The sequence below is a fragment of the uncultured Desulfovibrio sp. genome, assembly GCF_902477725.1.
Taxonomy (GTDB): domain Bacteria; phylum Desulfobacterota; class Desulfovibrionia; order Desulfovibrionales; family Desulfovibrionaceae; genus Desulfovibrio.
In genome coordinates, this window is sequence record NZ_CABSIF010000007.1 from 168777 (window position 1) to 226447 (window position 57671).

The window sequence follows — 57671 nt, forward strand, 5'->3', positions numbered from 1 at the left end:
GGGCAGGCCCTGAGCGAAATTGTTGTCACCGCTGATGTTACAGCCGATCAGGCCAATGCCATTGCCACGGCCAGTGAGCAACAGTCTGCCGCCAGCGAAGAAATCAATCAGACAATTATTGAAGTTAATGAAATGTCGCGCCAGACAGCCGAGGGAATGGCCGAAGCTGCCAAGGCTGTGAGTGATCTGGCAGTGCAGGCGGGCAAGCTTGCAAGCCTTATTTCTGAAATGCGCGACAGTTAGGCCTGTAAGGATTATTGAAATCAATTTGCCAGAATGCTGAGTTTGTTGCGGGGGCGCTCCGTTAAATGGTGTGCCCCCATTCTGAAAGCAGAAAATTACCCCGCTAGTGAACCCCGCATTTTTTGCCTTTTTCAGACCGGTTTTTCCATCCTCCGCAAAGAGGCCACGTTGCTTGTCCGCTTGCGAAAAAGCAGGCAGCGCAACTCCCTCGTCTGTTAGGCTTTGCTGAAATCTTGTCTTCTACATTGAGTGGTGCCAATGGAGTCAGTTCACCTTTACAGTTTACTGTCTGGTTTTTCGCGGGCGCTTGGGCTTGTTTGCCAAGAACTGACAGAACACAATCTGCGTGTGGCCTATCTGGCGCAGGTGTTGGCAGAGCATTGCGGCCTGGATCATCAGGAAAGAAAATACCTGCTTATTGCAAGCATGCTGCATGAGATCGGGACTATCCCGCTGAAGGATGGCCTGACCAATTTTGTTTTTGAAAAAGAAGATTATTGCGTGGCTGGCTGGGTTTTTTGCAGAACAGCCAAGCTTCCTGAAGATGTTTGCAACATGGTTCTGCTCAGAAAGACTCCGTGGAAAGAGCTGACACCGCAGGAAGATAACGCCATCAGCGCAAACTATATTTATTTTGCCGATGCTGTTGATGCTGAAATGCTCGCCCACCCGGATGCGAGCTTCTCCCATCTGGCGATTGCGATGGAAAAGAAAGCGGGTAATTTTTCTTACATCTGGCGTAATGCCTTTGCTCACATAGCAAAAAACAAAGCCATTGCTGCTGCGTATCAATCATCCGGGGAGATGGATGCGTATTTGAGCAACGAATTTTGTAAAGACATCCTTTCAACCCAAAATCTCTTGATTTTGTGCGATCTGTTTTCTCAGATTATTGACTCAAAAAGTCCGTTCACTGCAACGCATTCGCATGGCGTTGCCCATACTGCGCAGGAAATACTCAAGCTGACTGGCCTCGCATTTGGCGAAGATTACCTGACGATCTACATTGCGGGGCTCTTGCACGACATAGGCAAGTTGGCTGTTCCTGTGGATATTCTTGAGAAACCGGGGGTACTTTCTGCTCAAGAGCGGCATGAAATAAAGCAGCATGCCGAGATTGGGATACAGCTTCTTGATTCAATCCCCGGTTTTCACTGTGTTTGCGATTGGGCCGGAATGCACCACGAGAGGCTGGATGGAAAAGGGTATCCGTATGGTCTGGGAGCAGCAAAGCTCACCTTGCCAATGCGCGTTATGGCTGTGGCTGATGTGTTTACCGCTTTGACGGAGAGCCGCCCGTACCGGGGCGGCATGGATCTGACCAGTGTGGTTGCCTGCATGTCGGCTATGGCGGTTAACAAGCAGCTTGATGCGGATATTGTAGCCCTGGTTGTAAAGAATGCGTTGCAGATCAATCAGGTGCGGTCCAGAGCGCAGCGCGATGCGGCTGCAAAATTTCTTGCCATGCGCAAATTGTGCGCCTGGACTAGCGCCTAGGGCAGGTTTGTGCAGCAATCGGAACGTAAAATGCTTACCGGCGAAAGAGATTCGTCGGTAAGCATTTATTAAAGGGAAAAGTCCTGACTATATGCGCCGTGGCTGTCAGCCACGAGTGCTGGAATTATCCGTTTCCTACATCTGCCTACGGCAGCTCGCGCGACTCAACATCACCTGAGCCCCCGGAGCTGTTTGCTCCGCTGGAAACCGGGGTGCTGCTTGGGCTGCCGGAAGGTTCCATGCTGCCGTCCATGGGGCTCACGCCAGTGGCATGCTCCGGCTGCATGTTGTCAAGCTGGCCCGCCTTTTGGGGGAACATAAGGTAGCTTGTTACGCCTGTTACTCCAGCAACGCCGCGCGCGGCCTGGATGGCGAGCTGCTTTTCCGCATCATCCCTTACCACGCCAAGCAGCACCACACGCCCGGAGTTCACTTCCGTATCTATGCGGGTGGAAGAGAGCCCCTTGGTGGAAATAAGGTCTTTGCGCAGCTTGGTGGCCAGCACAAAGTTGCTGGTGTCGCTGGTGGCGGGGGTGAACCAGTGGGTCGTGACCGAGCGGGGCTTGTAGCGGTTGGCTATGGTCACAGCCTTGCCCTGCATGGTGTCGGGTATTTCACCCACAAGGAAGACATGCCCGTAAAAACTGTATACCGCAACAGACCAGCCACCAGAGAAGCTTTCGTCAAGCAGCGCCGTCTTGATTTTGGCAGAGAGTTCCTTGTCATCAGACATGGTGCCCATCAGGCGCTGGTCGTCATAGATGGAATAGCCGGTGTATGCGCAACCGTTGAGCAGGGTGACGCAAAGCAGCAGCAATAGAAGCGCCAGTCGTTTCATGGAATCCTCCTGAAACCCGCGTTGCGGGCGAAGCGTCTTAACGTAGTCGATCAGCTTTTTTTGCAGGCAGCAAGCATGGCACGCCCGCAAAAGGAGCGGAATTTTTTTATTCTTTTTCGCGGCGGATACGCGCGCCAACGGCATTAAGCTTGTGCTCGATGCTCTCATAGCCACGGTCGAGGTGGTAGATGCGCCGCACTTCGGTAACGCCCTTGGCCGCAAGACCTGCCAGAACTAAGGACGCGCTGGCACGGAGGTCGGAGGCCATCACCGGCGCGCCGGTGAGCTTCTGCACACCGCGTACCATGGCCGTGTGACCGGAAACCTTGATCTGCGCGCCCATGCGCATGAGTTCAAGCACGTGCATGAAGCGGTTTTCAAAAATGCTTTCTTCCACAACGCTGGCCCCTTCGGCAAGGCACATGAGCGCCATCAGCTGGGCCTGCATGTCTGTAGGAAAGCCAGGGTAGGGCTGGGTTTTTACATCCGTGCCGCGCAAGGGGCCAGCGCAACGCGCCAGAACGCCCTCGGGGGTGTTGGTGATCTCCATGCCCATACTGCGCAGCTTGAGAATGACGGCTTCAAGGTCTTTAAACGGACAGTTGCGCAGCATCAGTTCGCCGCCAGTAATGCCCGCTGCCACGAGGAAGGTTCCCGCCTCGATGCGGTCGGGCATAACGGGGTATTCCCCATCGTGCAGGGAGGTAACGCCCTGAATGCGGATGACAGACGTGCCATGGCCTTCGATTTTTGCGCCGCAGGCCCGCAAAAAGTTTGCGAGGTCAACAATTTCTGGCTCGCGGGCGGCGTTTTCAAGCACGGTTTCGCCATCTGCAAGAGCTGCGGCCATGAGCAGGTTTTCCGTGCCGCCCACTGTGGGCATGTCAAAGGAAATGTGCGCGCCCTTGAGCTGGCGGCAGCGGCCAATGATATAACCTTCCTCAAGCTGAAAGCTGGCGCCCATCTGCTCCAGCCCCTTGAGGTGCTGGTCTACGGGGCGAGCGCCAATGGCGCAACCGCCGGGCAGGGCTACGCGCGCCTGACCAATGCGGGCCAGCAACGGGCCAAGGCACAGAACTGAGGCGCGCATGGTGCGCACCAGATCGTACGGAGCTTCCGGCAGTAAATTGCCGGGCTGCACCTGTACCCGATGATCGTTGTATTCGCAGGTGCAGCCCAACATGTTCAGGAGCTTGATGGTGGTATGTATATCGCGCAGGTTGGGCACATTGGTGATGGTGACCGGCTCTGACAGCAGAATGCAGGCAAAAAGAATGGGCAAGGCCGCATTTTTGGAGCCGCTGACCTCAATGCCGCCAGTAAGCGGAACGCCGCCTTCAATAACCAGTTTGTCCATGGAGTGTCCCCGAAAAAATGTTTGACGCCGATGCAAGCCCCCTGCTCTCAAAGCAGGCACGCTGCACAGGGCTTGCGAAGCGGGCAAGTGGCCTGGCGAGCGGATTTTTGCCACTCAGCAAAGTCGCGGACGCAAGTGTAGATACTTTTCTAGATAAAATCCAGATGGAGCTGTGTTGAAAAAATGCTTGCCAAACTAAAATAACCTGCTTATAAGAATTTTCCCGTGGCGGAAGTAGCTCAGTAGGTAGAGCACCTGGTTGTGGCCCAGGTGGCCGTGGGTTCAAGTCCCATCTTTCGCCCCACAATTTTCCCGCGCCGCAACGGCGCGGGTTTTTTTTCGGAGCGTGGCGCAGCCTGGTAGCGCACCTGCTTTGGGAGCAGGGGGTCGAAGGTTCGAATCCTTTCGCTCCGACCATTTATCCAAGATAAAGGGATAGTCAGACGCAAGTCTGACTATCCCTTTTCTGCGTTGAATGGGGTCGCCCAAAGTGGAGATTGGCAGAATTTTTTTTAAATTCCGAACTATCGATATCGATTTAAATTTGTCGCGAACCATCGCCAAGGTTGAAAAAAATTATCAGCGATTCAATGACGTGCGAATGTTGGATAATTTGTGCAATTTTTTTTGGATGTTAATTGATATTTTTGTGGTAAATAATGTAAAATTATATTTTTCATGTTAAATGTGTCTATGATGTTCACAAATCGCAATGCTTAATTGTTTATTTATATGAATTTCTATATGATGTTTTATTAGAAATTTTTTTATGACCAGCATAAATATTTGTTAGAATCCTCCGATCTATTATTGATGAAATCTGCATTGTTCCACGTTGCTGAATATATGTTTTGATGAGCATGACGGAGGGGATGTTATGGGCAAAATTTCTACAATGCAAAAACTTTTTGGTTTGTGTTTGCTGCTCTCACTATTTCCAGTTGCAATTGGTGGATACGCTGTAACAAGTTTGCAAAAACTTACGTTTGACTTAAATACACTTTATACTGTTCATATGAAAGGGTTAGATCAAACACGTGCATTAAATATAAAAGTTTTGCGTATTGCACAAGATGAGAAGAATCTAATCATCAGCGACGGCGAACAAGAGATAGAAAAGTATTTGCAGATTCTGAATAACGAATACAAAGAGTACGATAGTATTCTACAGGATTTGCCTAAATATTTCGTTACAACACGTGGCTATGAACTGCTTGCAAGCATTAATGCTGCTGCAAAAGAGTGGCGCGCCGCCCATGATCGGGTGGTTGAACTGGGCAGGAATGTTGACCCGGCCGCCAATAAAGAAGCGCAAAAGCTTTCGTCTACCCTTGGCAATGACAAGCAGCGCGTTCTTGCCCAGACAATCCAGACAGTTGTTGACTCCAAAATCAATACTGCCAAACGTCTTAATGATTCCAGTGCGGCCATGTACAAGCAGGCTTTTTGGATTACAGTGGCAGGCATTGCCATGTCGGTGCTTGTAGGGCTGTGCGCAGGGTATTTTCTCGCACGGAATATGCTGCGTCAGCTTGGCGACGAGCCAGCATCGCTTTCTGATCTTGCACTTGAGATTGCCGGTGGAAACTTGAACGCGCAGTTTAATCCCCGCCGATCAGAAATTGGCGTGTTTGGGGCCATGAAGCAGATGGTCGCCACACTGAAGTCAAAGATTGCTGAAGCCGATCAAAAAAGCCTTGAGGCCAAGGAAGAATCTGATCGAGCACAAAAAGCGACGGTGGAAGCTGAAGAAGCCCGAAAGCAAGCTGAGCGGGCCAAGGCCGAGGGCATGCTTCAGGCTGCGCAGCAGCTTGAAGGGGTTGTTCAGGTCGTATCCTCTGCTTCAGCAGAACTTTCCACGCAAATTGAACAATCCAGTCGTGGGGCTGATGAACAGTCTAACCGTGTGCGTGAAACCGCAACCGCCATGGAAGAAATGAACGCCACAGTTCTGGAAGTTGCACGCAATGCTCAACAGGCCGCTGACATCTCTCATCAGGCACGGCAGCAGGCCCAGGAAGGCTCTAAAATTGTCACTGATGCCGTTAAAAGTATCGAATCTGTTCACTCCCAATCTATTGCCATTAAGGCAGACATGGACGCTTTGGGTAAGCAGGCAGAAGGCATCGGGCAAATTATGGGTGTGATTGCCGATATTGCTGATCAAACAAACCTGCTGGCTCTGAACGCCGCCATCGAAGCCGCTCGTGCCGGTGATGCCGGGCGTGGTTTTGCTGTGGTTGCCGATGAAGTGCGCAAGCTTGCTGAAAAGACCATGACCGCTACCCAAGAGGTAGGGCAGGCCATCACAGGTATTCAGGAAGGTACGCGCAAGAATATCCACAACGTGGAGCTGACTGGTGTGTCCATTGAAGAAGCCGCAAGGCTTTCAGTCACGTCTGGTGAATCGCTCAAGCAGATTCTGGAATTTGTCAACATGGTCAACGACCAGGTTCAGTCCATTGCAACGGCTAGTGAGCAGCAATCCGCAGCAAGCGAAGAAATCAATCATTCTGTGGAACAGGTAGCAACCATTTCGTCTGAAACTGCTCAGGCCATGGAGCAGGCCTCCAGGGCTGTGGCTGACCTTGCGCAGCAGTCCCAAGCATTACAGCGACTTATTGGTCAGATGAAGAAGGGATAACCCTCTCAGCCCGTGTATTCAAAAGGCCGCTCAGGAATGGGCGGTCTTTTTTGTTTGATGAGCTGTTTCTATTTGGACTTTACGTCACCCGAAGAGGCTCAGTTGCTTGAGGGCCTGCTTCTCTTCAAACGTATTCAGGTATTGAAAAATCTGCGCAGGATCATGCATGATGCCATGCTGCAAGCAGTAATGGCGGAAAAAGTCCATCAGGTATTTGTTGTTTGGACTGCTCAATATGTATTGCGTGCCGTAGGTGCGAATGTATCTTTCCTTCATTCCAGGAAAGTGCCGATCAAGCTGGCTATAGAAGTATTGTCTGTTTCCCTGGCGAAGCGTCATTCCCATGCCAAAGTTGATGATGCCGCGCACCTTGGCCTCTGCGCAGTACTCCAGAATCCCCGCAATATTTTCTTTTGTATCATTGATGAAGGGGAGTATGGGGCAAAGCCATACCACAGTAGGTATTCCTGCATCGCGCAAGCGGAGCAGAACGTTAAACCGTTCCTTTGTGGCACTTACGTTGGGTTCCAGTTTTTTGCACAACTCTTCATTGTATGTGGTCAGGGTTATCTGAACAACACATTTGGCCTTATCATGTATTTTTTGAAACAGGTCGATGTCGCGCAATATTCGATCTGACTTTGTGATCACGGTAAAGCCGAAACCATACTCATATATCAGCGACAAGGCCTTTCTGACATTTCCGATTTCCATTTCTGCCGGAATGTATGGATCCGTCATGGAGCCTGTGCCAATCATGCACTTTTTGCGTTTGCGCTGAAGGGCGTTATCAAGCAGCTCTATGGCGTTTTCCTTCACTTCTATATCTTCAAATTCATGCTCCATGCCATAGCAGGCGCTGCGCGAATCGCAATAGATACATCCATGCGAACATCCGCGATAGATATTCATGCCGTTTTTAGCGGATAAAATTCCCTTTGCTTTCACAAAATGCATCTGTTTGTTTCCGTCTGGCTGCTGTGCAACGAGCTGTTTCATCTTGACGAGTCGCGCAGTTCTTAACCATATGCGCCAGCTATCCCATCTGTCGGATTCTTCTTCGCTGGTGTGGCAGCCGATCGGCGCAGAGTTCGTCCTTAGGGCTAATCTACTGTCCCGCAGGGCCGTTGCTGAAGGATTTGACAAGCGTTTTTTTTTCATGGCTGTCGCGGGCCTTTGTGGGCGGGCTTTGTTTGTCCATTGGCGTCAAACGAAAAAGTTGCCCGCGCGAGGTGTTCTCGACATGCCCCTGAAAAACCGTGCCCGCGCGTTGCGCATTGCCTTTCAAGTCAAGGGCGAGGCCGGTTTCCTGATTGGTGAGAGTGTAAAATTCTCTCTTTGCAATGACCTTCCAGCGCTGATTTTTGCCGCCGTGCCAAGGGAATATGATGATGGGAACGCCATTGTATTTTTTGCTTTCAGATGAATCCAACACCATTGCCCGTTTGGGCGCAATAATTTTGTAGAAGTCGTTGCCGAGGTGCTCAAAGCGCCATATGCCCGCCTGCTCGTTCTGCCCAAGTGCAACCCGCTCTCTCACTGTCATGCCGCTGGAAACTACTGCCAGATTGCTGTCTGCCATCTGAACAAGGTAGTCGCCATCCGCAATTATAGCGGCAAGGGCGGTTTACGGAAAAATAAGGCACACGGTCAGCAGTATAATCAGCCTGGAGTATGCGGCAATGCCTGAAGCTTTTTTTATGACTTTCAGCGTGTTCTTCATGGGGCCTCATTGCTGGGCAAAGTGCCGTTTGTGTGGCTGCCGTGACAGGGAAGAAGGGCAAGTGGGCAGATCATATAACCAGCATCGGGCCCTGCAAGTATCTGTATGGTATTTAGCCCAGTTTTAATAAACGGGTCTAGCCATTTGTTGCATCTAGCCACCTAGTTGTGCTGTCTATGCCGATAGCTGCCCAAATACCTTTGGCAATGCCTTGGGTAAACTGTCTTAACGATTTTGTTCTGATTAAAAAATAATTTATTCTTTATAGCAGGCTGTTGCTGAAAAAAGCTTGTCAATTTTTTCGTGAGGTAGTTTATTCCTGACATAATTTTTTATAGTAAATAAGAAAGTATTGTATGATTTAATATTGTAAGAAGTATCTGAATTGTGAAGATGTACAAGTGTTGTATTTGCAAATGGGCAGCAGCATTTGATTGGAGAATTTTTTTGGATAGCCGATGATTTCATATACGTTATGTTGCTGAAAATTTCGGAGAATAATTAATAAAACTTTTTTATGAATTTATTATTTTCAATTTAAATTTAAAAATATATTTTTAGATAAGATATATTTTTAAAAATTCCCCTAAACGTATATTGGTGCTTGCCGAATATATAATAATATCGATTTTTGTGGGGGCGGATGAATGATTCACGCTTTATGACGCACGCATAACAAGGAAGGAACGAACATGTCTAAAATTTCAACTATGCAAAAATTGTTTGGATTAAGTTTGTTGCTTTCACTGTTTACGGTTGGTGTAGGAGGCTTTAGCGTAAATGAGTTAGGTAATATATCTGATGATGTGGATGAGCTGTATTCAGTTCACATGCGGGGGCTTGATCTTGCCAGAGCCATAAACATCACTGTGCTGCGCATTGTACGTAGCGAAAAAAATCTCATCATAAGCACAACGGATGAAGAAAATAACAAACAGCTCAAATCGCTTGCTGATGAATACATCGTTCTTGATAACTACCTAAAAGAAATACAAACATACTTTGTTTCTGCAGAGGGGCAAATGTTCCTTGCAAAGATGTTTGACGTGATCAAAGAATGGCGGGACGTTCACAATAAGACCGTTGAGCTGGGTAAAACCACAGACCCAATCATGAATGCCAAGGCGCAGTCGGTTTCTTTAACTGCAGGCATGGAAAAGACGCGTAAACTATCAACGACGATTCAGGATGTAGTTGAGACAAAGATTGATTATGCGCGCAAGGTCAGCCAGCAAAGCAAGGCTGATTTTGTGCTTGCCAGAAATATTACCGTGGGCGGGGTTGTGCTGTCCTTGCTGTTTGGCACCGGACTGGGATATCTGCTGGCCCGCAATATGCTCCGCCAGCTTGGCGATGAACCCGACTCCCTTTCCAATCTTGCCCTGCGTATTGCTGGCGGCGACCTCAACGCGCAGTTTAATCCCAACCGAAGTGAAATTGGCGTTTTTGGCGCCATGAAGCAAATGGTTGCAACCCTCAAGGGTAAAATAGCCGAGGCCGATCAAAAGAGCCAGGAAGCCAGGGAAGAATCTGAACGCGCCCAGCAGGCCACCCTTGAGGCGGAGGATGCACGGAAGCAGGCAGAGCGCGCCAAGGCCGAGGGCATGTTGCAGGCCGCCCGGCAGCTTGAGGGCGTAGTTGAAATAGTCACCTCTGCATCAGAGGAACTGTCCGCACAGATTGAGCAGTCCAGCCGTGGGGCGGATGAACAGTCGAGCCGTGTTCGCGAAACAGCCACGGCTATGGAAGAAATGAACGCCACCGTGCTTGAGGTGGCAAAAAATGCGCAGCAGGCGGCGGACGTCTCCAGTCAGGCGCAGAAGCAGGCTCTTGAAGGCGCAAAAATAGTCAGTGATGCCGTCAAGAGTATAGAATCTGTACATAACCAGTCGCTGTCCATCATGGAAGACATGAACGCTCTGGGGCAGCAGGCAGAAGGTATCGGCCAGATCATGAGCGTTATCGCCGATATTGCCGACCAGACAAACCTTTTGGCGCTCAATGCCGCCATTGAAGCCGCTCGCGCCGGTGATGCCGGGCGCGGATTTGCCGTGGTTGCCGATGAAGTGCGCAAGCTTGCTGAAAAAACCATGACCGCGACGCAGGAAGTGGGGCAGGCCATCAGAGGCATTCAGGAAGGCACAAAAAAGAATATTGATAATGTGGATAAGTCTGCAGAATCCATTGAAGAAGCCACAAAACTTTCAATCCGTTCCGGTGAATCGCTGAAGCAGATTCTGGAAAACGTGCACACGGTCAACGATCAGGTTCAGTCCATAGCCACAGCCAGCGAACAGCAGTCGGCTGCCAGCGAGGAGATCAATCATTCGGTGGAGCAGGTTGCCACAATTTCGTCAGAGACCGCGCAGGCCATGGAGCAGGCAGCAAAGGCAGTGGCGGATCTGGCGGAGCAGTCTCAGGTGCTTCAGGGGCTTATCCGCGACATGAAAAGTCAGGGTTAGCCAGATACTCTGGCAGAAGGCCGCTCAGTTTACGCGGTCTTCTGCCAAAGCAAGGGATATGTGGTGCTACATCATTTCATTGAGGCCTTGCAGGTGGATTTTTGATCCAGCCACAAGCAGCACATCGCCCGCCTGAACTACCGTGTCAGCCCTGGTTTTTTGCAAAATAGGGCTATCCTGGCTTTTAATGGCGAGGATAATGACATCATGCGATCTGGTCAGGGCAGCTTCCGCCAGGCTTTTGCCCACAAGGGGCGATGTGTCCGAAACCAGAAATTCATCGAGCAGCACTTCATCGTTGGTGTTGCTGCGGTGCATGAAGGATTCAACCAGGGGCCGCTGAATGGCCTGGGCGATGGATTGGCCGCCGATCATGTGCGGCAGTATGACGCGGTTGGCCCCTGCGGTTTTGAGCTTGCTGATATGGCGGTTATCGCTGGCGCGTGAAACAATGTAGAGATCGGGGTTCATGGATCGGGCAGAGAGCACCACGTACACGTTGGCGGGGTCGTTAGACATGGAGGCCACAAGAGCCTTTGCCCTGTCGAGTCCAACACGCATCATCACGCTGTCTGATGTTGCATCGCCAAGCACAAGAAAATAGCCAGCGCTCTCGATTTCTTCTGCTTTCTTGTCATCGGTTTCAACCACCACCACGTCAACGCCGTCTGCGGCCAGTTCCGCAGCCACTACCCGGCCCACCAAACCGTAACCGCACAAAATGCAATGGTCCGAAAGTGCCGCAATTGCCTTGTCCACTCTGCGCCTCCGCATCATTTGAAAAACGCGCCCTTCTGAAGCCAATTGCACAAAATAACCAATGAGAAGTGCAAAATAGACTACGCCAGAAATAATAACAGCACTGGTAAGCAGCTTTCCCTGCTCGCTCAGAGGGTGTACTTCACCGAATCCGATCGTTGAAAGGGTAATAAGCACCATGTAAAAACCGTCAGACAGCGGCCAGCCTTCAATGTATTTATACCCTAGGCTGCCAAGTATAAATATGACAAAGAGGACTGTGCCATTAATCATTAACGGCCAGAATATGCCCATGCGCTGTCTAATGCGCAATAGTCTTATATAGAGCTTCTTTTTCAATCATTGCTCCATGTTGTGGCAGCTAAAAACATCTTGTTGTGAGCTTGTTGCCGTAAGTGCAATTACGCCATCGTCGGCAAGCAAGTTTGATTTGCTGGTGTGCTAAGTGATTTACGAGCGAATCCTCCAGAATTCAACAGAATATGAAGCAGATTTGAAATATTTTTATCTTTTTGTGCAAAGCGTAAAAAAGGTCTGCAAAACATGGCTGCGGAATGTTGTTTTAAATGATTGCCTGCTGATGCGAAATGTCCTGCAGTGAGCTCTTTTGTAGTGATTAATAACGCAAAAAAACGAATGATAATTTTTGGCTAATAGATTTAATATACTGATATTTTTTGCTGTTTGCTGAACGGTTGTTAAGATTTTTTTGAAGGTGTTTTTTTTTGACAAATCGGTTCTCTGTAGAATTAGATAGCTGAATAGTTTGAATTAATATCTAAAGGTTTTGATGTTTGCCAGTTTGTGAATAAAAAGGATAATTAAATACGATTTTTGCATGTTACATTTTTGTTTTGAATTGTTTTATATTTATTTACGATAATTATTTTGTTAAAAAAAATTAAATTGAATTATATCAGTTGAGAGCACCGCGCTCTTAAATGGCTGATTTTTGATGTGATTTTTAGTTTTTATATTATATCTATGTACATTGATGTAGTTTTGTTTAATTTATTCATTTCTCTGCTTGTCATGAATTGTAAAAATCTGGGAGTTTATTTGTGTTATGGCAATCATTTGGGGCTATTTTTTATTTTTACAGTAGTAATGTGCGATAAATGGTGGTTGAAGCGCGAGCGCATCCCTAAATATGGATGGGCATATTCTCTAGACACTATTTATCTTGCCCTCCTTACGCTTCGAGCGCCTCGGTTTGATTGTGGTGTCATTTTTCGTTTATTGGGTTGACACAAATTGCTTTATCGAAATAGTGTTGGTGCTGAATCTTTATAGTTCAAAAGTTTTTTAACTTAATATATCGCGGAGTGAAGATGGACGATTTTTTGAAGGGTGCTTTGGAGATTTCCAAGGCTCAGGCTGGCGTCAGGGTTATGAGCGCGGAAGAAATAACGGCCTTTGTCCAAAAGGTTGCTGGCAGCATCAGGGCTGTTGCCATGGGCGAAGCCACTGGCGAACCCGATTTTGATGGGGCTGTTCTTGAAGCCAGAAAATCGATCAAGGAAAAGAGCGTTACCTGCCTTGAGTGTGGTAAGAGCTTCAAGATTTTGACTAAACGTCACTTGGCTACACACGGCCTCTCTACAGAAGAATATCTTGAAAAGTGGGGCTTTAAAAAGGGTACCCCTCTTGCCTGCAAGGCCTTGCAGCGCGAGCGCCGCAAAAAAATGAACGACATGAAGCTGTGGGAACGGAGAATGACCGCCAAGAAGTAATTCTGCGGTCTGTCTGTCAGCAGTCTTGTTTTTGCATTCTCCGCCTTATCGGGCAGGGAAAGAAGCGGCCCACTTGTGGGCCGCTTCTGTTTGGGACACCGGTTAGGCTTTTGCGGGCAGTTTTTGCATTTTTTTTGGGTTTGGCGCATAATTACCAAGGCTTGCAGCACACCAAACTGCCGGGTAATTCCGGAAAAGGGCAAGGGCTTTCATGAGCACAGCAAAAGCGCTACGCCGCGCCATTTTTTTGGATCGAGACGGCACCCTGAATCACGATACTGGTTATATTCACCGCAAGGAAGACTGGCAGTGGCTGCCTGGTGTGGTTGAAACCCTCAGGCGCTTTCATGCAGTAGGGTACCTGCTTGTGGTGGTGAGCAACCAGTCGGGGCTGGCGCGCGGCATGTTCAGCGCGGACGATCTGCGCGCTCTGGAAGCATGGGTTAATGAAGATCTGGCGGCGCACAACGCCGTTATCGATGCGTGGTACTATTGCCCACATCTGCCGGAGGTTACTGGTCCTTGCAACTGCCGCAAGCCAGAGCCGGGCCTCATCCTGCAAGCCGCTGCCGATTTGAATATTGATCTTGCGCGCTCCTGGATGATTGGCGACCGTGTGCGCGATATGGAGGCCGGGCTGGCCGCCGGGTGCAGTTGCGTGCTGTTGCGCCCCCCGGTGGGCGCGTATGAAGATAACGTACCCGTGCCGGAAGGCGTAAAGGTGGTGCCGCATCTGCCTGCCGCCGGGGTGCATATTCTTGCGCCTGAGATGCGGGCGCACAGGCTCTCCCGCCTGCCTGGCGGCTGTGGCGCGCACTGTGGGGGAAAGCACAGCTCCGATAGCTCCGGCCTCCCCGGCAGTGGTGGTTCTGGCTGTGCGGGCGGGGCTGGCAAAGGATAATTTTTATTTACAGGCAGGCCCGAAATTTTAGCCCTACGCGCCTGTAGATGCAGCAAGGCCCCTGTCTGACGGAAGCTGCGGTTGGTGCAGTTCTTTCAGATAGAGGCCTTTGCGGAAAATTTTAATGCGTGGGGGGAGCGGCGTCAGTGTGGCAGGCAGCCGTGTGCCCGCCTTTGCCGCGCGGCTGGCCGCATCAGGTGTATTGCGGCTCGTTTTCCTTGATAATCTGAAAGGCTTTCATGGCCTTGATGGTGCCGGGGAGGCCTTGATACTTGGTCACTCCGGCAACCGTGCAGTTGAGCATGTCTTCGTGATCGGTATCCAGAACGATAATATCGCCCACCTGCATGCGCAGCAACTGGTTGCCCGTGATAGTGGTGCGGCCAAAATGTACCTTCATCTCCACCGGGGTTTCCAGCAGACGTTCTTTAAGGCGCGCCACCCATGCGTGGTCAACTTCGAGGCGTTCGGTCTGAAAGCTTGCATGCAGCTTGGAACGAATGGGTTCAATGGTGGCGTAGGGCAGGCAGATGATCATGGAGCCGAGCGCCGTGTCCAGCTCGACTTCAAAGGTGATGACCACCACAACGTCGCTGGGGGGCACAATGGCGGCGAACTGCGGATTGATTTCGCTGCGCACCAGCTCAAGCTTTACGTCATGCACAGGCCGCCACGATTCTTCCATGTTCTCCAGCGCGATTTTGACAATCTTGTCCACCACGGCCTGCTCAATGCGCGTAAATTCGCGTCCCTCAACCTTGGGCTGGGAGCCAGCGCCGCCAAACACGTTTTCCACCAGGGCAAATACCAGACGCGAATCAACAACCATGATGGCATTGCCGCGCAGGGGATCCATTTTGAAAATATTGATGGAGGTGGGTACCGGCAGCGAGCGCATAAACTCGCCGAACTTGGTCATATCAATGGATATGGGGTTCAGCTCCACGCGCTTGCGCACAGAGTTTGAAAGGGCGTTGGTGCAAAGCCGCGAAAACCGGTCGTTAACGATTTCAAGCACGGGCATGCGCCCGCGGATGATGCGATCCTGATTGGCAAGGTCAAAGGACACAATGCCGGAATCGTCTTCCTGCGTTTCCGTTTCGTTTTCGATTTCCCCGCCGGAAAGCCCGCGCAGCAGGGCATCAACTTCGTCTTGCGCCAGAACTTTATTCATACCAGCCTCGGAACAGTCGTGAAAATGTGTGTTGCGGCGTGTTTTTCCGCACACGACCACGCAGTTGGAATATGCAAGATAAAGGCCAGTTTGACAAGCAGTACAGCACCTTTTGCCAGATCAGCCGCCGCACGGTAGGGAGTGCGCCATGCTTGCCTTTACAGGGCCTGTCAGGCAATCTCAAAGGATGTTTGTACGTCTTTTTTCGGCCAGTGACCATGCCTTTGCAGGCAGGGACGGCGTTGCTCCAGACGCGCCAGTTGTAACTATTGCCGCAAGGCCGGGGCAAAGCCTTTCGCAGGCCATCTGGCTTTCGGGGCTGGTGCGCCCTTTGCCCCTGTGTGGCGGGCTTGGGCGTTGCGGGCGCTGCCGCGTGCGTTTTGTGCGCCATGCGCCGCCATGCCTGCCTGCGGAGGAGGACGTTTTTTCCGCCCCGCAACTGGAGGCTGGCTGGCGCCTGGCCTGCCGCCGTCTGGTGCCCGACCCAGAAATGGCTGCGGCGGGGAGCGTTGTAGCGCTTGATCTTGAGTTGCCGCCGGAGAATCTTGTTCTGCCTGCGGGGGCGCAAGCGACAGGGCATTTGCCCGGCCACGGCATAACGCCGCCGGATTTGGCGCTGGCTGTTGATCTTGGCACCACATCCCTCTGCTGGCGGGCGCTTGATATGCAGGGCCGGGCAGTGGCTGAGGGCCGTACGCTCAATCCTCAGGCCGGGGCCGGGGCGGATGTCATGTCGCGCCTTGCCGTGGCACGCGCGCCAGAAGGGCGGGCCGTGCTGGCCGGGCTTGCCCGGCGGCTACTGCTGGGCATCATGGATTCGCTGGCGCAGACGGGCGCGGGGCGGGTGACGCGGTTGTGTCTGGCTGCCAATACGGCCATGACGGATATTTTTCTTGATCGCGATGTGGAGGGGCTGTGCGCAGCGCCGTACAGGCTGACGCACAGCGGCGATGAAACACTTGCGCTGCCGGATTTTCCACCTCTCTATGTACCGCCGCTGCCCGCGCCCTTTGTGGGCGGCGATGTGAGCGCGGGGCTGGCCGCCCTGCTGGAGGCGGATGTTCCCCGGCCCTTTGTGCTGGCCGACCTTGGCACCAACGGCGAACTTGCACTGGTAACCGAGACTGGACAGTTGTGGCTGACCAGCGTACCCCTTGGCCCGGCTCTGGAAGGTATTGGGCCTGAATGCGGCCAGCTGGCTGGCCCCGGTGTGGTAACGGGCTTTACGCTCACGCCCATGGGGCTAGCCGCGCAGTTTTATGAAGGCGCGTCCCCGGATGCAGAAAATACAGCGGACGCGGCGCATCACCATATGGCGCAGAGTAGTGCTTGCCCGTGCACTGCATGTCAGAGCGCAAACGCGGGGCAAAACCCTGCGGGGCTTGCGGCAGGGGCTGCGGCTGGCGCTGGAGTTGAATCTGCGGGAGCTGTTGCGCGCGGCATAAGCGCCACAGGATACTTGTCCCTGCTGGCCTTGTTGCTGCGCGCGGGTGTTCTGCGCACCGATGGGCAGTTTGTGGCGAATCCGGTCATGCCGCTGGCGCGCAAGCTGGCTGCCGGGCTGGAGCAGCCCAATCCGGCAGGGGAACCCCCATCATCCGGCCTGCCCCGGTCAGGCGCGCGCCTGCGCCTGCCGCATGGCCTGTGGCTTGCCGCCGCTGATGTGGAGGCCCTGTTGCAGGTCAAGGCTGCCTTTGCTCTGGCGCTGGATGCGCTGCTGCGCGCGGCGGATATTCCCGCCAGCAATGTTGCGGCAGTGTGTCTGGCTGGTACGCTGGGCGAATATGTCAGGCCGGACGACCTTGAAACTCTGGGCTTTGTCCCCGCTGTTCTGGCTCCGCGCATCCGCGCTGTGGGCAATAGTGCGCTGGACGGAGCCGCGCTGCTTGCGCTGCACAGCAAAAAAATTCCGCCTCTGGCCCGCATGTGCCGCGAGGCCGTGGTGCTTCCCCTTGTAGACGAACCGAATTTTCACACCGATTATCTGCGCCGTATGCGCTTTGGAGTATAAATGTCCGCGAAAGACGATTCTTTTAACGATTCCGATCGGCGTAGCCGCCGTTCCGGCAAGGGCACCAGCCAGCCCCGCCGCCAGTCCCCGCGCAGACCTGACGACAGGCCCGTGCGGCGCGATGGCGCGGACGGCAGATTTGCTGGACGCGATGACCGTAACTCTGGCCGTCAGGACGACCGCCGGGACGGGCGTTCCTCTGACCGCCGTGACGACAGGCCCGGCAGCCGACCTGGGGGTCGCCCCAATAGTCGACCCTCCAGGGGGCAGGATGAACGCCGTGATGCCCGGCGTGATGGGAGGCGAGAAGACCCCCGCGACAATCGCCGTGACGACAGGCGTCCCAATGATCGCCCCGCTGATCGGCGTGACGACCGCCGTCAGGATGGACGTTCGCCAAGCGCACCCAGGGACCGCTACGGCAGGCCTGCATTCCGGCCTGAGAAGCGCGAGGGCGACAGGGACGTTGCTTCTTCCGGGCAGCGCAACTTCGAGCGCCAGAATCAGCGCCCCGCAGCGAGTTCTTTTGAATCGGGGGCATGGCCTGCCGCCAGAGCGCTGTTCCCGCCGCTTTCGGCTGAAACACAGCGCATTCTGGATATGCTGCCCGAAGCCCTGACCAAGGTATGGCCGCTCAATGCGGGGCACAAGCGCTCATTGCCCGATGACGTGGCCCAACTCTCGCGCCTTCTGACCACAGAGCGTGCCGGGCTGGCGCGTCCGTACTGGAGTTCTCCGGCTTCCATCAGCGCCTATCTGTATTATTTTCTGCCCTGGAATCTCGTGCGCCTCACGCGCCTGCTGGCAAGCCTGCCCCTGGCCGACCCCCGCGCGGTGGCTCCGCAGGGTGGCGAGGCTCTGCTGATGGACGTGGGTTCTGGCCCTCTGACCCTGCCGCTGGCTCTCTGGCTGGCAAGGCCTGAATGGCGCAGCGCCCCAGTGCGGGTGCTGGCGCTGGATACCTCGTCGCAGCCGCTTGAACTGGGCAAAACCCTTATGGAAGTTCTGGGCGAACTGACGGGCCAGCCCGTATGGCCCGTGCGCGTTGCCCGTGCACCTCTTGATCAGGTCGTGCGGCAGGCTGCCCCTCTGCTTTCTGGCGGGCGGGCACGTCCGTGGCTGGTCAGCGCGGCCAACGTGCTCAACGAACTGCGTTTTGGCAAAAAGCGTTCACGCGGCGCAAGCGCCATAGAAGATGAGGACGAATTTGATTCGCTGGATGCCGAGGACATGGATATTGACGGCAATCCCGTTGCGGGCGAGGCCGATGGCGAAAAGCCGGAAGGCTGCCGCGAGGATCGGCTCGACAGCTTCCTTGAATCCCTGTCGCCGTTTTTTGACCACGTGGGTTCGCGCGGCGAGGCGGCTGCGGGCAGCCCTGCCCCTGTTGGGCCTTCCCTGCTGTTTGTGGAACCCGGTACGCGCCTTGGCGGCTCCACCATCATGCGTTTACGCCAGCTCGCCGTTGACGGCGGGCTGACGGCCCTTGCGCCCTGTACGCATCAGGCTGATTGCCCCCTGCTGCGCGGTCAGGGCGGGCGCACATGGTGCCACTTTACCTTTGGCAACGAAGGCGCGCCGTTGTGGCTTGAAGACCTGTCGCAGGCTTCGGGCCTTGGCAAAAGCGGCCTGAGCCTCTCCCCCCTGTTGCTTGCCGCCATGCCCGAGGCAGAAGCGCAAACGTCCGGTCCCCTGGCCGCCAGGGTGCTTTCTGCTCCCTTTATGGTGCCGGGGCTGGCGGGCAGGGCACGCTACGCCTGCTCAGGCAAGGGGATACTGCTGCTGGAAAATGCCGAATCTCTGGCCTCTGGTGATGAACTGACTGTTTCCATTGCCGCTGGCGGGCCACGCGACCGCAAAAGCGGCGCCTTGCAGGTGAGCCCTCCGGCGCAGCAGGGGGGAGCCCCCCGGTCTGAGCATCGCCCCGGTGCTGATGAACAAGGGCGCAGGCCCAGGCCATACAACCGGGACAATAGAGAAGGCGGCAGGGATGGAAGCCGTGAGGGCACCCGCGAAGGCAATAAGCCCGCAGGAAAGGGCTATCCAGACCGTCCGTCCCGCGCTCCGCAGGGCGACCGCAGTCAGGGGGATGACCGCAGGGGGCAGGGCGGGCGTCCACCCCGGCCTCATGGCAATGACCGTCCTCAGCGTGACGACCGTTCAGGCCGTGACGACAGGCCGCGCCGCGATGATCGTTCGGGCAGGGATGACCGCCGTGGCCGTGACGACCGTCCGGACCGGAAAGGCCGCCAGGATCGGCAGGGCCAGCCCGACCGTTCAAACCGCTCAGATAGGTCTGACCGTTCGGACAGGCCTGATCGGCCCAATCAGCAGGGGCGGCAGGATCGGAACAACCGTCAGGACAGACCGGGCGGGCAGGACAGAAAGGGCCGTGGAGGTTCTTCTGACAACCGCTCTGGCGACAGGCGGCCTGGCGGCAATCGTGCTGGTAAACCTTCTGGCCAGCGTCGCAACAAACCCTAGGTTATACGGGGCTTCGGCACAGATGTTTTTGTCTGTTCCGCATCGCCTTGTTTAGCTGCAAACTTCAGGGGGGGCTTTTGCCTCCCCTTTTCTGTGTATGGCGCGCAACCGCTGCGTCCTTCGCAGAAATTTCGGCCCGGAATGCTCATAGGTACCCCTTAAGGTCTCAAGGCATTTTCCACCACCTCCGGCCGGGTTACCCGCGCAATATTTTGCTCAAAAAAACTTGCCCCGCATATCCGCGCCACTGGCTAGAAAACGGGTGCGGAGCTGAAGGCGTTTAAAGTTTTTTGTCGCTATTGATTATTTTTATTATTAATTTATATAAATAATTAGGTATGTTAACGGTAGAATGCGGGTTTTCAGGGCCTTTTATTTGCATCTGTTCCGTGTATACTCACCACTTATTATTAAGAACCTAACCCGAGCCGCCATGCTGCGGCTTCTGTTTTGCGGTTAGTTATCTGGAAACTTCGGAGCCGCCTTGGCGGCTGCATACCTTAAATACGAGGCTGTTTTTTCATGCTCACAATGCCCAAGAATTTGCCGCAGCCACAGTTGAAACCCAATACGGAAGTTGTTCTGCAAAAGCGCTATCTGCGCAAGGATCTGACAGGCAAGCAGGTAGAAACCCCGCGTGATCTTTTCTGGCGGGTGGCATCTTGCATTGCCGCCGAGGAAGCCAAGTACAACCAGTCCACCTGTAAGGGCGACGTGCTGGCGCGCGATTTTTATGACCTTATGACCAGCTGGAAGTTTTTGCCCAATTCGCCCACGCTCATGAATGCGGGCACTGATCTGGGGCAGCTTTCGGCCTGCTTTGTGCTGCCGGTGGGCGACTCCATTGAAGAAATTTTTGACGCGGTCAAATACGCGGCCATGATCCACAAGTCTGGCGGCGGCACGGGATTTTCCTTTTCGCGCTTGCGCCCCAAGGATAGCCGCGTGGGTTCCACCGGGGGCGTTGCCTCTGGCCCGGTATCTTTTCTGCGCATCTTCAACACCGCCACAGAGCAGGTGAAGCAGGGCGGCACGAGGCGCGGGGCCAATATGGGCATTCTTCGCGTGGATCACCCTGACATCCTTGAATTTATTCGCGCCAAGGAAAAAGAAGGCGAGTTCAATAACTTCAATCTTTCCGTTGGATTGACAGAAGTCTTCATGCGCGCCGTGGAAAACGATGAGCATTACGACCTCATTGCTCCCAATTCCGGCGAAGTGATCAACCGCCTGCGCGCGCGTGAGATTTTTGAACTGCTGGTCAAAAAGGCCTGGCAGTCCGGCGATCCGGGTATTGTGTTTCTTGACCGCATCAACCGCGACAATCCCACGCCTGACCAGGGCGAGATAGAATCCACCAACCCCTGCGGCGAGCAGCCCCTGTTGCCCTACGAGGCTTGCAATCTGGGTTCCATCAACCTTTCGTGCTTTTACATTCCCGGTCACAACGATGCGGCTGATCCGGCCCGCGACTGCATTGACTGGGCCGAGCTCAAGCGCGTGGTGCACCTTTCTGTGCGTTTTCTTGACAACGTCATTGATGCCTCGCGTTTCCCGCTGGACAGCATCACCGAAACCGTGCGCAGGAACCGCAAGATCGGCCTTGGCGTCATGGGTTTTGCCGACCTGCTCTACCAGCTTGAAATGGCCTATGATTCGCAGCAGGGTCTTGAACTGGGCGAGCGCATCATGGCCTTTATTCAGGAAGAGGGGCACAAGGCCTCGGCCCAACTGGCTGTGGAGCGCGGGGCTTTCCCTGCCTACGCTACGTCCGTGTACGCCAAAAAGAAGCTTGGCCCCTACCGCAACGCCACAGTGACCACCATTGCGCCCACGGGGACGCTTTCCATCATCGCGGGCTGCTCTTCCGGCGTGGAGCCGCTGTTTGCCCTGTGCTTTACCCGTAATATCCTTGACGGCGAGCGCCTTGTGGAGGTGAACCCCCACTTTGAGGCGGCCCTTGCCGATGCCGGGCTGTTCAGCCACGAGCTCATGGATGCGGTGGTGGCCAAGGGTTCCATTCAGGAAATGGACTACCTGCCCGCCAAGCTGCGCAAGGTCTTTGTCACGGCTATGGATATAGCCCCTGTGTGGCATTTGCGCATGCAGGCGGCCTTTCAGCGCCATACCGACAATGCCGTGTCAAAAACCGTGAACCTGACCAACAGCGCAACGGAACAGGATATTTTTGATATTTACTGGCTGGCCTATCAGGAAGGCTGCAAGGGCGTGACTGTGTACCGTGACGGCTGCAAGAGCATCCAGGTGCTGGCCACGGGCGAAGGGCAAAAGAAAATGGACGGCGAAAGCGGTGCTGAGCCTGCGCAGTCTGGTTCGTCTGGTTCCCAGGTTGGGGCTGGCGTGCGCAAACGGCCCGACATTGTGTGGGGCTTCACGCAGAAGGTGCCCACCGGGCTTGGCGTGATGTACCTCACCGTCAACGAGGTTGACGGCCAGCCCTTTGAGGTTTTTGCCACCATAGGCAAATCTGGCCGCTCCATCACGGCCAAGGCCGAGGCCATTGGCCGCCTGGTGTCGCTGGCCTTGCGCTCCGGCGTGCACGTGCGCGATGTTGTGGCCCAGATCAAGGGAATCGGCGGCGAGCACCCAGTGTTTCGCGGCAAGGGGCTGTTGCTTTCCATTCCCGATGCCATCGCCTGGGTGCTGGAAAGGCGCTATCTCAAGGATGAGCACATCGGCGACGTCAACGACCTGCAAGCCCAGAACTGCCCTGAATGCGGCGAACCGCTGGTATTTCAGGAAGGCTGCCTCATCTGCCCCGGCTGCGGTTTTTCGCGTTGCGGGTAATGATTGGAACTGACTGACGGCAAGATATTTTGCGGGGTCTCCTGGCCCAGGCGGGGCAGAGCGGTTTTATAAAAATCCACGCCGACTGCTCCCGGCGGCTCAGGGCAAGCAGCAAACAGATCAGTAATATCCTTGCGGGGGAGGGCGCTCTTTTGTACAAGAGGCGCTTCCCCGCACTGTTATTTCATAAGCGGTTTACACCATGAAATGGATTACGCATCAGGCCACGGCTGTGGCGGCGGCGCTGGCGCTGCATCTTCCCTGGGAGGGCGTGGCGGCGGCTTGCGCTGGCGCGGTGCTGCCCGATGTGCTGGATCAGCGCATTGCGGGCCTCGCCCCCACCCGCAGGGGCCGCCAAAAAGTGTTCAACGCCATCCACCGGGGCACAACCCACTGGTTCGGCTGGTGGCTGGCGGTTTGCGTTGCGGCTTTTGCCCTGTCGCCTGCAAGCCTTGGTTCCTTGGGGCGCGATGCCCTGCTTGGCCTGGGTTTTGGCGGGCTGAGCCATGTGCTGCTGGATATGCTGACACCTTCAGGGGTGCCGCTGACGCCCTTTTCGCGCCAGAACAAACTGTCGTTCAAGCTATGCTCCACAGGGAGCCTCGGTGAATACTGTTTTCTGGCTTGTGTGGCAGGGGCAACGTGGCTGTTCTTTCACGAAGACCTGCTGCGCCTGACCCGCAAACTGGGCCACGGAAGCTGGTTCTGATCCGGCGGGTACACCCGGCGCGGACTCTTTGCACTCACAGGGCGGCATAGATGCTGGTCAAAATATTTCTCACGCCACTGCTTATTCTCATGTGCCTGTTGGTGGCCCGCCGCTGGGGCTCGTTTGTGGGCGGCGTCATTGCTGGCTTGCCGCTCATTTCCGGCCCGGTTTCCTTATTTCTCACGCTGGAGCAGGGCGCCGCTTTTTCTGCCGCAGCCTCATTCAACACCCTGCTTGGGGTGCTGGCCTGCACGATAACAGCGCTCATCTATCCCTGGCTTGCCGCCTGGGGGCTGCCCTGGTTTGTGACCCTGCCTGCGGCCCTGTGCGGATTTTTTGGCGGGGGTTGGGCCGTGCTGCACCTGCCGTTCACGCACGTATGGGCAGTGGCGCTGTCCTCACTTTCTCCAGTGCTGGTACTGACCTGCCTGCCGAGGGTTGTGGCAATGTGCAGGCCCGGCCATACTATGACGGCCTATGTGCGCGTTCCCATACAGATGGCCTGCGGGGCCGGGCTGGTCTTTGCCGTGACGGAGGCCGCCCATTGGCTTGGCCCCGGCTGGAGCGGCGTACTCATGTTTTTTCCGGTCATGGTCTGCTCCATTGTGCCCTTTGCCCATGCCACGCTGGGGGCTGGGGCCGTGATAAGCATTTTTCGGGGCATTATGGCTGGGTGGTTTGGCTGCATAGCCTTTGCGGTAGTGGTGATGACAGGGGTTGAGCATCTGTCCCTGTGGCTGTGTTACGGCCTTGCATCGGGCGCGGCCCTGATGGCGAGCGCGTTGGTTTCCCTGCTGGAGCAGCGGTTGCAGCAAAGGCATGCCACTGGCACAGAGGCAAAATCATAGGCCTGTGGGCAGCCTGATCAGATGTGATAATGGAAGAGACTTTTACCGTTGCGGTGGATGCCGCACCCTGACTATGGTCGGTTGCAAGAGCGGGCTTGCGCAGCCAATAAATGTTTAAGGGGGGTGATGGCCCTCCCCCGAACATTTCAAGATTAGTTTTTCCCGCAGAATCAGGCGGTACCGCGTCTGCGCCGCAGCCTTTGCAGTACGGGCTCCAGAGCCTCGGGCGCGGTCTGCCATGCAAGGGGCAGAAACAGGGCCGCAAAGGCGCAACTGCCCAGCATCAGCACCACGCAGGCCTTGAGGATGGGGGACAGCGTAAACGAGCGCATGCAGACCTCAGAGACCCACCAGCCCGCAGCCGTGGCGGGCAGACTGCAAAAGATCACCCGCGCCGCAAGCCCGGTCAGGCCCGTAAAGGCCCCGCAGCCGTGGCGGCGAATCCATATGCCCACCAGCCAGAGCACGTACAGGCTCACGCTCAGGCCCGAAAGGGCCGCGATGGCCCACGCCCCGTTGGGAACAGCCCACCAGTAGTACATGGGTATGCACAGCGCCGTCATGATGCTGCCGGTCACAGCCGGGGTGATGGTGTCGCCGTGGGCGTAGTAGGCCCGCACCAGCACCATGTAGATAATCCAGAAGGGCGTGGAGGCCAGCATGATGCGGGTGAGCGGCAAGGTAGCCAGCGTGTCCGCGGGGCTGAAGCGCCCGCCCTGAAAAATAACGCCAAGGATGGGCCAGCTTGTGGCCGCCATGCAGAACGCGCAGGGAATGATAAGCGCCACGCTGGCCCGCAGGGCCGTGCGCAAGGTGGTGTTAAAGCGCTCGGTGTCGCCCTGCGCCAGCAGCGCCACCAAAAAGGGATAGGATGCCACGGCGGCGGCCTGACCCACCAGCCCCACAGGAACCTGGGTGATGCGCCGCGCGTAGTTGAGCAGGCTCACCGCGCCATCACCCGCCAGACTGCCAAAGACCCGCAAAAATTGCTCGTCCAGCATCATGATGGTTTGCCCCAGCATGAGGGGCAGGGCCGTGAGCAGAAATTTGCCCATGAGCGGGTGCCGCCATTCCATGTGCAGGCGCAGGCCCTGCTGGGCCGCCACCCGCAGGGGCAGTACAAAGGTGCCAAGGGCCGCGCCAAGGGCCACGCCCACGCAATAGCCGGTCATGCCGTCCATGTGGGCCAGCAGGCCTGCGGGAAGAGCGGCCTGCGCAACCTGCGTGCTTGCCAGCCAGGGCAGCAGCAGGCCCACGGCAATGATGGCCCCGTTATAGATCAGCGGGGCTAGCGCCGGAACGCGGAACTGACGCCGCATGAACAGCAGGGCCGTGACGCATGCCCCGCACAAAAAGAAAATTTGGGCGGGCAGGATGATGCGCATAAAAAAGGCCAGCCGTTCCCACTGCTCCGGCCTAAAGCCGGGGGCCACCGCCTGCGCCAGCCAGGGCGCAAGGGCCATGCCGCCAAGGGTCAGCAGGGTGGAGGCAGCCGCCATCCAGCAGAAAACACAGGAAAAAAAGCGCCATGCGTCCGCCTCATCCTCCTGAAACCTGCGGGTCAGCAGGGGGATGATGGTGATGGACATAAAACCGCCCGCCAGCAGATAATTGATGATGTCCGGCACCACAAAGGCGGCGAAATACATATCGGATTCGCCGCCTGCGCCGAACTGCCACGAAATGATCTTGTCGCGCGCAAGGCCCATAAGGCGCGAAAGAACCGTGCTGGCCGCCAGTATGAGCGCGGCTGCGCCCATACGCTGCTGTGCGGAAAGCAGTGCCATCAGCGGTCCCGCTTTTTGCTGCCGTTGCCCGCGCTGCGCCCGCGCGCGCCAGAACCGGTGCTACCGCCCTTGCCCTGGCCTCCAGTCTTGGGGCCTCGCTTTGGCCCCCCCTCGCTGCGGCGGGCCTTGCCCTTTGCTCCACCCTTGCCCCCGCTCTTGCTGGACTCGTCACCAGGCGAGGTGATCTTCCAGCCGGAGCGCGAACCGCCGGAACGGCTTGTACGTCCCGGTTTTGCGTCGCCCTTGTGAGCAGGTTTGCGGGATGTTTTGCCCCTGCCGCGCCAGTTGCCCTGCGCCGCCTTGGGCAGTTCCAGCGGCATGAGCCGGATTTCAAGCCGCCCCATATTCACTTCCGTCAGCGCGACTTCAAGGCTCTGTCCCATGCGCCACATGACGCCGGAGCGCTGGCCCACAAGGCTCATGGTGCGGGGGTCAAAGTCGTACCAGTCATCCCCGAGGTCATCAATGCGGATCATGCCTTCCACAGGCATGTCGGCCAGTTCCACAAAAATGCCAAAGTCCGTGACCCCGGCCACCATGCCCTTGAAGTGTTCGCCCACGCGGGGCAGCAGGGCAAGGCAGCCCATGCGGCGATCCATCTCGCGTTCGCAGGCCATGGCCGCGCGTTCGCGCCTGTTGATCTGGTCGCTGATGCGCAGCAGCTTCTGACCTGCGGCCAACGCGCCCACGCCGATGCCCATGGCTGTTTTGAGCGCCCGGTGGGTCAGCAGGTCCGCATAGCGGCGGATGGGCGAGGTAAAGTGGCAGTAGGCCTGCGAAGCAAGGCCAAAATGTCCTTCGTTGAAAGGCTGATAGCGCGCCTGCGGCATGGCCCGCAGACAGAGGCGGTTGACCAAAAACTCCTGATCCGTGCCCTGCACGCGGGCAAGAATGCCCTGCATGGCTGCGGCTTCCGGCCGGGGGGGCAGGTCTTCCATACCCACGCCCGCGAGGGTGTCAAAAAGGCTTTCCAGCCGTTCCGGGTCGGGCAGGGGATGCACTCGGTAAAGAAAGGGCATGCCCACATCGCCCAGGTGGCGAGCCACGGCCTCGTTGGCCGCGATCATGAATTCCTCAATGAGGCGGTGGGCATCGTGCCGCTGGCGATGCCCGATCCAGACAACGCGCCCGGCTTCGTCCAGGCGGCTGTCTGCTTCGGGCAGGTCAAAATCAAGGCTGCCGCGCTGGCGGCGGGCATCACGCAGGGCCGCATACAGGGCAAAGGCCCTTTGCAGCATGGTGATAACTTCTTCACCGCGCGGGTTTTCGCGCAGGGCGGCAAGGGCTGCGGCATCGTTGTCGAGCATGCAGGCCTTGACCTGATCGTAGGTCAGCCGCGCCGCAGAGCGCATGACCACCTGAGCAAAGCGCGGTGTGCCGGGCTTGCCCTGTGCGGAAAAGGGAATTTCCGCCAGCATGGCGAGGCGGTCTTCGTCCGGGCGCAGACTGCACAGACCGTTGGAAAGAGCCTCCGGCAACATGGGTTCCACGGATTTGGGGAAATACCAGGAGTTGCCGCGCGAGAGGGCCTCCGCATCCAGCGCTCCGGTGCTGCCGTTGCCGCGGGGGCGCACGTAGTGGCTCACATCGGCAATGGCCACGCGCAGCAGCCAGCCGCCGCCAGGGCGGTCTTCGACCTCCACTGCATCGTCAAAATCACGGGCATCCGCGCCGTCAATGGTCACAAGGGGCAGGCCGCGCACGTCTTCGCGGTTGTGCATGTCTTCAGGCGTGGGGCCACTGGGCAGGTGCTGGGCCTCAGCCAGCACCCCGGCAGGAAAGTCGCGCGGAACCTCGTGGTTGAGCTTGACCAGTTCTTCCTGCACGGCCACATCGTCCTCGCGCCCGTAGTCGCCCACAATGCGGGCTGTCCAAAGGTCGGAGGCAAGGCGCTGCACCGGGGCCAGCAATACCAGAGTGCCAGGCTCGGGGGGCGTTTCGCCAGCAGCCAGCTCCACGCTGAAATTGACGGAGAGGCGCGCGTCCGCCGGACGGCAGAAAAGTGTATTCCCTGTGCGGTGGGCCGCATGGGCGGGGATTTCCTTGAGGCCGCGTTCCACAACTTCAACAATGCGTCCTTCGGGGGATGGGCCGCGCGATGCACCGGGGGAGAGCGCCACGCGCACAATATCCTGATGCCAGGCTTCGCCGGTCAGCGCCGCGGGGATATACACATCGCGCGCGCCGGTAAATTCCAGCTGGCTGTCGCGGTTGTTTTCACCCTCGGCAACTGGCCGCATGGGCGTAACAAAGCCCCCGCCGTCGCGCAGCGAACTGAAGCGGCCCGTAATATGTTTGAGGGCTTCTGGGCGTGCCCAAAGGCCGCCCCGCAGCCGCAGCAGGCGGCCCTGTTCGGCCAGTGTTGTCAGAGCGGCTTCAAGGTCGCCCTTGGCGCGGCGGGCAAGGCCCAGCACACGCAAAAGACCGTCCACGCGCATGGGGCGCGACTGGGCGGAAAAGGCCTCCAGCAGTTCCTCTCGCGAGGGAAAGCCGGGGGTATGGGAGGGAGCGCCGGGCACTCCGCGTTGGAAATTTTTCTTTTTCATAGGGTTCCGTAGTGCGAAAGAAGGGGGCAAAAGGCATGGCCTTTCGCCCCCGATCGCACAAATTTCAGGCTGCGTTGGCGCAGTACCGCATCACTCGCGGTTGCCGCCGAACAGGCGCAGCATCATGAGGAAAAGGTTGATGAAGTCGAGGTAGAGCGTCAGCGCGCCAAGGATGGCGCCACGGCGCACGGCGGTACCGTCTTCCATGGGGGCGTTTTCGCCGAACCGGCGCAGCTTCTGCGTGTCATAGGCGGTCAGGCCAGTGAAGATCAGCACGCCAAGGCAGCTGATGATGAAGTCCATCATGCTGTTCTTGAGGAAGATATTCACCAGCGAGGCAATGACAATGCCGATGAGGCCCATGAACAAAAAGCTGCCCATGGACGTGAGGTCGCGCTTGGTGACAGTGCCGTAGACCGACATGGCAAGGAAGGTGCCGGTGGTTACCAGAAACGCGTTGGCGATGGACGCAATGGGGTACACTACAAAGATGGACGAAAGCGTTGCGCCCGTAACAGCGGAATACAACAGAAACAGACCCGTGGCCGTGCCGCCGGACATTTTGTGAACCGCCGCCGAAAGGGCGATGACAAGACCGAACTGGGCCACCAGCATGAGAATAAGCACAATGGTGTTGCCAAAAATGGCCGCCTGCACGGCAGGCGAACTGGCAACGGCGTAGGCCACGACAGTGGTTACTGCCAGACCGGCCGTCATCCACTGATAGACCTGACGCATGTAAAGGGAAGCAACGCTGGTAGCGGCGCTTTGAGCAACACTGCGGCTGTATGACATTATATCCTCCGAAAAGCAGTTGAAGGCGCTCAGTCCGTTCGGCGGCTACGGCTCCGTGCCGCAGTGCCGTCGGGCGGGCTTGAAGTTTGTCTTCTGAGTTCAAGTATAATAACGGCAGCGGCATTTAGCAAGGGCCGGAAGGGGAAAGTTCGGCGCTGGCGGCTGCGCACAGCATGGCTGGAGCTTGTGGGACTCGGGTTGAGGCTGGCCCTGGTGCAGTCCGCCTGGCCGCGCTTGCTGCGTGTAAAGCAGCGTGCTACCTTGCGGCCTGCCGGGGTAGACCCGGCACATCATATTGCGAGGAGTAATCCATGAAATCAATTCGTGTTTTTTTTCGTGCAGTTACACTGACTCTTTGCCTCGGTGGCATGCTTGCCCTGGCAGGGCAGGCGCAGGCTGCTGATCCTGATCCGGCTGTGAAGCTTGAAACCAACCTTGGCGACATTGTGGTGCGCCTTGATGCCCGCAAAGCCCCCATCAGCACGGCCAATTTTGTGCAGTACGTCAAATCCGGTTTTTATGACGGCACGGTGTTTCACCGCGTTATCAAGAATTTCATGATCCAGGGCGGCGGCTTTACCCCCGACCTGAAGCAGAAGTCTGCCCGCGCCTCCATCCGTAATGAAGCAGACAATGGCCTCAAGAACAAAAAGTACACCATCGCCATGGCCCGCACCAGCGAGCCGCATTCGGCATCTGCGCAGTTCTTTATCAACACCAAGGATAACGACTTCCTCGACTTCAAGAGCCAGACGCCGCAGGGCTGGGGCTATGCCGTGTTTGGCAAGGTCATCAAGGGGCAGGAAGTGGTAGACAAGATCGCCGCCGTGCAGACCGGCAAGAAGGGCTACTACGACGACGTGCCCATGGAAAGCGTGATTATCAAGAAGGCCGTTATCGTGGAATAAAGCGCAAAAGAAAATTATGCGGCGGCGCTGCCGGCCGTGTGCAGACGGAGGGTTCGTTGAGCCCTCCGTTTTTTTACAGGTCAGCGTCATTGGTGTCGCCGTGGTCAGACTCAGTCTGGCTACGGCTTTTTTCATACATGCTGCCCCAGGTTTTCAGCGATTCCATGATGGGCACAAGCGATACGCCCAACGGCGTGAGCGAATAATCCACGCGCGGCGGCACCGTGCCGTAGACCTTGCGGTGTACAAGGCCGTCTTCTTCCAGTTCGCGCAACTGGCGCACCAGCATGCGCTCGCTGATCTCCGGCAGGGCTCGCCGCAACTGGCTGAAACGGATAACTTCCTGCAATGAAAGAAAATAAATAACCAGCAATTTCCACTTGCCGCCAATGAGCTGCAAGGTCAGTTCAAAATGGCAACGGTAATTGCCCTGTACGGGCGGGCAAATGTCGGGAGTGTCCATACGCTTTCCTGTTCAAAACTATACTATTTGTCAGTACCTGTTATTGGCGTCATTATATGAATTTTTTGTCAGTACTTCAACTTTTGCAGATTAGGCATAGTATGGGTGCAAATCTAGCACTCAGGAGAATCATCATGAAAGTACTGGCCATAAACGGAAGCCCCAGAAAAAACGGCAATACGGCTCTTTTGCTGCATGAGGCCCTTGTGCCCCTGCGCGAGGCGGGTTGGGAAGTGGAAACTGTGCAGTTGGGCGGCAAGAAGATTCAGGGCTGCCGTGGTTGCGAAAAATGTGCGGAACTCAAAAACGGGCGCTGCGTTTTTGACAACGACATGCTCAACGAACTGCTGCAAAAAATGCTGGCAGCGGACGCCATGATCCTGGGTACGCCCTGTTATTTCACGGATATGTCTTCGGAACTGAAAGCGCTGGTGGATAGAGCCGGATTTGTGGCCTATGTGAACGGCGGTCTTTTTCAGGGCAAGATTGGCGCGGCAGTAGTGGCTGCGGGGCGCGCCGGGGCCACCCATGCCTATGACAGCATCAACCATATGTTTCTGATGTCCAAGATGCTGGTTCCCGGTTCGACCTACTGGAACGTGGGCTTCGGCCATGCGGAGGGGGATGCGGCAAAGGACGCCTTTGCCCTGGAAAATATGCGGCATCTGGGCAGAGCCATTGACTGGCTGGGCAAGGCCGTGGTTCCGCATATGGCGGAATACCCCGCCGCATAGACGGCAGGCCCAGCGCGTGGGCGAGAGGAAATCAGGCGGGCAGGGAAAACTGCTGAGATACGGACTTTGGTGGACTCTACTTGCCCGCCAGGGCGGCAAAGCGGCGCACGGTCAGGTGGCATACTGCCACAGCCAGCGCATCGGAGGTATCCAGCGCCCAGTTGGCGTTTTTGACGTTGAGCAGGCGCTGCACCATAAAGGCCACCTGCTCCTTCTCTGCCCGGCCCGTTCCCACAAGGGATTTTTTGACAAGGGTCGGTTCATAATCGCTGATGGTGAGGCCGTGCGCCGCGCAGGCGGCCACGGCAACGCCCCGCGCCTGACCAAGCTTGAGGGCCGAAGCCGCGTTCTTGGCGGTAAAGACCTGCTCGATGGCGGCTTCTTCCGGCTTGAGGCGGGCCAGAACGCCTGAAAGCTCATGATAGATGCGGGCGAGGCGGTCAGAAAATTCTTTTCCCGCCGAGGCCGTGCGCACCACGCCGCAGTCCACCAGCTGCAACACGCCCGAAACCTCGCGCACCACGCCCCAGCCCGTGCGCTGGGAGCCGGGGTCGATGCCGATGACCGTTACAGACTGCATGGTCTGTTACAGCAAAAATGAGGTAACAATGTAGTCAGCCGCAAGAATCAGCACGCAGGAAATAACCACGGCAGAGGTAGTGGCGTTGCCCACGGCCTCCGGGCCAACGCTGTCGCGCCTCTTGTTGGTGTAATAGCCCTGGCGGCAGCAGATGGTGGTCACAAGCAGACCAAAGAGCACGGCCTTGATGAAACCGCCGTTCACGTCCGTTGCCGTCACCGAGCTGGTGATGCGGTAAAAATACGCGCCTTCGTTGATGCCCAGCATGAGCACACCCGTGAGATAGCCGCCGATGATGCCGATAACGTCAAATACCGCCGTCAGCAGCGGAAAGGCGATGAGCGAGGCCAGGAGGCGCGGGCTGACCAGATAGCCCATGGAATTGATATCCATGACGTCCAGTGCGTCAATCTGGTCGGTAATGCGCATGACGCCGATTTCTGCCGTCATGGAAGACCCGGCGCGGCCCGTGAGCATGATGGCCGTGAGCACCGGCCCAAGCTCGCGGATCAGGGTGAGCGACACGGCAGAGCCAAGCATGCCCACGGAGCCGAACTTCACCAGGGTGTAGTAGCCCTGAAGCCCCAGCACCATGCCGCAGAACACGCCGATCAGCATGATAAGAAAGAGCGATTTGGAGCCAATGACATAGAGCTGCTGCATGGTGCGCGGAAAAATCTTGGGGCTGGCAAATATCTGGGCCAGACCTCCAAACATGAACAGTGCAGTGTTGCCAAGAGCGTCTATGCCGTTCAGGCAGGGGCGGCCTATCTTGCGCAGAAAATCGCCGAAATTTTCGGTTGCGGTCATGGTTTGCCTCACCGCCCTGATTTTTGCGGTTTGCTTGAAACAGGTTTTTGCGAAATCTGAATGGGTACGCCCAGCTTCATGTGGCGCAGGTCTTCACGCAGGTTGAATGCATCGTCTTCCGTGCCGCGAATGCTGACCATAACCAGCACGAGCTTGCCGTTTTTCTGGGTACGGGTGCGCAGCCCCTTGCCTTCAAGGCGAGTGCGCAGTTTGTCCGCGTCTTCGTCAGATTTGAATGCAGCTACCTGATATACATAATCAAACTGCGGGCCAGTCTTGGCCGGTGCGGGCTTTGCTGCCTGCGCCCCGTTTTGTGCGCTGGCCTGTCCGTTGGCTTGAGCGCCCTGGCCCTGCCCATTCTGGTTTGCGCCGGGTTTGATGCCCCAGGCCGCCAGACTGTTGCCCGAAGGCTGCGCAAAGGGATAGGCTCCCTGCGGGGATTGCTGGCCCTGTTTCCCCTGCGGCGGCTGGGCTGCTGCTTTCTGTCCCTTTTGATCCTGCCCCGGTTTGCCGGGTTGGGGCGCGCCTGCGGGCGTAGCCTGATTTTCCTCAGCGCCGGGGGCCGGATTCTGGGCATCGGCGGTTTCGGCCTGTGCCGCCGGAGCTGCCGCGTCAGGCGCGGGGGCCTCCGGGGCTGGTTTGGCCTTGGGCGCGTCCTTGGAGATCATGCTGGTCATCTGCTCCACACGCGTTTCAGGGTTTTGCCCGCGCCCGACCATGAATCCCATAAAAAATGACCAGCCCACAGCAACCGAGAGGATTGCGCCCAGCAGGGCAAGCATTGGCCCCGAAAGGCGGATGACAAAGCGGCGCTTCTCGCCAGAAGGTTGGGAAACGGCGGATTTGCGGGGTTTACGTAAGGGGGCGGCCATTCATTATCCTCCGTCGTGCGGTAATCTGCGGGGTTTGGTTTAACCGTTAAGGCGCGTCTTGTCCGGGGCAGGCAGAGCACACGCAAGGCCTCGTCCAAAACGCGCCTTAACGGTAACAGGCACAGAGCAGATTTGTCGCACGCCGAATATTCGACGTTTATGCAAACAGCGGGGATGGTTCTGCGGGAGTGGCCCCACAGGGGCCATCTGGCAGGATCGAACCGACGCTGTTTCCGTTCGAGAACAGTTCAAAATCCAGTTTAGACGAATGTTACATGCTTTCCGGGGCGCTCACGCCAAGCACGTCCAGACCGTTGCGCAGCACCTGACCGATGGAACGCAGGAGGGCAAGGCGGGCCAGGGTGCGGGGCGCGTCATCGGCCAGCAGCACCTGATGCCTGGCATAGTAGCTGTGCAGCTGTCCGGCCAGTTCCGTGAGGTAGGTGCTCACGTGGTGGACGCCAAGCGATTTGGCGGCGGAGGCCAGCATGTCTTCAAACGTGGCGGCCTTGCGCAGCAGGGCCATGTCTTCGGGCGTATCCAGCCCGTGCAGCAGCTCCGCATCGGCCTTGGCGGGCAGCACGAAGCCGCGTTCCTCAGCCCGGCGCAGCACGGCGCAGATGCGCGCGTGGGCGTACTGCACATAGTACACCGGGTTGTCGAGGCTGCGCTGCTTGGCAAGCTCAAGGTCAAAGTCCAGCGGGCTGTCGCTCTTGCGCGAAAGAAACATGAAGCGCGCCGCGTCAACGCCCACTTCCTTGATGACATCGGCCAGGGTTTCAAAGGTGCCCGCGCGGGTGGACATGCTCACGGGCTGGCCCTCGCGCAGCAGGTTCACCAGCTGGATGAGCACCACGTCAAAGCTGTCCTGCGTTTTGCCCATGGCCGTGATGGCCGCGCGCATGCGGGGGATGTAGCCGTGGTGATCCGCGCCCCAGATATCAATGAGCCAGTCGTAGCCGCGCTGAAATTTGTCGTGATGGTAGGCGATGTCGGAGGCAAAGTAGGTCAGGCTGCCGTCCGACTTGCGCAGCACGCGGTTTTTGTCGTCGCCCAGATTTTCGGTGGCAAACCAGTAGGCATTGTCTTTCTCATACGTATACCCGGCAGAATCAAGCGCGTCAAAAGCCGCAGCAACGGCCCCGCCTTCCACAAGGGTTTTTTCAGAGAACCAGCGCTGGTGCTCCACGCGGAATTCGTTGAGGTCGTCCTTGATGCCGTTCAGGATGTCGTTCATGGCCTTGTCGTAGCACACGTCCTGGCCTTCGGCGTCGGGCAGTTCCACGAGGGCGGGGTTGGCATCCAGCATTTCGCGGGCGATGTCGATGATATAGTCGCCCTTGTAGTAGTCTTCGGGCCAGGTGACGGGCTTTCCGGCCAGTTCCTTGGCGCGCAGCCACACAGAAAGGCCCAGCAGGCGCATCTGGCGACCGGCATCATTGATGTAGTATTCGGTGTTAACGTCATAACCAGCCACGCGCAGCAGGCGGGCAAGGCTGTCGCCCACGGCAGCGCCGCGCCCGTGGCCCACATGCAGGGGGCCGGTGGGATTGGCGGAAACATATTCCAGCAGCACTTTTTTGCCTGCGCCGCCCGTGCTCTTGCCGTATTCCTTGCCCGCGGCTTCAATGTCCGCCACGGTAGCGCGCCAGAAATCCTGCGTGAAGGTCACGTTGCAGAATCCGGGGCCGGCGGCTTCGGCATGGGACACATCGGGGCAGCGCTCCACAAGCTTCTGGGCGAATTTCTGCGCCAGTTCGCGGGGGTTGGCCTTGGCTTCCTTGGCGAGCAGCATGGCGGAGTTGACGGAAAGATCGCCGTGCTTGGGGTCGCGGGGCGGTTCAATAACGGTTTTGACGGGCCAGGCAAGGCCTTCTTCTTCAATAATGGCCTTGAGGGCCGTGCGCAGGGTGTCAATGGCGCGCATAGTGCTGGTGTCCTTTATTGTGCAACGGTTGCGGCTTTACGCCTCGGGCGGCCCGGGGCACTGCCGCCGGGAACCCCGTTTCAGGTTCATGCGCAGGCCGGTTGCGACAGTACCGCACGGAGACGCATGAAGAAAAAGTTTCAGGCAAGGCGGGGAAGGCCGTCCGCGTGAAAGGCCTTCCTCCGCAAAAACCTATCCTGCAAAGGCCGCCGCTGTTTCGGCGTTGTTAACGAGCTCAATGGCAAGGTCTTCCGCCGTGGCAGTTCCTGCAAGGCAGGGGGCCACCATCTTGCCGAGCACGGCCTTGGGGCCAAGCTCCAGCCAGCGGCGCGCGCCGTCGGCATACTGGTTGCGCACGGTGTCTGTCCACTGCACGGAGGATGTCATCTGCACAAGCAGGCTTTCGCGGGCGCTTTCGCCATCTGTCACGGCCTTGCCGTGGGCATTGCAGTATACGGGGAACTTGGGCTTGCTCCACACGGCCTTGCGCAGCAGGGGGGTGAGTTCTTTGTTGGCCTCGGCCATCATGGGACTGTGGAACGCGCCGCTGACCTTGAGTTCAAGGCCACGGCCCTTGCGCTCCTTGGCCTTCTGGCAGGCCAGGGCCACGGCGGCCTTGGCCCCGCTGATAACAAGCTGGCCGGGGGTGTTGTAGTTGGCCACCAGCAACAGTTCGCCGCACTGGGCAACGGTTTCGGCCACAATTTCTTCAATGGCGGGCTGATCCAGCTTGAGCAGAGCGGCCATGCCGCCCTTGCCGTCGGGATCGGCCTCGGCCATGAGGCGGCCACGCAGGGCTGTAAGCTCAAGGGCGCTCTCGGCAGAAAGCACGCCAGCGGCGGCCATGGCGCTGAACTCGCCAAGGCTGTGCCCGGCTGCGCCGCACACGTTGGCGCGCGCGGCAACCGCGCTCCAGAGGTTCAGGTTCACCACTGTGAGGGCGGGCTGGAGGGCGCGGGTGTCGCTCATGGCGGCATCATCGCCTTCCCAGTAAATTTCGCGCAGGGGCAGGCCACTGATGCGCTCGGCCTGCTTCCAGAGGTTCATGGCGTCAGAAGAAGCCTCGGCCAGATCGCGGCCCATGCCCGACTCTTGCGAGCCCTGGCCGGGAAAGAGCAAAACGGCTTGTGTCATGCGGGGTTTATCCTCCAGTGGCGCGCACGTGCGCGCATTGGCGTGGCCTTGCGGCCTTGGGTTCGTTTAGGGTGCGCATTGCGCGCAAGCCCTCTTTTTTACGTTATCGGCGCAGGGCTTGCAAGTCCCGGTCTGCGGGGATATGACAGTGAACCCGGCAGAAACGCCGGAAAGGCCCGCAACGGGCGAACAAGCGCAGGAAAGGATCATGCAGCGACAATCGGTTGACAGAAAGGAATTGGCGCGTCTGGCTGCGGCCTCGGGCGCGGAAGTGCCGCAATCGGCTCTGGAGCCGCTGGCGGAATATCTTGAAATGCTCTGCCAGTGGAACAAGGCCATGAATCTGGTCGGCCCGCACACCTGGCAGGATATGCTTACCCGGCTGGCGGTGGACAGCTTTCATCTGGCCGGCTTTCTGGACAAGCTTGATCTGCCCGAAGCTCCCCTGTGCTGGGATCTTGGCGCGGGCGCAGGCCTGCCGGGCATTCCCCTGCGCATGGCCTGGACGCGCGGCGCATACTATATGATAGAAGTGCGCGAAAAGCGCGCCCTGTTCATCTCCAGTGTACTTTCCCGCCTTCAGTTGCCCTCCACCCATATTTTCAGAGGGCCGGTGGAGCATTTTTTTCAGGGTCAGTATTATAAGGCGGACTGCATTTTGAGCCGGGCCTTCATGCCCTGGCGGCAACTGCTTGACCTCGCCAGCCCCAGGCTGCACGATAACGGAGTGCTGGTCGTGCTGGCACTTGAGCCAGCCCCCAGCGAGCTGCCAGCGCCCTGGCGTCTGGTGGAACAGCTCTCTTATGTTGTAGGCGGGCACGGGCGCTGGTTCTGGGCGCTTGCTCCCAGCGCAGGGGCCGAGCGGCTGACCTATGATGCTGCAACGCATCGGGCTGGATAAAGTACGTATACCTGAATGGTCTGGCGAAAAGCTCTGTGGCAAACCGCGCAGACCTTGTTATGCGCGTGAATGGCCCAAGAGCCGCCGCACAGGACTTTTTGTCGCCATCTGCATGCCAGTATGAACAGGACCATGATCCTTACGGAGAACGCCATGCACCCCGCAGCCCAAGCCTCTGCCAGCGCCGCGCCTGCCGGAAACGATGCAGACGAAACCCGGCGCACAGGGCAGCCGCACCTCGAATCTGAAGAGCTGCCTGCTGCGGAGTCAGCCTGTGCGAAGCAGCCCGCCGCCTCACATGCCGCGCACGGCGGGGTTCTGTTGCCCACTGGCGGCGCAGGGTTGCACAGCGGCAAACGCTCGCTGCCTTCCGGGCGGTATTGGGCACGGGGGCTGTTCTGGGGGCTGGTGACGCTTGCCCTTGCCTTTGCCCTTCGCATGCTGGAATGGCCCTGCTGGCAAAATCCGGAATACCGCCTTGGCAACGAGTGGCTTCTGGCCACGCATGATGCCTATACATGGGTGGCCGGGGCGGAAGATTTCGGCCTTGCCGTGGGGCATCCCATGTCTGTGATGCTCAAGGCCATGTCCGACCTTGTGGGCACTTCTCCCGCTGCCGTGGCCTTTTGGTTCCCTGCCTTGCTGGCGAGCTTTGTGGCTGTTATCGCCTTTGCCTGGGTGTGGGCGCTGGGCAGCATTGAAGCTGGCGTTGCCGCAGGCATACTCACATCCATTGCGCCGGGTTTTCTGGCCCGCACCCTGCTGGGATTTTACGATACCGACCTCGTAACCCTGTTCTTTCCCCTGCTCATGACCCTTGCCCCGGCCAGTTGGGCCATGCGCTATATGCTGCTGCCGGGTATGGTACTGCGTCGTCTTTCCATGACTTCCGGCGTGATGAACCTGCGCCGCCTTTTTTCCCGCAATCAGCCCGAGGGCCACTGGACGCCGCGCCTCAAACAGGCGGAGCACATGGGCAATCCCCTGCGCTGGCAATGGGTTGTGCTGCTTGGCTGTTCCGGCGTCGTTTCGTGGTGGACGCAGGAATGGCATTCTGTTTTTCCGTACCTGATCCGCTACAATGTGGCATTGCTGGCCTTTATGAGCATGGTGATGGCCCCGCGCGGGCGGCGCGCCCTGCTGCTTCTGGGCAGCATGGCCTATGCCCTGCCTACGCTGGCGGGGCCGTGGGGCCTCAGCTTCAGTTTCCTGTTGCTGGCTGCTGGCACAAGGACAGGCTACCGCCTGCGCCGCCTGCTGTGCCGCCCCTGGCTGCTGGCCCTTCTGCTGGTGGGCGTGGGCTTTTTGATGCTTCAGGGTGAAATTCTTACGTCCATTGTGAACCACATCAATGCCTATGTGAAACATACGGGTGATGTGAAGAGCACTGGCGGCGGGCTTTCGCTGGAGTATCCCTCGGTGGCGCAGTCCATCATTGAAGTGCAGGATCTGGGCATCATCGAGATTTTTCCCTACTTCCATCCCTGGATGGAAGCCGCGGTGCTTGGTCTGCTGGGTTTTGCCCTGGTAGCGATACGCCGCCCAGGTGCGCTCTTTTTGCTGCCGCTGGCAGGGCTGGGTATTCTGAGCGTCAAGATGGGGGGCCGCATGGTCATGTTTGGCGCACCCATCATGGCCATTGGGCTGACCTTGCCCTTTTACTGGCTGCTGCAAAGGCTGCTGCGCGTGGATTTGCGCGGCGCTGTGGCGGGTATCCTGACCAGCGGCGTGCTGCTGGCCCTGCTGGTAGCTCCCTTTGCCGATATGATCCCGGCCATGTCGCAGGGGCCAATCATCAACCGCCGCCATGCAGAAGCCCTTTTGCGCGCCAAGGCCATGACCCCGCCCGATGCCATGCTCTGGCTGTGGTGGGATTGGGGCTATGCCGCCAACCACTTTGCCCAGCGGCAGACCATTGCTGATGGAGCGCAGCATGCAGGGCCGTCCCTCTATCTGCCCGCAGCGGTTTTTGCCACAGACAATCCGCGCTTTGCGCGCCAGATCATCCGCTATACGGCCCAGTGCGGCAATGAGCCGGGCAATGTGTTTGAAGGTCTGGACGGTGAAGGCGCGCAGGCCCTTATGGACAAGCTGCGCTCGCCCGAGACCCCGCTCATTGAAACCAAGGGGCGGCTCTATGTGGTGGTGAGCTTTGAAATGCTGCGGCTTGGTTTCTGGATAAGCAATTTTGGCAACTGGAATTTTGTTACCCGTGCGGGCGAAGGCGGGGCGCTTTCCATTGTGCCGCAGGCCCTTGCCTACAAGCTCGATTCGGGCGAGGTGCGGCTTGAGGGCAACAGCAGCGCCATTTATGCCTCGTCCATCAGCGTGTTTGAAGAGACTGGCGTGACGCGCCGCAACTATATTCAGGACTGGTTTGACGCGCATCCCTCGGCAACGCCCGAAGAACAGCACGAATTTCTTTCCAAGCGCCGCAACATCAACTTTTTTTTCAACCGCGTAACGGACGAAAAGCTTGCCATGGATGCGGGTTTGTACAATTCGCTGATGGTGCAGCTTTTGGTGGGCGACCCGCAGGATCCGCGCGTTTCGCCCTATTTCAAGCTGGTGTACGACAACGTGTTCGCCAGGATTTACGAAGTTCTGTAGGTGGTTGCGTTTGCGGGCCGCCGCATGTGCAATCAAGGGCAGTCTAACTGGATGATTTTGCGCCAAGGGCAAGGAAAAAGGTTTTTTTGCGAAAGAAGTGTACTCTTACGGTACATGACTGGAGTAAAAATAACCTTTTGACGCAGCCAGTTGGACAAAAGAAGCAGTTAGAGACAGACCTCTAGTGGTGGTACGGAACCTTGCGCAGGATGCATTCCGCCCGGTAAAGCTGCTCAAGCAGAACCACTCTGGCCAGTTCGTGGGGCAGGGTCATGTGCGAAAGACTGATGCAGCGGCTGGCGCGCTGGCGCACGGCTTCATCCAGCCCCCACGCGCCGCCCACAATAAAGCAGGCTCTGCCTCGGGCGTCGTGATCCATCTGGCGCAGCATATCTGCCAGCTGGGGCGAGGTGAGGTGCTGGCCGTGTTCGTCAAGAACGAGCGCTATGTCTTGCGGGTCGAGGGCCTCAATGATGCGGCGTCCTTCAAGGGCGTTGCGCTGATCTTGCGGCAGGGCGGAATCGCCGTCGCGCACTTCGGTTATGTCCAGCTTGCGCCAGCGGGTGATGCGCGTGGTGTAGTGGGCTGCGGCATCCTTCCAGAACGGCGTTTTCAGTTTGCCCACACTTATGTATTTCAAGGGTTTGCCAGTCATGTCTTCTCATGCTTCGTTAAATATGGCGGATGGCGCGTCTGAATGCAGTATCAGCCCGGATGCCGGGATGGAGCTTGTGGCTGCGGCGCGTTTTTTGCGTAACGGCGGCGTGCTCGTGTTTCCTACGGAGACGTTCTATGGGCTGGGCTGCCTTGCCGCCAACGCGGAAGCCGTGGCAAGGGTGTATCAGTTGAAGCATCGGCCCGTCCACAAACCCTTGCCCCTGCTGGCGGCGAATGCGGCGCAGGTGGATGCCGTGGCGGAACTTGCCGCCATGCCCAAGGGGCTTTTGGCCTTTTGGCCCGGCCCGCTCACGGTTTTGCTGCCCGCGCGCTCCTGTTTGCCCCCGGCACTGGTCAACGGGCAGGGGCTTGCGGCGGTGCGCGTGACGCCGCATCCACTGGCTGCGCAACTGGCGGAGCAGGCAGGCGGCGCGCTTACGGCTAGCAGTGCCAACCTCAGCGGCGGTGCGCCCGTATGCTCTCCAGACAAGCTTGATCCGGCCCTGCTGGAAGCATTGCGCAGCATGACGCAGGCTGCAAAAGCAGAAGTTTCCCTGCCATTGGCTCTTGGAGGGCCGCTGCCCGCTGGCGGCTTGCCCTCAACCGTGGTGGAGCCGCTGAGCGGCGGGGCTGGCGGGGCAGGGCGGCTGCGGATAGTGCGGGCCGGGGCAGTGAGTGCCGCCGCCCTTGAGGCCGCAGGTTTTGCTCTGGTCTGATCTGTCCAGCGTGGCGGTTCAGGCTTCCGCTTCAGATTTTTGTTGCTGCGGCAGGTCATCCTTGACGTCCGCCTCAGTCAGTCTGGTCAGGATTTCATTCAGAAAGCTCACGATACTTTTCACTTCCTCCGACGAACGGCTGCCCATAGCCTTGTCCACCAGCTCGTCCAGCTGCGCGTGAAAACCCAGATGGTGGCTGCTGGCAATTTTGCCCTTTTCCGTCAAAAAAACATTGAGGCGGGTCATTTTAAGCGGATCCTTGGCCTTGTAGGCCAGGCCCTTGCGCTCCAGCCTGCGCAACAGCTCAGAAACGCTGCCCTTGGTAACGCCCAGCAGTTCGGCCAGTCCACCCACATGGATGCCTTCATTGTTGTGGATGGCCATGATTGTGTGGATTTCTGCCAGATGGATGTCCACATCGGTGCCGAATTTGCTGCACTGCCGCTCAAGCTCATAAAACCGGGTCACTATGCCCAGCAGCGAGATGCTGACCGGCGCGCTGCGCGTGGCGTGGGCGGGGGCATGCCCAAGAGTTTTGATCATGGATTTCTGGATGCGCAGTTCAACGGCGGTTTTTTTATGGCAGTCATTTTTCATGGTGTTTTGGTATGGCTTCCATACTTTTTTGTCAATTGTCGCGCGGGGCAGTAATTGCCAGCTCGGCGGCATTTGCTCCCAGCGCTTGCGGCGCGGGGCATGCTGGCTTAGTATGCGGCAGTTGCGCGCAATGGCGCGAACCATACGGAGAACGCATGAAACGCCAGGTTATCTGCCCGCATTGCGGCGAGCCTTATTCCAGCTATAAAAATCCCACGCCCACGGCAGATGTGGTTATCTATTCGCCTGATCGCGGGGTGGTCATCATCAGCCGCGCCAACGACCCCGTGGGCTTTGCCCTGCCCGGCGGTTTTATTGAAGAGGGCGAATGCGCGGAAACCGCCGCAGTGCGCGAAATGCGTGAAGAAACCGGGCTGGACGTGGAGCTGACCGGGCTTTTGGGCGTGTATTCCAGACCCGACCGTGACCCCCGCCAGCACACGCTGACCGTGGCTTTTACAGGCAGACCGAGCAATCCCGAAGCCTTGTGCGCCGGGGACGATGCGGCCCATGCGGCCTTTTATCCTCTGGATGCACTGCCGCAGCCGCTGGTCTTTGACCATGCGCAGATTCTGGCAGATTTCAAGGCCATGCTGGCTGGTGAGCGTTTGCTTGCCGGCATACAGCCATCATTTGACGCGGTTGCCGGAGCAGCCGGAACCTGCGGGGAAGGGACGCATTCATGAGTTATCGCAATCTTCAGGAATGCGTTGCCGATCTTGAGGCCAATGGTCATCTGGTGCGCATTGACGCCGAGGTCGATCCGCATCTGGAACTGGCCGCCATCCAGCGGCGCGCCTTCCGCGCCAAGGCTCCGGCCCTGCTGTTTACGCGGGTCAAGGGCACGCCCTTCCCCATGCTCTCCAATCTTTTTGGCACGCGTGAGCGCCTGCATTTTATTTTTCGGCGCAGCTTGCCTGCGGTGGAGGCTGTGCTGACCGCCAAGGCAGACCCCGCAGCAGCCATGAAACATCCCTTGCAGTCGCTCAAGGCTGTGCCCGGTCTGCTGAACATGCTGCCGAGTGTGAGCCGGGTGCGAGCGGAGCAGGCGGCGGCAGCGGCCCCGGTGCTGGAATGCCAGTGCAAGCTGGCCGACCTGCCCCAGCTTGTCTGCTGGCCCATGGACGGCGGCCCCTTCATTACCCTGCCTCTGGTGTACAGCGAAGACCCCGCCAAGCCAGGCGCGGACGCCTCCAACCTCGGCATGTACCGTGTGCAGCTTGGCGGCAACGAGTACGCGGCGAACGAGGTGGGCCTGCATTATCAGATTCACCGGGGCATAGGAGCACACCACGCCCGTACGCTGGAAATGGGCAAACCCCTGCCCGTGCATGTTTATGTGGGCGGGCCACCCAGCCTCACCGTGGCTGCGGTCATGCCCTTGCCCGAAGGGCTTTCCGAACTGCGCTTTGCCGGATTGCTCGGCGGCAGGCGCACAGAGATGGCCGCAGTGCCGGGTCTGACCCTGCCGGTGCTCGCGCAGGCGGATTTTTGCATCAGCGGGCACGTGCTGCCCCATTGCAAGCCCGAAGGCCCCTTTGGCGATCATGTGGGTTATTACAGCCTCGCGCATGATTTCCCCGTGCTCAAGGTGGATGCCGTCTATCACCGTAAGGGGGCCATCTGGCCCTTTACCGCCGTGGGCCGTCCGCCGCAGGAAGATACGGTCTTTGGCGACTTTATCCACGAACTCACAGGGCCGCTGGTGCCGCAGGTTTTTCAGGGCGTGTGCGACGTGCATGCCGTGGACGCAGCCGGGGTGCATCCGCTGCTGCTGGCCGTGGGCAGCGAACGTTATACGCCCTATGAAGACGAGCGTCGCCCGCGCGAACTGATCACTGCGGGCCTGCATCTGCTCGGGACCACCCAGACGGCCCTGGCAAAGTATGTTTTTCTTGTGGCGCATGAAGACGCGCCGGGCCTCACCGCCCGCGATGTGCCCGCCTTTTTGCGGCATTTGCTGGAGCGGGCTGATTTTTCGCGCGATCTGCACTTCATCACCCGCAGTACCAATGATACGCTGGACTACACGGGCAGCGCGCTTAACGAAGGCTCCAAGCTTGTGTGGGCCTCTGCCGGTAAAAAACGGCGGGAGCTTGGGTGTGAACTTTCCGGCCCTGCCGCAGACCTGCCGCCTCTGCCGGAGGGCTTTGGCCCGGTGCGCGTGTGTGGCCCCGGCCTTGTTGCCATTGGCGGGCCGAGGCATGCCCTTGATCGCAGCCAGCCCGATCCGCAGATGGAAGCGCTTGCGCAGGCTCTGGCCCAGTGGCCGGGGCGCGAGGCCTTCCCGCTTGCGATAGTGGCGGACGATGCGGACTTTTGCGCCGCAAATCTGGATAATTTTTTGTGGGTGGCCTTTACCCGGTCAGACCCGGCCACAGACGTGTATGGCGCTCATGCCGCCACACGGGCCAGGCACTGGTCGTGCGAAGCGCCGCTGGTCATCGACGCACGCCTGAAGCCCTTCCATGCCCCCCCACTGGAAGAGGAACCGGCGGTCATACGTAAGGTGGAAGCCCTGGCAGCGCCGGGCGGCCCCTTACACAACTACTTGTAACCTGGGGGAGGCATCGGCATGAAAATCGCCCTTTTGCAGTGCAATACCGTTACCGGCGACGTGGCCGGAAATCTGGAACGTATCATCAGCACCGCCCGTCAGGCAGGCGCAGCAGGGGCAAACCTGTGCGTTACGCCGGAGCTGGCGCTTTGCGGCGTGGCCCCCGGCCACTACCTCTGCGCTCAGGGTTTTGCGGCGGGTTGCCTCAAGGCTCTGGATATCATGGCCGCCGAACTCAAGGATGGCCCTTCTGTGCTGGTGGGTGCGCCTGTGCCCAGCGTGTACGCCTCGGGCCTGCTTTCCAACGCGGCAGTGTTGGTTGAAAATGGCGGCTGGCAGGTTATTTCGCGCAAGGTGTATCAAAATCAGGGCCAGAACAGCGTGGCCGAATCCACAGACGAGGACGCCCGCTATTTTGACCGTGGCATTTCGTGCGGCATTGTCACCATGGGCGGCTGGCGCATCGGCGTTGTGCTCTGCGAAGATGCCCAGAGCGAAGACGCTTCGTTCTGGAAAACCCGCTACGCCAGCGGTCATAATCCGCTGATGGAACTGGTGCAGCGCGGCGTGGACGCGCTTGTACACATGGCGGCGGCGCCCTTTAGCGTGGGCGCGCAGGAAACGGACGAACACCTGCTTTCGCACGTGGCGGCCCGGCATCATGTGCATATGTTTTCGGTGAACATGGTGGGCGGCAACGACAGCCGCGTGTATAACGGGCAGAGCCTGGTTTTTGATCCCACAGGGCAGCTGCTTGCCCGGGGCAAAGCCTTTGAGGAAGACGTGCTCGTGGTGGACACTGCGCGCGGGCAGGGTGCTGTTAAAACCCCGGAACCGCTGGCCGCCTGCGTTGAAGAAGATTACTGGCGCGCCCTTGTGCTTGGCACACGGGACTTTGTGCGCAAGTGCGGGGTGGAGAAAGGCATCGTAGCCATTTCCGGAGGCATGGATTCCGCTCTGGTGTGCAGTGTGGCGGTGGAGGCTCTTGGCGCGCAAAACGTCACCGGTGTGCTTCTGCCCTCGCCCCACAGCAGCGAGGGTTCGCTGACGGACGCCGCAAAACTGGCGGAAAATCTGGGTATCACCACCGTGACCTTGCCCATTGGCCCGCTTATGGATGCTTTTGCCACCGCGCTCAAGCCCGGCCTTGACCTTTTTGAAGAAAAGCCCGGCGACGTGACCTTTGAAAACGTGCAGGCCCGCATACGCGGCACGCTCATCACCTCGCTGGCCAACAGGGCCAACGCCCTTGTGCTCAATACGGGCAACAAGAGCGAGGGGGCCATGGGCTACTGCACCCTTTACGGCGATTCCGTGGGCGCGCTGGCCGTTATCGGTGACCTGACCAAGACCCAGGTGTATGCTGTTGGCCGCTGGTACAACGCCCATCGTGGGGCGGAGATCATCCCCGATGAAATTTTCACCAAGGCTCCTTCTGCGGAGCTGCGCCCCGGTCAGAAAGATTCGGACAGCCTGTTGCCCTATGAAGATCTGGATCCGATTCTTGAAGATCTTTTGCAGCCTGCGGAGGCGGAATCCGGCCCGCTTTCAGCAGCGCACATGGAAGTGCGCGACAAGCTGTTCAGGGCTGAATTCAAGCGCCGTCAGGAGCCGTTGTCGCTTTACATGAGCCGCATGCCCTTTGGCGGCGGCTGGCAGACGCCGGTTGCCGGGCGTTTCAGCTCGCCCAATAAATAGGCTGTATAAAAAAGAAGTATGGAAAAGGGCTGTGCGGCAAAAGAGTTGCCGCATGGTCCATCCCGAAGTGCGGGGTTTTTCCTTGAAGCCCGCAACGCACTGGGGTAAGAGCAGTGTGTTGCACAACGCTGATCTGAGTGGAGGATATCATGGCGGAAGCACCGGAGAAAAATCTGGCTCTGGACATTGTTCGCATTACCGAGGCTGCGGCCCTTGCATCGGCCCGCTGGCTCGGTCGGGGAGACAAGGAAGCCGGTGACGGCGCCGCCGTTGACGCCATGCGCGTCAGCTTCGCCACCCTCAGTATTGATGGCAAGGTCATTATCGGCGAGGGCGAAAAAGACAATGCCCCCATGCTCTTTAACGGCGAAAAAGTGGGCAAGGGCTGCGGCCCCAGCCTTGACGTGGCCGTTGACCCTGTGGAAGGCACCAATCTGCTGGCTTATGGCCGCCCCAACGCCATCTCGGTTGTGGGTGTTGCGCAGAGCGGCAGCATGTTCAACCCCGGCCCCAGCTATTACATGCAGAAGCTGGTGGTGCCCCGCGAGGCCCGCGATGTGGTTGACCTCGATGCGCCGGTAAAGGTCAATCTGTCCAACGTGGCCAAGGCCATGGGCAAGAGCGTGCAGGACCTTGTGGTCTTTGTGCTCGACAAGCCCCGTCACGAAAAGCTTATTACGGAAATTCGCCAGGCAGGCGCGCGCATTCAGTTGCAAACTGATGGCGACGTGGCCGGCGCGCTCATGGCTGTTGATCCACGTTCCGAGGTTGATATCATGATGGGCACGGGCGGCACCCCCGAGGGCGTGTTGTCTGCCTGCGCCATCAAGGGCATGGGCGGGCAGATTCTGGCCCGTCTGGATCCCCAGTCGTATGTGGAAAAAGAAGCTATCACCGAAGCGGGCATTGACGTGCGCGAGGTGCTCACTGTGCATGATCTGGTGCGCAGCGACGACTGTTTTTTTGCCGCCACGGGTATTTCCGGCGGTGATTTTTTGAGGGGCGTGCGCTACAGTGCCAAGTACGCCGTTACCCACTCGCTGGTTTTGCGCGGCAAAACCGGCACCCTGCGATATGTGGAGTCTTACCATAATATGGACAGACTCTCGAAATTTAGCGCGGTTCGGTATTGAATGAATAAAATTTCATCTCTCTGCGGTGTTTTTGCGGCATTGGTGCTGGCCCTGCCGCTGGTGATTGTTGCCCCCGGCATGGCCGGGGCCGCACAGGCTCCTGCTGCCAAGAAAAAGGTGGAGCAGCCTGCCCCAAGTTCCAGCGCAAGCGTTAACGTGTATGAAAAACAGCCCCCGGTGACAGACAAGGAACTGCTGGACTTTCTTGAACTTCTGCCGCAGTTCCGGGCCTGGGCCAAGGGCAATAATGAAGAAGCCCACCCCATCATGCGCAACAACAAGGCGGATTTTCTCTATTCGCCCAATGCTGCGGCCTGGGTGCAGGCGCATAACTGGAACCCGGTGCGCTTTTTTTGCGTCATGGGCCGCATGGCAGCCGCTCTTTCCATTGTGGAAGAAGGCAACGACATGAGCGGCGCGCGCTCCAAAGATATGCCCGAAGTTTCAGAAGGCGAGCTTGCCCTTGCGCGGCGTCACCTTGGCACCATGCTCAAAGCTGGTGGAGATGTGCCGCCCATAAACAAATAGGGCTACTTTGCAGAGGCCCGCAGTGCGGGCGCAGACAAATGATCGATGAAAGGCTCCGGTTGATTCCGGGGCCTTTTTTATTTGCGGGTAGTTGGTCAGCAACGCTCCTTGTCTGCAAACGGAGGTAAAGCGGCTAAGCTGAGACGTTCTTATACAGGGGTAGCCGCAGGTGCATGCCCTCCCACTGGGGAACGTTCTGACCTGACATATGGCGAAAAAAGGCCCCTCGTGGGAGGGGCCTTGGTATTGTGAGCGCAATCTGCGCCGAGCTGATCTGTGTTTCTCTGGCTAGTTAGCAGGAGCCTTGGGCGCTTCCTTGGGTTGCTCAGGTTGCGGCGCAGGGGTTTGTTCCGCTGGCGTAGCGGGGGCGGACTCTTTGACCACTTCCTTGGCGAGTTCCTTGGCTGCCTCGGCAGGCGTCGGCGCAGGCGCTGTTGCTGGGGCTTCAGTCGGAGCAGCCGGAACCGTAGGTGCCATTGTTTGGGGAGCAGACGCTTCCGCAGGCTGCGCGGCGGCAGGGGCAGCCGCAGGTTCCTGCACAGGCGCGGGTTTTTCAGCCGGAGCGGCAGGCGCGGATTCAGGCGCGATTGCCGGGGTGGCGGGTTCAAGTTTGGGGGCCTCGGCAGGTGCTGCTGCGGGAGCTTCTGGCGCAGGAGCCAGGATGGTGCTCAGGCTCTTTACCTGCGCTTCAGGAGTTTTTTCCAGTTGCGGCATGAGCATGAGCGATGCGGGCTGGGCCAGAACAACAACAATGATTGCGCACATCACGAGCGAACCGCTGGTGCCGCCGTGTGCGCCACGGCGCACCAGACGGGCAAGCAGTACCGCAGCCACAATGCCTATGCCGCCGAGCACGGGCAGGGCCTTGAGGCCAAGCACGGCGGTGCGCTGGCTTTCGGTAAGCGTAAAGTGGAAGAACTTGCCAAGCCAGTCAAGCGTGTAGCCAAAACCTGCGGCCACCAGGGCCATGCTGGCGTGCAGCAGGCACAGGGCCGCGATGATGTAGAACAGTTTGGCTCCGGCAGCAGGCAGGCGCAGCAGAGCCTTGCCCAGCAGGAGGGCGGCGAGGCAGGCCGTGCACACGGCAGCGCCTACCATGTCGGCAGCAAAAATGCTCAGCAGGCAGGCGAATACAAGGGCTACCCACAAAAAGGCCATTCCGGCCTTTTCCTTGCGGGAGGCGGCCAGATCAGCAGGGGCGGTGCGCAGCACACGCGCCCAGGAAACACCGCAGATGACGGCCAGCCAGGGCAGCAGGCCCAGAGCCGCAAAGGCCAGAGGCTTCCACCATGTGGCCTTGGTGATGGGCCAGGTCACAAGCTGGGTGCCAAGGTTTTTGAGGTATCCCTCCGGCTGATGCCAGAGCATGACAACAGCAAGCCAGCAACCGACCATGCCCAGCATGAGTACAAAACCCACGAGGCCGTCCGCCTTTTGGGCGCGGCGGAATCCGCAACGCCAGAGCAGAAAGGCCAGGCTGGCAAGCACTGGTAGCAACAGGTTAAAAAGGCCGCCCGTCAGGCCAGCCAAAGCCGCCAATGCAAAACCCAGAGGCAGGGTGAAGGTCGTGCCCGGCTGTTGCCAGCCGTGGCAAAGGCAGGCGAGGGAAAGCAGGGTCACGGCTGCGGCCAAAGCTTCCGGCCCGGTAAAGGTGGAGAGCGGCGCAAAGATGGGCGCGCAGAGCAGCAGCATGCCGCCAGCCAGCGCGGCCCGGCGGTCAAGCCCTGCAACGCGGCCAAGAACCCACACAGCCACAAGGCAGATCAGGGTTCCGGTCATCGCGGCCAGGGGAAAGAGCAGATGGGCAAACTGCGGCGCGGCCTTGGTGAGCAGGGCTTCAATGCCGCGCAAAAACCAGAAAAATACGGGCCATTGCGAAAGACCGTCGCCCGCCGGGGCAAGCCACATGCCGCTTTGCGCGGTTTGGGTAAAGGCCAGAATGCCTGCGGCCTCGCGCGGGCAGTACAGGCTGTGTCCCATAAGGGCGGGCCAGGCCTGGGCCAGCATGATGAGCAAGAGGGCAAGCGGCCCAACAACGCTGGCTGCGTCAAAAATATTGTCGGCAAAACCGGGAGCGGCTGACTGAGGAGCAGATTCTGCCGGTTTTGCGGAGGCAGCGGGTTTGCCTTCCTTGCCGGAGTTGCCGAACATCCCCCTGAATCCCTTGGCCGAGATCGTCACCGGGCGGGAAGCCTTGGGGGCTGCGCCTTCGGCCTGAGGTGCGGCGGCTGCGGCGCTCGCAGCGGCCTGGGCCGTGCCCGCTGGTTCGGAAGCCGGTGCAGCTGGCTGGGAAACTGCCTTGGCAGCTTGCGTTTCGGACTGGGCGTGTGCCCCTTCCGCGCTGGTCTGCTGGCCCCCAGACTGACAGGCAGCCTGGTCTTCGGGATTCTGGGCGCTGTTCTGGGTCATGGCATCGCTCCTTCATGCGTTTTCGGCTCGCCAAGCAGGATATGTCGGGCCTGGCGGGCATCGAGGTCAATTTCTACGGCGCGCCCCGTGGGCAGGTTCTGGCCGTTCAGCACATCACGCGCAGGGCCTTGCGCGCCAGCGGGCAGAGGGCAGGCAAGGTGTTGTTTACGGTCTGAAAAATTAGCCGCCAGCAGCCAGTAGTCGCCGCCCGGCAAGGAGCTCAGGGTCGCCACGCAGCCTGCGGGGCCGTTCACCACCTGCACGAGGCGGCCAGAGGCAAGCCCGGTGGCGCGTCTGGCCTGCAACAGGCGGGCAATCTGCCTGGCAAAACTTGTTTCCCGGCTCCACTGCATGTCCAGCGGGCCAAAGGCCAATGTGGCGGGGCTTTGCCCGCCGGGCAGGTTTGTGGCGCCCCACAGGGGCACGCTGCCAGCGCTGGACGCGCCCTTGCCCGAACCCTGCGGCAGCCCCATTGCGCCCGTAATATCCTGCGGGCTTAAAAATGTCAGACCCGGCAAACCAATGCGCCAGCCCAACAGGAGCAGGCAGGCGGATTCCATGGCCTGCGCGTGGTCAGGGCGCACGGCGCTTGCAGCGTCAAGCCCAAGGGCACGAGCGGCAAGTTCCGCCTGGGTGACGGGCAGGCCCGAGGCCTCTGGCGCGCCCTTGGCAAGGGACTGCGCGCGGCGCACGAGGGCCTGACCGTCCGGCAGATCCAGCAGGGGACGCCAGTCAATATATTGTCTGTCCCGCAGTCCACGTGCAAGGCGGCTGTGGTCAACGCCCGCCGCAAGCGAGGCCTTGAGCAGTGCGCCCAGGGGCGCGGCATCGCCGCTCAGCAGGGCATATGCGGCGGCAGCGGGGGTAATGCTGTCGCGGCTGAAATCTACGGCTGTGGCAAGCACCGCTTTGGTCAGCGAAGGTGGCAGCACATCGTCCTGCACGGCCCACCCGCCGTAGCGGTGCACCTCGCCCGCCAGGGATTCCAAAGCTTCAAGGCCCGGAACCAGAGCCGAAGGGTCTGTTCTGCCCCCGCTCTGGCCGTCCACCTGCGCGTCAAGCCCCATGAGGGCCTCCAGTCTGATGCCCGCGAGGGTTTGCTGCTGCAAACCCGTGTGCTGGATAACGGCGGCGGAAAACACCCGTCTGGCCTGCCCGGATGGGTCCTGCCACAGCAGCACGGGCCGCAGGGCATTGCCGCTGTAGCGGTAGACCCAGCGCCGCACCTGACCATCCGCGCCGCGCACTTCGCCGGTGACGGCCCATCCGCCGGGGGTTGCCCAGTCAAGAGTGTCGCGCCGTAACTGATCAGGAACGACTCCACGTTTACGCAATTCCGCCACAGCGTTCTGGCGCAAGGGCAGGCAGTCCCATTCGCCAGCGGTGGCTGGCAAAATATCCCAGTCTTTCTGCGGCACAGACATCATGGCATACAGGCCGTCAAAGCGCGAGGCCCGGCGAGCTTGAAGAATAAAATCCGGCCCCAGTCCTGTGGCGGCGGGGGGCAGTTCGCCGCCCATCTGCATCTGCGTCTGATCAAGCTTTGCAGTCAGCCGCGAAAAATCCTCGCCAGTGCCCAGCGAAGGGTCTGGCCGCAGGGCGGTGACGTTGTCGCCCGCCTCTGATGCGGCGTCAGGCAGTGCGGAAGCCGCATGGGCACTCCAGATGTCGCCCTTTTCGCCCAAGGGAGCCAGGAAAAGCCCGCCAAAGCCCGCTTGCGCCCAAAAAGCGTCCACGCCGGGTTGGGCCAGCGCCCGCAGTGCTGGTTGCCCCGCACCAAGGCTGTGCGGGTTCACGTCAAACCAGTTGGGCGCGGCGGTAAGCAGCAGGGGCACACGCCGTGCCGAGGCGCTGTTGCGCCAGATAAGATCAGTGCCGGAAACCTGCCCTGTCAGTTCCTGGGTGGAGCCGAGCATGGACTGGCGCTCAAGCCATTGCAGATACCCCGGATCCGCGCGCGGCAGCAGAGATGCGTTCCCTGTAGGCTGCTCGCGGCGCAGGGACGTTGCCGTCCCGCTGTGCTTTGTGCAGGCCGCAAGGCACAGGCCGACCACAAGAGCCGCCGCAAGCACGGCCAGCAGGGGCAGCCGGGCCGCAAGCCCGGCGGTCAGCGGTACGGGCCGCCGCAGATTCTTTCGCAATGGTTGGGTACGCATGGTTGCGACCGTCAGGCCTTTGCCGCGGTTTCCTCGGCCTTGGCTGTGTTCCACAGCTCGTCCTTTTCATCAAGGGTCAGGGCCGAAAAATCAATGTTCTGCTCGCGGGCGATTTCTTCCATGCGGGCAAAACGGTTGAGGAATCGGCGGTTGGCGTAGTCCAGCGCTTCGCTGGCCTTGATGCCCTTGCGGCGGCCAAGCTCTGCAATGCTGAACAGCAAATCGCCCAGTTCGTGCTTCTGGGCATCCTGATCGCCGCCAGCGGAGGCGTCCAGCCATTCCAGCCATTCGGCTTCCACCTGCTGTTCCACCTCTTCATCTTCCTGCCAGGTAAAGCCCACGCGGGCCGCTTTGGAATTGATGCGGTAGGCCTTGGCAAGCGGGGGCAGACTCTCGGGCAGGCTGTCAAACAGACCCTTGGGCTTGCCGTCTTCATCTGCATGCTCGGCGCGCTTGATTTTTTCCCAAGCTTTGAGCTGTTCTTCAAGACTGTCAAAAACCGTATTGCTGAACACGTGGGGGTGGCGGCGGATCATCTTGGCCCTGTTGTTATTGAGGGCATCGTCAAGGTTGAACTGCCCCTGCTTTTCGTACAGGCGCGCCACAAAAAGCAGTAAAAAGGCCACATCGCCCAGTTCTTCGCGGATGTCGGCCACATTGCCGGAGCGGATGGCGCTCACAAGTTCGTGACTTTCTTCAATGACGTACTCGGCAAGGCTTTCGGGGGTCTGTTCCTTGTCCCAGGGGCAGCCATCGGGAGCGGTGAGCTTGTCTATGATGAGCTGCAATTCTTCGAGGGCGGTCTTTTCCATGATGGCGTATTTCCTTGATAATTCTGGCAGTTAAATGCCCAGGCGGGCGGTGAGGTCAGGCGGCAGCCAGCCGTGTACCTGGGTCATGAGCGCGTTGAAGTAGGGCAGTGCGCGCGAATGCTGCATAAAGGGCGCGCCTGCGAAAAATTTTTGCAGAAACAGCAGGGCCAGCGAGCAGAGCAGGACGCCCTTGGCAAGACCAAGCATGCCGCCAGCCAGTTTGTCTGCCCATGACACAAAGGAGAAGGAAAGTATTTTTTGCAGGATGCGCGCAATGATGGCCACCGAAATGATGACCCCCAGAAAGATGAGCACGTATGCCGCAATGATGCGCCATGAGGGATCAGTGATGAGCGTAAGGCGCGGCGCAAGCAGCGGGTGGTAATGGTGCGCGGCCCAGAAGCCGCCCAGCAGCGAAATAAGCCCGGCAACTTCGCCCACAAAACCGTGGATAAAGCCCCGCGTGCCAAAAAATACCAGTATAAGCACTATGATAAGGTCGAAAATATCCTGCCCCATGCGTTCTCCGTTGCGGCTGTATTGCCCGCATGGCGGGCCGTTGCCGGGAAGGCTTTCGCGCCGAGGCCTTTGACCTGCGGCGGGGCAGAGCATAGCAGATGCTGGCCTGCGGCACAACGTGCCTCGGGGGCAGATTGGCCGCAAGCTGTTGGTGTAGTTGCGGTATGGAACATGGATGACCGGGAGGCTGCACGCAGGGGGGCGCAGTATCTGCGAGGCGGCGGAGCGTCAAACAGGGCAGGCAAGCTGTTGCGGCAGACGGGGCAGCAGTTGGGTGATACTGCTGTGGCTGCGCAGGGCCAGGACCACGCCGGGGTCCGGCTCTGCAAAAATATGGGGGTAGTCCACCTCGCCGCACTGCGGATGCACGGTAAAGGCCAGTTGCTCCGGGCCGTTTGGCAAGAACTGCGCGTCAACGCCGGGTTTGTTGCCCCGCGCGTCCAACCTCCGCCAGACCTGCCGTTCGCTGATCCATACGGCATTGAGGCCGTGCAGCACCCGGTGGGGATCGTGCCCGTCTTCAAATTCCAGCAACTGGTAGCAGAATCCTGCGGCGATGCTGTTGGCGCGCAGCAATGCCGCCAGAAGATGCGCCTTGGCATAACACAGGCCCTGCCCCACATGCAGAACTTCCGATGCGCTGCATGTAACAGCAGTGCCGCCGCAATCCACCGAGTGCGCAATGCTATCGCGCACAAATACAAAAGTTTTTTCAATGAGTTCCATTTCAGATGCGCAGTCTGCGGCAAGGCTGGCGGCCTTGCGCTGCACTGGTGCAGAGCGGAAATCAATGATTTCCGACTCGCTCATGCAGGCTTGCGGTGCGGGGGACTGTTGGTGCATCATCGCCAAACCCTATCACAGGGGAGTGCGGGGTGCAAAAGGACCAAAGCGTTCAGCCCCGCAGCGCATTGTCCTTTGTGCGCAGAACACAACCGTGCAGCATCACAGGGCGGAATAACAGGCCGGGCAGGAGGCATGATGGATACATTGCGGGGCCGTGTGGCGGGCGTGGTGCTGGCGGGGGGGCTTTCTTCACGCATGGGGCGCGACAAGGCGCTGCTGCGGGTCTACGGCTCGGACAATCCTGATCTGCTGGCCCGTACGCACACGCTGCTTGTCTCCTTGCTGCCGCAGTGCTGGGTGTCGTGCAGGCCGGGCCTTCCCCGAGCCGGGTATGGGTGCATTTTTGATGAAAAAAACGATTGCGGCCCCGTAGCGGGGGTGGTCGCGGCCCTGCGCACGGCGCTGGCGCAGGGATTTTCTGCCGTGCTGGTACTTTCCTGCGACATGCCCTTTATGGATGCGCCCACCTTGCGCAAATTGCTTGCCGCCCGCGATGCGGCCCCGGCAGATACCCTTGCCACGCTCTATATAGATGCGGTTAGCGGCAGACCCGAGGCTCTTTCCGCCGTATACGAAACAGCGGCGCTGCCCTGGTTTGAAGATTCGCTTGCCTTTCACGGCGGCAGGCTCAACAGGGTCGTGCCACTTGAACGGCAGTGCCGTTTGCCCTATGGCCCGGAAGAAGCCCGTCCGTTTTTCAATTTGAACCACCCCGATGACCTGCAAAGGGCGCTGGATATTCTGGACGCTTCCCATTAGTCTCTCTCTACCAGTTCACGGTCATCTAAGTAATCGTGATTATCCGGCGGAAGCTGATCTGCCGCCAACCAATATTTGCTACCCGGCGCGGCTGCGCGTCTGCCCGGGCGAGCGGAGAAAACGCGCGTGAAAACACTGCCGCAGCATATGGCTTTGGTCAGCCCGCTGCGGTGATTTGGAGCAAACATGGATATTGGGGCTTATACGTTTAAGGAATTTCATCGCCTTGCAGAGAATTTTCACGGCTATGCCGCACCGGGCCTGCTTGTGGGCGGCTATATGGTGGAGCTTGCCAAGCGTCATCTGCCAGAGGGCACACTGTTTGAGGCCGTGGTCGAATCGGGCAAGTGCCTGCCTGACGCGGTGCAGTTGCTCACCCTGTGCAGTATCGGCAACAACTGGATGAAGATTCACAATCTTGGCCGCTACGCGGTGTCGCTGTTTGACAAGCACACTGGCGAGGGCGTGCGCGTGAGCCTGGATCCTGTAAAAATGGCTGCCTATCCCGAACTCAAGGCATGGTTCTTTAAGGAAAAGGCAAAAAAAGATCAGGATATCGCCCTGCTGGAATCAGAAATTGAAGCCGCGGGCGACAGCATCTGCAAGGTGGAGCCCATCACGGTCAAGCGGCGGTTTATGGGCCACAAGCACATGACGCGCATTTTATGCTGCCCCGTGTGCGGCGAGGCCTATCCGGTGGAAGACGGCCCCGTGTGTCGTGGCTGTCAGGGCGAGGCCCCCTATGTGCTGGCGCGGCGCGAGCTTAAGGAAGACTGTCAGGCTCTTGCCGCAGAGCGCCACAAGGCCGCAACGGGCGTTCGTGTTGTGCCTGTGGAAGAAGCCGTGGGCAAAACCGTGGCCCACGACATGACCCGCATTGATCCCGGCCAGTTCAAGGGGCCGGAATTCAAGGCAGGGCAGCGCATTTCTGTGGGCGATATCTGCCGCTTGCAGCAGATGGGCCGCTTCCATGTGGCCATTACAGATGATGATGCCCCAGCCAGCGCGCAGGTATCCCCTGATGATCCCCGTGCCTTGGTGCATGAAAACGAAGTTGCGGAAATTTTTGCGCGCCGCATGGCTGGCGAAGGCATTACCTACGAACTGCCGCCCCATGAAGGCAAAATTGACTTCAAGGCTGCCTGTAACGGACTTTTCTGCGTGGATGTGGAGCGCATGACGCGGTTCAATCTGGTGCCCGAGGTCATGGTGGCCTCGCGTCAGGATGGAACCCTGGTCAAGCAGGGCGGCCCGCTTTGCGGCACCCGCGCCATCCCGCTCCACATTACGCGCGAGCGGCTTGGCCAGGCGCTGGAAGCGCTGGAAGGCGGGCCTCTGTTCCGTGTGTTGCCCCTGCGCAAGGCCCGCGTGGGCATTCTTGTGACCGGAACCGAAGTTTTTCAGGGGATTATTGAAGACAAGTTCATCCCTGTCATCACCGCCAAGGTCAGCATGCTGGACTGTACCGTGGTGCGTACCGACATTGTGCCGGACGACAAAGCCATGATGCAGGCCTCCGTGGCCGCCATGCGCGAGGCCGGGGCCGATCTGCTGATCACCACGGGCGGGCTTTCGGTTGACCCGGACGATGTGACCCGCCAGGCTCTTGTGGAAGCTGGTCTGACAGACGTGCTGCACGGCGTGCCCATCCTCCCCGGCACCATGAGCCTCATGGGCCGCATCCCTGGCCCGCAGGGTGATATGCAGGTGCTGGGCGTGCCCGCCTGTGCCCTGTATTTTAAAACAACCTTCCTTGATCTGGTATTGCCGCGCATGCTGGCAGGCCGTGGCCTGACCCGCGCCGAGGCTGCCCGCATGGGCGAGGGCGGTTACTGCCTGGCATGCCACACCTGCACCTATCCCAAGTGTTGGTTCGGTAAATAATTTGCATCTTGTGCAAAGGCGGACACGCCTTTTTGCGGAGGCTCCGAGATTTTTTTCGGGGCCTCCTTTTTTTGTCGCCCTCAGCTGCACATGCGGAGAGTGGAGCCATGACAAGTTTGTTGACGTAGCTGAAAATGGCGGA

Annotated in this window: 45 protein-coding genes, 2 tRNA genes and 1 pseudogene (1 of these 48 only partly in view); 25 read left to right on the forward strand and 23 right to left on the reverse strand. The window is 58.5% G+C overall.

Annotated features, from left to right (window positions below):
• Together RDK48_RS08480 and RDK48_RS08485 are read left to right on the forward strand one after the other, a co-directional pair.
• Positions 1-243, forward strand: partial view of a methyl-accepting chemotaxis protein gene (locus RDK48_RS08480; protein ID WP_298992002.1) — the final stretch only. The gene continues 1515 nt to the left of window position 1, outside the view; 243 of the gene's 1758 nt are visible here — the last part of the coding sequence; its start codon lies beyond the left edge, outside the window; its stop codon occupies positions 241-243.
• A gap of 258 nt (positions 244-501) precedes the next feature.
• Positions 502-1740 carry an HD domain-containing phosphohydrolase gene (locus RDK48_RS08485; protein WP_298991999.1) on the forward strand — a complete coding sequence of 413 codons (1239 nt, stop codon included), beginning with the start codon at positions 502-504 and terminating at the stop codon, positions 1738-1740.
• A gap of 145 nt (positions 1741-1885) precedes the next feature.
• On the opposite strand, the gene RDK48_RS08490 is transcribed toward RDK48_RS08485, so the two are convergent.
• Positions 1886-2578: a BON domain-containing protein gene (locus RDK48_RS08490; RefSeq protein ID WP_298991995.1), complete on the reverse strand. Its 693-nt coding sequence runs from the start codon at positions 2576-2578 to the stop codon at positions 1886-1888.
• Positions 2579-2684: 106 nt separating this feature from the next.
• Positions 2685-3935, reverse strand: a complete 1251-nt coding sequence (gene murA / locus RDK48_RS08495) for a UDP-N-acetylglucosamine 1-carboxyvinyltransferase (RefSeq protein WP_192112350.1) — start codon at positions 3933-3935, stop codon at positions 2685-2687.
• A 228-nt stretch (positions 3936-4163) separates the two neighbouring features.
• On the opposite strand from murA, the gene RDK48_RS08500 reads away from it, so the two are divergent.
• The 3 genes from RDK48_RS08500 to RDK48_RS08510 all read left to right on the forward strand — a co-directional run bounded on the left by RDK48_RS08500 (position 4164) and on the right by RDK48_RS08510 (position 6579).
• Positions 4164-4239: transfer RNA gene (locus RDK48_RS08500), tRNA-His, on the forward strand.
• Positions 4240-4275: 36 nt separating this feature from the next.
• Positions 4276-4352, forward strand: a tRNA-Pro gene (locus RDK48_RS08505).
• Between the two features lie 460 nt (positions 4353-4812).
• Positions 4813-6579, forward strand: a complete 1767-nt coding sequence (locus RDK48_RS08510; RefSeq protein ID WP_298991990.1) for a methyl-accepting chemotaxis protein — start codon at positions 4813-4815, stop codon at positions 6577-6579.
• A gap of 84 nt (positions 6580-6663) precedes the next feature.
• On the opposite strand, the gene RDK48_RS08515 is transcribed toward RDK48_RS08510, so the two are convergent.
• Both RDK48_RS08515 and RDK48_RS08520 read right to left on the reverse strand, forming a co-directional pair.
• A complete protein-coding gene (locus RDK48_RS08515) occupies positions 6664-7740 on the reverse strand; it encodes a radical SAM protein (RefSeq protein WP_298991987.1) in 1077 nt (358 codons plus the stop codon).
• Complete coding sequence (locus RDK48_RS08520) at positions 7688-8161, reverse strand: RICIN domain-containing protein (RefSeq protein ID WP_298991984.1); 474 nt, start codon at positions 8159-8161, stop codon at positions 7688-7690. Before RDK48_RS08520 ends, RDK48_RS08515 begins: the two co-directional genes overlap by 53 nt.
• Positions 8162-9012: 851 nt before the next feature.
• Here RDK48_RS08520 and RDK48_RS08525 point away from each other — a divergent pair.
• Positions 9013-10764, forward strand: a complete 1752-nt coding sequence (locus tag RDK48_RS08525) for a methyl-accepting chemotaxis protein (RefSeq protein WP_298992173.1) — start codon at positions 9013-9015, stop codon at positions 10762-10764.
• Positions 10765-10830: 66 nt separating this feature from the next.
• On the opposite strand, the gene RDK48_RS08530 is transcribed toward RDK48_RS08525, so the two are convergent.
• Entirely contained in the window at positions 10831-11523 is a 693-nt protein-coding gene (locus RDK48_RS08530) for a TrkA family potassium uptake protein (protein ID WP_298991981.1), read from the reverse strand.
• Positions 11524-11574: 51 nt separating this feature from the next.
• Positions 11575-11817 (reverse strand): annotated as a pseudogene (locus RDK48_RS14950) (potassium channel family protein); the annotation flags it as partial.
• A gap of 1037 nt (positions 11818-12854) precedes the next feature.
• On the opposite strand from RDK48_RS14950, the gene RDK48_RS08535 reads away from it, so the two are divergent.
• Together RDK48_RS08535 and gmhB are read left to right on the forward strand one after the other, a co-directional pair.
• Positions 12855-13256: a MucR family transcriptional regulator gene (locus RDK48_RS08535; protein ID WP_192112355.1), complete on the forward strand. Its 402-nt coding sequence runs from the start codon at positions 12855-12857 to the stop codon at positions 13254-13256.
• A 211-nt stretch (positions 13257-13467) separates the two neighbouring features.
• Positions 13468-14157, forward strand: coding sequence for a D-glycero-beta-D-manno-heptose 1,7-bisphosphate 7-phosphatase (gmhB, locus tag RDK48_RS08540; protein ID WP_298991976.1), 690 nt, complete (start codon positions 13468-13470; stop codon positions 14155-14157).
• Positions 14158-14350: 193 nt separating this feature from the next.
• Here gmhB and fliM read toward each other — a convergent pair whose 3' ends face one another.
• On the reverse strand, positions 14351-15331 hold the full coding sequence (fliM, locus tag RDK48_RS08545) for a flagellar motor switch protein FliM (protein WP_022657872.1): 981 nt from the start codon (positions 15329-15331) through the stop codon (positions 14351-14353).
• A 187-nt stretch (positions 15332-15518) separates the two neighbouring features.
• Between fliM and RDK48_RS08550 the strand changes: the two genes are divergently transcribed.
• The 5 genes from RDK48_RS08550 to RDK48_RS08570 all read left to right on the forward strand — a co-directional run bounded on the left by RDK48_RS08550 (position 15519) and on the right by RDK48_RS08570 (position 24191).
• Positions 15519-17342: an ASKHA domain-containing protein gene (locus RDK48_RS08550; protein ID WP_298991971.1), complete on the forward strand. Its 1824-nt coding sequence runs from the start codon at positions 15519-15521 to the stop codon at positions 17340-17342.
• Positions 17343-19826, forward strand: a complete 2484-nt coding sequence (locus RDK48_RS08555) for a small ribosomal subunit Rsm22 family protein (protein ID WP_298991968.1) — start codon at positions 17343-17345, stop codon at positions 19824-19826.
• A 522-nt stretch (positions 19827-20348) separates the two neighbouring features.
• Positions 20349-22634: a vitamin B12-dependent ribonucleotide reductase gene (locus tag RDK48_RS08560; RefSeq protein ID WP_298991965.1), complete on the forward strand. Its 2286-nt coding sequence runs from the start codon at positions 20349-20351 to the stop codon at positions 22632-22634.
• A gap of 202 nt (positions 22635-22836) precedes the next feature.
• Entirely contained in the window at positions 22837-23343 is a 507-nt protein-coding gene (locus tag RDK48_RS08565; RefSeq protein WP_298991962.1) for a metal-dependent hydrolase, read from the forward strand.
• 50 nt (positions 23344-23393) lie between these two features.
• A complete protein-coding gene (locus RDK48_RS08570; RefSeq protein WP_298991959.1) occupies positions 23394-24191 on the forward strand; it encodes a hypothetical protein in 798 nt (265 codons plus the stop codon).
• Between the two features lie 170 nt (positions 24192-24361).
• Here the strand turns inward: RDK48_RS08570 and murJ are convergent, their stop codons facing one another.
• From murJ to RDK48_RS08585, 3 genes are all read right to left on the reverse strand, one after another.
• The gene (murJ, locus tag RDK48_RS08575) at positions 24362-25978 is read right to left on the reverse strand and encodes a murein biosynthesis integral membrane protein MurJ (RefSeq protein ID WP_298991956.1); all 1617 of its coding nucleotides are present in this window, start codon (positions 25976-25978) and stop codon (positions 24362-24364) included.
• Positions 25978-28524 carry a ribonuclease R gene (rnr, locus tag RDK48_RS08580; protein WP_298991953.1) on the reverse strand — a complete coding sequence of 849 codons (2547 nt, stop codon included), beginning with the start codon at positions 28522-28524 and terminating at the stop codon, positions 25978-25980. Before rnr ends, murJ begins: the two co-directional genes overlap by 1 nt.
• 90 nt (positions 28525-28614) lie before the next feature.
• Complete coding sequence (locus RDK48_RS08585) at positions 28615-29319, reverse strand: Bax inhibitor-1/YccA family protein (protein ID WP_298991950.1); 705 nt, start codon at positions 29317-29319, stop codon at positions 28615-28617.
• Between the two features lie 311 nt (positions 29320-29630).
• Here RDK48_RS08585 and RDK48_RS08590 point away from each other — a divergent pair, with 311 nt between their 5' ends.
• Positions 29631-30227, forward strand: coding sequence for a peptidylprolyl isomerase (locus RDK48_RS08590; protein ID WP_374042253.1), 597 nt, complete (start codon positions 29631-29633; stop codon positions 30225-30227).
• 73 nt (positions 30228-30300) lie between these two features.
• On the opposite strand, the gene RDK48_RS08595 is transcribed toward RDK48_RS08590, so the two are convergent.
• Positions 30301-30690, reverse strand: a complete 390-nt coding sequence (locus RDK48_RS08595; RefSeq protein WP_298991947.1) for a helix-turn-helix domain-containing protein — start codon at positions 30688-30690, stop codon at positions 30301-30303.
• 134 nt (positions 30691-30824) lie between these two features.
• Between RDK48_RS08595 and RDK48_RS08600 the strand changes: the two genes are divergently transcribed.
• Entirely contained in the window at positions 30825-31424 is a 600-nt protein-coding gene (locus RDK48_RS08600; protein ID WP_298991944.1) for a flavodoxin family protein, read from the forward strand.
• Positions 31425-31500: 76 nt separating this feature from the next.
• On the opposite strand, the gene ruvC is transcribed toward RDK48_RS08600, so the two are convergent.
• From ruvC to RDK48_RS08625, 5 genes are all read right to left on the reverse strand, one after another.
• Positions 31501-32004, reverse strand: coding sequence for a crossover junction endodeoxyribonuclease RuvC (gene ruvC, locus RDK48_RS08605; RefSeq protein ID WP_022657884.1), 504 nt, complete (start codon positions 32002-32004; stop codon positions 31501-31503).
• A 6-nt stretch (positions 32005-32010) separates the two neighbouring features.
• A complete protein-coding gene (locus tag RDK48_RS08610; protein ID WP_022657885.1) occupies positions 32011-32814 on the reverse strand; it encodes an ABC transporter permease in 804 nt (267 codons plus the stop codon).
• An 8-nt stretch (positions 32815-32822) separates the two neighbouring features.
• Complete coding sequence (locus RDK48_RS08615) at positions 32823-33686, reverse strand: SPOR domain-containing protein (RefSeq protein ID WP_298991938.1); 864 nt, start codon at positions 33684-33686, stop codon at positions 32823-32825.
• Between the two features lie 271 nt (positions 33687-33957).
• Complete coding sequence (gene argS / locus RDK48_RS08620; RefSeq protein WP_298991935.1) at positions 33958-35613, reverse strand: arginine--tRNA ligase; 1656 nt, start codon at positions 35611-35613, stop codon at positions 33958-33960.
• A 192-nt stretch (positions 35614-35805) separates the two neighbouring features.
• Positions 35806-36747 carry an ACP S-malonyltransferase gene (locus tag RDK48_RS08625; protein ID WP_298991932.1) on the reverse strand — a complete coding sequence of 314 codons (942 nt, stop codon included), beginning with the start codon at positions 36745-36747 and terminating at the stop codon, positions 35806-35808.
• A 205-nt stretch (positions 36748-36952) separates the two neighbouring features.
• On the opposite strand from RDK48_RS08625, the gene RDK48_RS08630 reads away from it, so the two are divergent.
• Positions 36953-37648, forward strand: coding sequence for a 16S rRNA (guanine(527)-N(7))-methyltransferase RsmG (locus tag RDK48_RS08630; RefSeq protein ID WP_374042254.1), 696 nt, complete (start codon positions 36953-36955; stop codon positions 37646-37648).
• Between the two features lie 120 nt (positions 37649-37768).
• Positions 37769-40258, forward strand: a complete 2490-nt coding sequence (locus RDK48_RS08635; RefSeq protein ID WP_298991927.1) for an STT3 domain-containing protein — start codon at positions 37769-37771, stop codon at positions 40256-40258.
• A 181-nt stretch (positions 40259-40439) separates the two neighbouring features.
• On the opposite strand, the gene RDK48_RS08640 is transcribed toward RDK48_RS08635, so the two are convergent.
• A complete protein-coding gene (locus tag RDK48_RS08640; RefSeq protein WP_298991924.1) occupies positions 40440-40913 on the reverse strand; it encodes a 23S rRNA (pseudouridine(1915)-N(3))-methyltransferase RlmH in 474 nt (157 codons plus the stop codon).
• Between RDK48_RS08640 and RDK48_RS08645 the strand changes: the two genes are divergently transcribed.
• The gene (locus RDK48_RS08645) at positions 40912-41631 is read left to right on the forward strand and encodes an L-threonylcarbamoyladenylate synthase (protein ID WP_298991921.1); all 720 of its coding nucleotides are present in this window, start codon (positions 40912-40914) and stop codon (positions 41629-41631) included. The genes RDK48_RS08640 and RDK48_RS08645 overlap by 2 nt on opposite strands.
• A gap of 18 nt (positions 41632-41649) precedes the next feature.
• Here RDK48_RS08645 and RDK48_RS08650 read toward each other — a convergent pair whose 3' ends face one another.
• Entirely contained in the window at positions 41650-42228 is a 579-nt protein-coding gene (locus RDK48_RS08650; RefSeq protein WP_298991918.1) for a MarR family winged helix-turn-helix transcriptional regulator, read from the reverse strand.
• Positions 42229-42383: 155 nt separating this feature from the next.
• Between RDK48_RS08650 and RDK48_RS08655 the strand changes: the two genes are divergently transcribed.
• The 5 genes from RDK48_RS08655 to RDK48_RS08675 all read left to right on the forward strand — a co-directional run bounded on the left by RDK48_RS08655 (position 42384) and on the right by RDK48_RS08675 (position 48144).
• The gene (locus tag RDK48_RS08655) at positions 42384-42914 is read left to right on the forward strand and encodes an NUDIX hydrolase (protein ID WP_298991915.1); all 531 of its coding nucleotides are present in this window, start codon (positions 42384-42386) and stop codon (positions 42912-42914) included.
• Complete coding sequence (locus RDK48_RS08660; RefSeq protein WP_298991912.1) at positions 42911-44785, forward strand: UbiD family decarboxylase; 1875 nt, start codon at positions 42911-42913, stop codon at positions 44783-44785. Before RDK48_RS08655 ends, RDK48_RS08660 begins: the two co-directional genes overlap by 4 nt.
• An 18-nt stretch (positions 44786-44803) precedes the next feature.
• Positions 44804-46483: an NAD+ synthase gene (locus RDK48_RS08665; RefSeq protein ID WP_298991909.1), complete on the forward strand. Its 1680-nt coding sequence runs from the start codon at positions 44804-44806 to the stop codon at positions 46481-46483.
• Between the two features lie 149 nt (positions 46484-46632).
• Positions 46633-47616 carry a class II fructose-bisphosphatase gene (gene glpX / locus RDK48_RS08670; protein ID WP_298991906.1) on the forward strand — a complete coding sequence of 328 codons (984 nt, stop codon included), beginning with the start codon at positions 46633-46635 and terminating at the stop codon, positions 47614-47616.
• Positions 47617-48144, forward strand: coding sequence for a serine/threonine protein phosphatase (locus RDK48_RS08675; RefSeq protein ID WP_298991903.1), 528 nt, complete (start codon positions 47617-47619; stop codon positions 48142-48144).
• A 288-nt stretch (positions 48145-48432) separates the two neighbouring features.
• On the opposite strand, the gene RDK48_RS08680 is transcribed toward RDK48_RS08675, so the two are convergent.
• The 5 genes from RDK48_RS08680 to RDK48_RS08700 all read right to left on the reverse strand — a co-directional run bounded on the left by RDK48_RS08680 (position 48433) and on the right by RDK48_RS08700 (position 54850).
• Positions 48433-50553, reverse strand: coding sequence for a glycosyltransferase family 39 protein (locus RDK48_RS08680; protein ID WP_298991900.1), 2121 nt, complete (start codon positions 50551-50553; stop codon positions 48433-48435).
• Positions 50550-52709, reverse strand: coding sequence for a hypothetical protein (locus tag RDK48_RS08685; protein WP_298991897.1), 2160 nt, complete (start codon positions 52707-52709; stop codon positions 50550-50552). The genes RDK48_RS08680 and RDK48_RS08685 overlap by 4 nt, the downstream gene beginning before the upstream one ends.
• A gap of 11 nt (positions 52710-52720) precedes the next feature.
• Positions 52721-53521, reverse strand: coding sequence for a nucleoside triphosphate pyrophosphohydrolase (gene mazG / locus RDK48_RS08690; protein WP_298991894.1), 801 nt, complete (start codon positions 53519-53521; stop codon positions 52721-52723).
• A gap of 30 nt (positions 53522-53551) precedes the next feature.
• Complete coding sequence (locus RDK48_RS08695; RefSeq protein ID WP_291444004.1) at positions 53552-54040, reverse strand: CvpA family protein; 489 nt, start codon at positions 54038-54040, stop codon at positions 53552-53554.
• A gap of 228 nt (positions 54041-54268) precedes the next feature.
• Positions 54269-54850 carry a transglutaminase domain-containing protein gene (locus RDK48_RS08700; protein ID WP_298991889.1) on the reverse strand — a complete coding sequence of 194 codons (582 nt, stop codon included), beginning with the start codon at positions 54848-54850 and terminating at the stop codon, positions 54269-54271.
• 171 nt (positions 54851-55021) lie between these two features.
• Here RDK48_RS08700 and RDK48_RS08705 point away from each other — a divergent pair, with 171 nt between their 5' ends.
• Both RDK48_RS08705 and RDK48_RS08710 read left to right on the forward strand, forming a co-directional pair.
• Positions 55022-55645 carry a molybdenum cofactor guanylyltransferase gene (locus RDK48_RS08705; protein ID WP_298991886.1) on the forward strand — a complete coding sequence of 208 codons (624 nt, stop codon included), beginning with the start codon at positions 55022-55024 and terminating at the stop codon, positions 55643-55645.
• A gap of 186 nt (positions 55646-55831) precedes the next feature.
• Positions 55832-57529 (forward strand): FmdE family protein, encoded by a 1698-nt coding sequence (locus tag RDK48_RS08710; protein ID WP_298991882.1) that lies wholly within the window; start codon positions 55832-55834, stop codon positions 57527-57529.
• Positions 57530-57671 lie beyond the last annotated feature (142 nt).

Coding starts and splice junctions, on each gene's coding strand:
- RDK48_RS08695 (WP_291444004.1), bottom strand. CDS start 54,040: ATGGGGCAGGATATTTTCGACCTTATCATAGTGCTTATACTGGTATTT.
- RDK48_RS08710 (WP_298991882.1), top strand. CDS start 55,832: ATGGATATTGGGGCTTATACGTTTAAGGAATTTCATCGCCTTGCAGAG.
- ruvC (WP_022657884.1), bottom strand. CDS start 32,004: ATGCAGTCTGTAACGGTCATCGGCATCGACCCCGGCTCCCAGCGCACG.
- RDK48_RS08485 (WP_298991999.1), top strand. CDS start 502: ATGGAGTCAGTTCACCTTTACAGTTTACTGTCTGGTTTTTCGCGGGCG.
- RDK48_RS08645 (WP_298991921.1), top strand. CDS start 40,912: ATGTCTTCTCATGCTTCGTTAAATATGGCGGATGGCGCGTCTGAATGC.
- RDK48_RS08610 (WP_022657885.1), bottom strand. CDS start 32,814: ATGACCGCAACCGAAAATTTCGGCGATTTTCTGCGCAAGATAGGCCGC.
- RDK48_RS08490 (WP_298991995.1), bottom strand. CDS start 2,578: ATGAAACGACTGGCGCTTCTATTGCTGCTGCTTTGCGTCACCCTGCTC.
- mazG (WP_298991894.1), bottom strand. CDS start 53,521: ATGGAAAAGACCGCCCTCGAAGAATTGCAGCTCATCATAGACAAGCTC.
- RDK48_RS08665 (WP_298991909.1), top strand. CDS start 44,804: ATGAAAATCGCCCTTTTGCAGTGCAATACCGTTACCGGCGACGTGGCC.
- RDK48_RS08650 (WP_298991918.1), bottom strand. CDS start 42,228: ATGAAAAATGACTGCCATAAAAAAACCGCCGTTGAACTGCGCATCCAG.
- RDK48_RS08680 (WP_298991900.1), bottom strand. CDS start 50,553: ATGACCCAGAACAGCGCCCAGAATCCCGAAGACCAGGCTGCCTGTCAG.
- RDK48_RS08585 (WP_298991950.1), bottom strand. CDS start 29,319: ATGTCATACAGCCGCAGTGTTGCTCAAAGCGCCGCTACCAGCGTTGCT.
- RDK48_RS08560 (WP_298991965.1), top strand. CDS start 20,349: ATGCTCACAATGCCCAAGAATTTGCCGCAGCCACAGTTGAAACCCAAT.
- RDK48_RS08550 (WP_298991971.1), top strand. CDS start 15,519: ATGTTTGTACGTCTTTTTTCGGCCAGTGACCATGCCTTTGCAGGCAGG.
- RDK48_RS08675 (WP_298991903.1), top strand. CDS start 47,617: ATGAATAAAATTTCATCTCTCTGCGGTGTTTTTGCGGCATTGGTGCTG.
- RDK48_RS08555 (WP_298991968.1), top strand. CDS start 17,343: ATGTCCGCGAAAGACGATTCTTTTAACGATTCCGATCGGCGTAGCCGC.
- RDK48_RS08655 (WP_298991915.1), top strand. CDS start 42,384: ATGAAACGCCAGGTTATCTGCCCGCATTGCGGCGAGCCTTATTCCAGC.
- RDK48_RS08600 (WP_298991944.1), top strand. CDS start 30,825: ATGAAAGTACTGGCCATAAACGGAAGCCCCAGAAAAAACGGCAATACG.
- RDK48_RS08515 (WP_298991987.1), bottom strand. CDS start 7,740: ATGAAAAAAAAACGCTTGTCAAATCCTTCAGCAACGGCCCTGCGGGAC.
- RDK48_RS08595 (WP_298991947.1), bottom strand. CDS start 30,690: ATGGACACTCCCGACATTTGCCCGCCCGTACAGGGCAATTACCGTTGC.
- RDK48_RS08685 (WP_298991897.1), bottom strand. CDS start 52,709: ATGCGTACCCAACCATTGCGAAAGAATCTGCGGCGGCCCGTACCGCTG.
- RDK48_RS08660 (WP_298991912.1), top strand. CDS start 42,911: ATGAGTTATCGCAATCTTCAGGAATGCGTTGCCGATCTTGAGGCCAAT.
- RDK48_RS08615 (WP_298991938.1), bottom strand. CDS start 33,686: ATGGCCGCCCCCTTACGTAAACCCCGCAAATCCGCCGTTTCCCAACCT.
- RDK48_RS08640 (WP_298991924.1), bottom strand. CDS start 40,913: ATGACTGGCAAACCCTTGAAATACATAAGTGTGGGCAAACTGAAAACG.
- RDK48_RS08520 (WP_298991984.1), bottom strand. CDS start 8,161: ATGGCAGACAGCAATCTGGCAGTAGTTTCCAGCGGCATGACAGTGAGA.
- RDK48_RS08705 (WP_298991886.1), top strand. CDS start 55,022: ATGGATACATTGCGGGGCCGTGTGGCGGGCGTGGTGCTGGCGGGGGGG.
- rnr (WP_298991953.1), bottom strand. CDS start 28,524: ATGAAAAAGAAAAATTTCCAACGCGGAGTGCCCGGCGCTCCCTCCCAT.
- murJ (WP_298991956.1), bottom strand. CDS start 25,978: ATGGCACTGCTTTCCGCACAGCAGCGTATGGGCGCAGCCGCGCTCATA.
- RDK48_RS08635 (WP_298991927.1), top strand. CDS start 37,769: ATGAACAGGACCATGATCCTTACGGAGAACGCCATGCACCCCGCAGCC.
- argS (WP_298991935.1), bottom strand. CDS start 35,613: ATGCGCGCCATTGACACCCTGCGCACGGCCCTCAAGGCCATTATTGAA.
- RDK48_RS08510 (WP_298991990.1), top strand. CDS start 4,813: ATGGGCAAAATTTCTACAATGCAAAAACTTTTTGGTTTGTGTTTGCTG.
- gmhB (WP_298991976.1), top strand. CDS start 13,468: ATGAGCACAGCAAAAGCGCTACGCCGCGCCATTTTTTTGGATCGAGAC.
- RDK48_RS08700 (WP_298991889.1), bottom strand. CDS start 54,850: ATGAGCGAGTCGGAAATCATTGATTTCCGCTCTGCACCAGTGCAGCGC.
- RDK48_RS08525 (WP_298992173.1), top strand. CDS start 9,013: ATGCAAAAATTGTTTGGATTAAGTTTGTTGCTTTCACTGTTTACGGTT.
- RDK48_RS08570 (WP_298991959.1), top strand. CDS start 23,394: ATGCTGGTCAAAATATTTCTCACGCCACTGCTTATTCTCATGTGCCTG.
- RDK48_RS08625 (WP_298991932.1), bottom strand. CDS start 36,747: ATGACACAAGCCGTTTTGCTCTTTCCCGGCCAGGGCTCGCAAGAGTCG.
- murA (WP_192112350.1), bottom strand. CDS start 3,935: ATGGACAAACTGGTTATTGAAGGCGGCGTTCCGCTTACTGGCGGCATT.
- RDK48_RS08590 (WP_374042253.1), top strand. CDS start 29,631: ATGAAATCAATTCGTGTTTTTTTTCGTGCAGTTACACTGACTCTTTGC.
- glpX (WP_298991906.1), top strand. CDS start 46,633: ATGGCGGAAGCACCGGAGAAAAATCTGGCTCTGGACATTGTTCGCATT.
- RDK48_RS08535 (WP_192112355.1), top strand. CDS start 12,855: ATGGACGATTTTTTGAAGGGTGCTTTGGAGATTTCCAAGGCTCAGGCT.
- RDK48_RS08565 (WP_298991962.1), top strand. CDS start 22,837: ATGAAATGGATTACGCATCAGGCCACGGCTGTGGCGGCGGCGCTGGCG.
- fliM (WP_022657872.1), bottom strand. CDS start 15,331: ATGAATAAAGTTCTGGCGCAAGACGAAGTTGATGCCCTGCTGCGCGGG.